Below are 57671 nucleotides of genomic sequence, written 5' to 3'. Positions count from 1 at the left end.
CTGCTCCCGGAACCGTGTTCAAGGACTGCGAGACCTGCCCCGAGATGGTCGTGCTGCCCGCTGGCAGCTTCATCATGGGCACTCCCGACGACGAGGTGGGCCGCCAACATGACGAGGGCCCGCTGCGTACCGTGACCCTCGCCAGACCTTTCGCCATCAGCCGCTACCAGGTGACTGCAGCTGAACTCGACGCCTACATCAAACAGTCGGGCGTGCTGATCAAGAGCGGCGACGAACGCCCCGGACGCTGGTGCGAAGCCGGCAAACCGAGCTATGAGCAAGGCCCCCGGCAGCCCGCCGTGTGCGTCGATTACCATGAGGTTCAGGCCTACACCCAGTGGTTGTCGAAGAAGACCGGCAAGACCTACCGGATGCTCAGCGAAGCCGAGCGCGAGTACGGTGCACGAGCCGGCTCCAGCGGCCCCTTCCCGTTCCCCTTCGACAAGGAAGGCGAGTACCAGATCAGTCAGCACGCCAACACCTATGGCCCCAAGGACGGCTACACCTACAGCTCTCCCGTAGGCAGCTATCCACCGAATGCCTTTGGCGTCTACGACATGCATGGCAACGTCTACGAGTGGGTAGCCGACTGCTGGCATGACAACTACGAAGGCGCGCCCGTGGATGGCAGTGCCTGGATCGACGACGCGCAGTGCGAGCTGGCACAGATCCGCGGCAACGATTGGGGCGAGCCACCGATCTTCTCCCGCTCAGGCAACCGCAACAACGCCTACAAGAACACTCGCGGCGACTGGATCGGCTTCCGTGTTGCCCGGGAGCTCTGAGGCACAACGAGAAAGGCCGGGGCGATTTACATCGCCCCGGCCTTTTCACAACGCTGGCCTCATGCCGTCTCGGCCAACAACGTCAGGCCCTGATGCAAAGCAGGGAACAGGCTGTTATTGAAGTTGTTCCAGCGCAGCTCAAGGATGGTGTCTTGCGGTGATATCTCGGTGCCCAGCACATCATGGAACACCTCGCCGGAGTCGATGCCGTTGTCCACGTAGTGGAACGAAGCCCCGGTTCGGTACAGCGGCTCCACCGAAACTTTTTCCAGAGTCGTCCAGTCCACCACCTTCTCACCACGTGCACCGTACAGCGCATCCAGCGTGGCATAAGCCCCCCGGCGCTCGTAGGGCGACTCTTCACGGGTAATACCTGGGTGAATGTTCATGATCCGGCGCGCAAACGGCGTACCGGGGCGCACCAATTCGTCGAGGATCACCAGCAGCCCGTCCAGAACCACGATATCGGCCCCGATCTCGACCAGCGTATCGTGCAGACGACGCTCGAAATCACGCTTGCCCACGATGTGCTCGTGACTGCCTCGTGCATGCTGACGATAGGTCGAGGGCACACTGAGCAGGAGGTCGTTCACACGCCTGCCGCACACCTCAAGATCGGCCGGATAGAACCAGTGCTTGCCACTGCCACAGGCGAAACCATAGTCCCTGATCTTGTCCTGATCCCGTGGCAAGCCAGCATCGTCGTCGTAGATCACGCCGACCAACTCATAGCGCTCTCCCAACGGCGTCTGGTTCAACCCTTCGACGAGGGATTCCAGCACGGATTTCATGTAACGCTCTTCACCCTTGTAGGGCACGAACTGTCCTGCCCTGTCGGCCGCGGCATTACGCAGTGACCAGACGTAGGCGAGTTTCCGCTTTTTCATGTGTTTCATTTCCGGGAGTGGATTGGCTTCGTGCGCGGAGGCGCACCCCGTGTACTCACACGATCCGGATGCATCGTTCGATCTCCCGGATACGTGGTCTCGTGAAAGAGCAACGAACGACCCGGGGACGAATTTATCGGCAAGCCAGTCGATCATCCCGAAAGCGCTAAATATCTTCCGTGCCCCTGCGTTTCTCAACAAGGACAGCTGTCGCACAAGGCTCATCGCCACACCCCGAACCCTGGTGGAGGCGCGGCCAAACGCAATGGACTCGTCTTCTCGCCTCGCTGGCAACGGCCAGGTTCGACAACCCGCCCCTCCATCTCTGCACTGGCATCCGAGAAGGCCCATGACCCGAACAGCAGAAAGCCTCGTCAACGAAACCCTGACCCTCCTCAAGCCCTTCTGGCCACATGTCCTGCTTTCGGTGCTGCTGGGAATCGCCGGCGGCCTCAGCGTCACCGCACTGCTCGCTACCATCAACATCGCGATGAACACCGACGGTGGCCCCAATCTCCATCTCGCGCTGATCTTCGCACTACTCTGCGTCACCACCCTGGTATGTTCCACGCTCTCGAAACTGCTGACCAACTATGTGGGCCAGCGTGTTGTCGCAACGCTACGCCGGGATCTTGCAGCCAGGATTCTCGCAGCGCCCCTTGAACAGCTGGAACGCTACCGGGCCCATCGGCTGATCCCCGTGCTGCTCAACGACGTAGGCACGCTAAGCACCTTCGCGCTGAGCGTTTCCCCCATGCTGATCGCCTTATCCGTGACGATCGGTTGCCTGAGCTATCTGGCGCTGCTGTCCTGGCAGATACTGCTGATCACCCTCGGCACCGTGATTCTGGGCAGCGGCGCGCAATATCTGGCACACCTTCGCGGTACACACAGCCTGCAAGCCGCTCGTGACGGAGAGGATGAACTGCAGAAGCACTACCACGCCCTCTCCGCCGGGGCCAAGGAGTTGCGCATCCAGCGCGAGCGGCGTCTCGACATTCTGCAACGACAAATCCACGGCACTACCGAGAGCATCTGCAAGGCCAACGTACGCTCCGCCGGTATATTCATCAGCGCCGAGACCTTCGGCTCAATGCTGTTCTTCGCCGTCATCGGCGTGGCCATTTCCTTCCTGGCGCTCTGGCCTGCCGCCGAAAGAACCGTACTGGGTGGTTTCGTCCTGGTCATGCTGTACATGAAGGCGCCACTGGAACAGTTGATCATCAACATCCCCAACCTCAGCCGGGCCAGGATTGCCCTGCAACGAATCCGCGAATTGTCCGGACGTTTCACCTCAACCGAGCCTGATCTGCTGAACCCCGTCGCCAGGCCGGCATGTCGGGTTCCACGGCGTATCGAACTGCGCCAGGTACGCTACGATTATCCGCATAACGAAGGTGGCCAGTCCTTTCATCTCGGCCCCATCAATCTGACTATCCATCAAGGTGAGATCCTGTTCATCGTCGGCGAGAACGGCTGTGGCAAAACCACGCTGATCAAGCTGTTGCTGGGGCTCTACCCGCCCCAGAGTGGCGAAATCCTGCTGGACGGCCAAGTGGTCGGCGATCCGCAACGTGACGACTACCGGCAATTGTTCGCCACTGTATTCACCGACTACTACCTGTTCGACGAGTTGCTCAAGGGCCACACGGAAATTCCCGCACAAGCCATCAAGTACCTGGAACGACTGGATATTGCGCACAAGGTCGGCATTCGCAATGGCAGCTTCACCACAACCGACCTGTCCACCGGGCAGCGCAAGCGCCTGGCCCTGATCAACGCCTGGCTCGACAACCGACCGGTACTGGTATTCGATGAATGGGCCGCCGACCAGGATCCGGCCTTCAGGCGCGTGTTCTACACCGAGTTGCTGCCCGAGCTGAAACAGCAAGGCAAGACCATCATCGTGATCTCCCATGACGACCGCTACTTCGACATCGCGGATCAACTGGTGCATATGCGTGCCGGAAACGTCGTCGAACAACCCGAAACGTTACCCGCCTAAGGCCCCCCTATCAGCTGGCTGTTGGGAGCCATGGCGCATTCCATGGACATCCTCGCAGCCCCCAGCCCTGTAAACCGCTTCCAAACTACGTTGGCCTCATTCAGGTTCACAGTGGTAGCGGTCAGCTATGCAGCGGTTTTCCTCAGGCCAGAGCTCGACTCCCAAGGTCTTTCACAGGGAAACGCAGGATGGATAAGAGCAAAGCGCACTATGGATGTATCGACTGAGCACTCAGCCCTTTTCTGGACTTTGCCAAAAGTTGTATAGGGCAGCAGCTTGGTACTCGAGGCGAGCGCTCCGGAAACCATTGCAGTTATCGAGTCGGCCAACGAGTGGCGCAGGCGAAGCAGCTGTGGCCAGCTCAATACCTGAGCAATTGGAGATCAAGTTAGTTGCGAGCACCGAAGGAACTGCGTGGCAGGCGAACTCTCCGTTACCAAGAGTCCGCCTCGCTTCCACCGAACATCGCCTATGCCAATGGCCCAGCTGCAGGCACTGGGCAAACATTGGCTGACGCGGGGCTGACCTCAATAGCTATAGGTCAGCGAAAACAGCACATTGCGGGGATCACCGAAATAGTTATTACCGTAATCGACCGACCGGTAGTAACGCTTGTCGAGGAGGTTATTGAGATTCATTGCACCAGACAGCTCATCGGTGAAGCGATATCCGAGGCGCGCGTTCCAGATCGCAAAGCCGGCCTGTTCCCGACCGTTGTAGCCATAGCCGGCGGAGCCGCTCTGTGCATTCACACCACCACCGACCGAGACTCGCTCCCACTCCCCCGGCAGACGGTAGTTCAGCCAGGTACGCAGCATGTGCTTGGGTACCCCGACACTGGCACCAACGTCATCGGATACGCTGGGAGCATCTTTCTGAAAGCGCAGTAGATTGAGGGTGTAAGAGGCGTATACCTGCAGGTTTTCTGCTAGCTCACCATTGAGTTCTGCCTCGAAGCCCCGGCTGATAGCCGTGCCGCCAGCGTAGTAACAGGTACCGCCGCAATTGGCGTCCTGGATATTCTGATCGAGCTCGGCATCCCAGATAGGGATGTTGTCCTGCTCCATACGAAACATGGCAAAGGTCGCATTCAGCTTGCCATCATCGAAGATGCCCTTTAACCCCACCTCTACACTTTTGCCAGTCTTGGGATCGATGATGCTGCCATCTGCACTACGCATCGACTGCGGCAGGAATATCTTGGTGTAGCTGGCATAGGCACTCCATGTCGGGTCGAGATCATAGATGATGCCGGCATAGGGCGTGATTTCCGCTGACTCCTTGGCCACCGACTTGGAGGCACCCCAGGCACCGTCTGAGCTGTACGCCTTCTGGTAGGACGAAACCCGTGCCCCCAGGACGATCGAGAGTGAGTCAGTCAGGTAGTACTGGCCCATGCCATAGGCCCCCTTCTGAATCGACGCGAAGCCATCGTCCAGTCGGTTGGCAGCGAGGATGGATTCCTTGGATGGTTTGTTGCCATCGACCGGATTGCCGAAGATGTCCCAATTGGGCACATGGTTGCGTTTCCAGCCAAAGGTATCGCTACTGTCCAGGTCGGTGTAATTGGCACCCATGGTCAGGTTCAACTGGCGTCCTACGAACTGGGTACGCCCATTGACGTAGATGTCCGCCCCCCAGTGCTCGGAAAAGAAGTCAAAGGCGTAGGCGTCGCCACGCAGAGGGCCGGTATTGTCGGGGTTGTTGACGCCGGATCTCAGCAGGTACTGGTAGTCGTTCTTTTCCCGGACGTTGACCAGAGTGCTGGTGAGCGACCAGTCGTCGTTGAACTGGTGGGAAACGTCGAAATAGTAGGTGTCCTGGATCTTGTCCCAATAGGCCCACTTGCCGCCGATGAATGTGGAGCGACTGTAGTGCGGGATCGAGCCGTCGTTGTAATTGGGCAGGCCGTTGACATTGATATTGGCGTCGATACGTTCACGGCTGTAGCCAATGCCGATACGCGTGGCGTCCGTCAGGTCGAAGTCCAGCGCTGCATAGAGGGTTTGCCGATCGTCGCCCACATGGTCGACGAAGGAGTTGCTAGTGTCGTAATCCATTACAAGGCGACCACGCAGACGCCCTTGTTCATCCAAGGGGCCCGATATGTCGGCCTGAGTGCCGTAATGATCCCAGGAACCAGCCTTGGCAGTCAGCTTGACCTGGTTTTCCGCAGTCGGCCGCTTGCGTACGAAGTTGACCGAGCCGGATGGATTGCCGCCCCCTTCAAGCAGCCCTTGTGCCCCTCGGAGAATCTCCACCCGATCGAAAATCGCCGTCTGCGCCGTGAGGTTCGAGCCTCGCGCGTAGGACTGCCGCTCCAACGGCACACCGTCGTACTGGAAGTTCTCGATGAAGAAACCGCGCGAATAGTACTGATCCCCAGTACCGAACATCGGTACGACGGTGACACCTGGCGCATTGGACAGAACATCCACCATGGTATCCAGGTTTTGATCCTCGATACGCTGCTGGGTGACTACCGAAACCGATTGTGGAATCTCCTTGATACTCTTGCTGCCCTTGCCAATGGAAACAGCCGGCGAGGCATAGGAACCGGTATTTTCAGTGGTCGTACTGAATGTCTGGCTCGACACTTCGATCGGCCCCAGCGACATCGCCGCTGCCGCGGGCGGCTCCTGTTGGCGCAGGATCAGGGTATTGCCTTGCAACTCAAAACTGATGCCATCTGCCCCACGCAACAATGTGGAAATCGCCTGTTCAAGCTCCAGCCTCCCGCTGACGCTTTGACTACGGAGCCCGCTGAGGTCGCTCGGGTTGTACAAGACCTGCAAGTCAGCCTGGCGGCCGAGAGCCTGCAAGGCTGAATCTAGTCGTTGCGCCGGTACGTCGAAATCATAGCTCTGTGCGCTTGCCTGAGTGCTTGCCAGCCATAGGGCTGCTCCCAGCAGAGAAATCCTAGCGCCCCCCAGTGCCCTGATGCTCCTAGTCAGAGAACCAATTGGATGTGTTGTTGGCATACATCTCCCCCGTAAATGAACATGCACTGCCACTTGGCAATACTTCTCATTGAATATGACGTTACAACCTAATAAACCGGAAAAATGTTATGCAGAGATATATTCAGACGATTCAAGGTCGCACCCGAGCACGACGCTGATGGTGCGCTGTACGGACGAAAAATCTCGCTGACCCGGGCTATGTCAGCGAACCACGATGGCAGGGTATCCATACCCTGCCCATGATTCATTCAGCCACAGGCTGTCAGAGACCTGATCGTCGGCTTCTCGAACAGCGCCTTCAAACTCATGCTCCAGCCGGTTGCTCGCAGGCTGCTGCTCCAGGCCATGACACTCATACCGGCTATCGAGTCGCCGCCCAGTGCAAAGAAGTCATCATCGATGCCCACCTTCTCGATCCCGAGAACCGTCTGCCAGATGACGACCAACTGCTCCTGCAACGCTGTTTCAGGGGGCGCGTACGCAAATTCGTGGCCCGTATCTCTCGCCGGCAACAGGTCGATCCGGGGGATCGCTTTCGCTGCATGCTCACCAAGGAGTGATCGTTGCAAATCATGCAGACGGGCTTGTCCGCCTAGCTTTGGTATCGACTCCAGCAAGCCCACCAACTGTTCGGCCAAATGAGCGACCGAGGTCTCCTCCAGGACTGGCTTGTAGCTGAAGTCCAGGATCAGTTCCTGCGTCAGTGTCACGTATAGGGTCAGCGGATAATTGGTCTGCTCGTGATAGCTATGGTTGGTAAACGCCAGACCACTGGCACCCTCTTCCTGCAATACGCTGGAGACCGGATAGTTCTCGAAGATGATCACACTGTCGAAAAGCTCACGCTGACCTGCAAGTCGATGCACGTCTCGCAGGGCAAAGTGCTCATGTCCACGCGCCTGCAGGTTCTGCTCCTGAAGCGCCACGACCCATGCCTCGATACTTGAGTCGACATCCAGCTCTATAACCAGTGGCAAGGTATTGATAAACAGGCCAACCCGCTTCTCTATACCTGCCATGTCCACAGGGCGCCCGGACACGGTTGCGCCAAACACCACCGTAGACTGATTGGCATACAGTCCCAGCAAAAGCGCCCACGCAGCCTGCACCACGGTGTTTACCGTCACCTTGTGGCGGCCGGCAAAGTCCTTGAGTCGCACCACTGCATCTTCACTGAGGCTCAATGGATAATTTCGATTCAGCTCGCCAGGTTTCCCCTGAGGGGCTGCGGTCATGTGCCTGGCCAACAGCGTCGGGGCTTGCAACCTACCAAGCTGCTCGCCCCAGAAGCGCTCAGCGGCCTCTGGAGCCTGGCGCCGATGCCAGGCGATGAATTCACCGTAGCGATCCTCTTCAACTATCACCTGGTTCCCTGCGTAGCGCGAAAGGACTTCGCCCAGCAATTGGGAACCGCTCCAGCCATCCAGCAGGATGTGATGGCTGGTATAGATCACATGGCACCGGTTCTCCTCAGTGCGCACCACCGCCAGACGGATCAGTGGCGCCTCGCCGAGCCGGAAGCATTGGGCCGACTCATCTTTGGCCAACGCATCCAGCGCCAAGCTGCAATCGGCACGGTCACGCCAATCGGCTTGCATGAAAGGCACCCGCGCTTGCTTCATCACCGCCTGCAAGGCACTGGTCAAGCCGGGCTGCAGGAGAAATGCCGAGCGCAGGATGTCATGCGCAGCAACTGCCTGCTGCCAGGCATCACGAAAACGCTCTACATCCAGGCCGTCCACGTCAACACGCATCTGGTTAACGTAATCGCCACTCGCTGCATCCTGCAGTGCGTGGAACAAAATGCCCTGCTGCATAGGCGATAGCGGATAGATATCTTCGATGTCACGGGCCGCCATCGGCAGAGCGTCCAGTTGTGCCTGGCTCAGATCGGCCAGAGGGAAGTCCGATGGCGTATGGCCCTGGTTTTCAAGTTGGCAACAATGCGCGATCAGCGTGCCGAGCTCTTCGACGTATTCATCCGCGAGTGCCTGGATCATCTGCTCATCAAATACCTCGCGACTGAAGGCCCACTCCATGCTGAACTCGCCTGCGTACACGCGGCTATTGAGCGTCAGCCAGTTACCCAACATGGCATCGCGGCTCTGCTCCATACCCGTAGCTCCTTCCACTGGCGCGAAGGTGGCGTTGCTCGCGGTAAAACTGTTGTCGAACTGCCCCAGATAGTTGAATGTGACGCGTGGTTGAGGCAGTTCCGCCAGGCGCATGCGGGTCGGCAGATCGCTCATGTGGCGAAGAGCCCCGTAACCGACACCCTTGTGCGGAATCGCCCGCAGTTGTTCCTTGATAGCCTTGAGCGACTCAGCCAGTGCAACACCTGGGCTCAACTTCACGGGATAGACACTGGTGAACCAGCCCACCGTCCGGCTTAAGTCAATGTCCGCAAACAGCTCCTCGCGACCATGCCCCTCAAGCTGGATAAGTACCTCGTCATCCCCTGTCCATCGGCTGATTACACGGGCCAAGGCCGTCAGCAGCAGATCGTTGATCTGCGTGCGGTAGGCTGCTGGCGCTTCCTGCAACAATTGCCGAGTCTGCACACTACTCAGTCGGCTGCTCACACTCGTCGCATGGCGGAGCTGCTGCCCACCTTGCGGGTTGCGACAAGGCAGCTCGGCGGATGCGCCCTCCAACTGTCCTAACCAGTAGTGCAGTTCCTGTTGCAGTGCTCCGCTTCGGGCATGCGACTGCAAACGCTCGGCCCAGGCCTTGAAAGAGCTGGTCTTGCTCGGCAGCTTGATTGGCCGCTGGGAGGCGGCTGCCTGGTAGGCCAGCTGCAGGTCTTCCAGAAGTATCCGCCACGACACGCCATCAACCACCAGGTGATGGATCACCACCAGCAGCCGCTGACTACCGTCCGGCAATTGCGCGAGCAACACGCGCAATAACGGCCCTTGCTCGAGGTGCAAGCTGCGCTGCAGCAACTCAGCTTGAGCCTCCAGCTCCGCTTCGTGGTCGAACTTTCGACACCACAGCACCTCCCCTGCCGCTACCGCTGACGAAAAGTCAGCCTGCCAACCACCTTCCTGTTCGGTGAAACGCAGACGTAACGCGTCATGGTGCTCGAGCAGAGCCTGTAGGGCGAGTACCAGATGGTCGGTATCGAGCGCCATCTCCGGTTTGAGCAGCACTGACTGATTCCAGTGATGCCGTGCGGGAATCTCCTGGGCAAAGAACCAGTGCTGGATGGGCATCAGCGGCATTGATCCGCTCACAGGGCCCTGCTCGATGAGCACACCCTGCTCCAGGCGTGCCACGGCGCCCAGCGCTTGAATCGTCTGACGCTGGAACAGATCCTTAGGCGTGAACTGGATGCCTGCCTGACGAGCACGGCTGACCACCTGCAGGGAAATAATCGAGTCGCCACCCAGCTCGAAGAAGTTGTCGGTCAGCCCAACTCGTTCCAGCCCGAGGACATCAGCCCAGATTGCCGCCAACTGTTGCTCCAACTCCGTACGCGGCGCCATGTATTGTTGCTGCAGCAGGCGTGTATCCGGTTTCGGCAGGGCTCTACGATCCAACTTGCCGTTTGGTGTCAATGGCACGCATTGCAGGAATACCAGGTAAGGCGGCACCATGTAGTCCGGCAGACTGGACTTGAGCGCAGTCTTCAGCGCTTCACGCATTACCGCTTCGGCCTCGGAGCCACCTACCATCTGCTCGTCCCAAGGCACCACATAGCCCACCAGATGCTTGCCAATTGGCCCATCCTGAGCCAGCACGACGGCCTCACGTACTGCGGCTTGCGCGAGCAGACATGCTTCGATTTCACCCAATTCAATACGGAAGCCGCGCACTTTCACCTGTTGATCGGTTCGACCAAGGTAATCCACCACACCAGTGTTTCTCACTCGCGTGAGATCGCCACTGCGGTATACGCGCTCACCATCCCCATAGGGATCGGGTACGAAACGCTCGGCGGTCAACGCCGGGCGATCCAGATAGCCTCGCGCCACCCCCTCCCCACCCAGGTAAAGCTCACCAGCAAGGCCTGCTGGCAACAGGTTCAAGTGCGCATCCAGCACATACCCACAGCGCTTGCCGAGCAACGTACCGATGGGTGCATAGGCGGCTCCGCAGGGTTCTTCTCGACAGGCCTTCCACAGCAGTGGCGTCACCACGGTCTCAGTCGGGCCGTAGCCATTGAATAGATGGGTCGGACGCAGTGCACGCCAGGCCAGCTCCCAGCTCGCCTGAGGCACCGCATCACCACCGAAGCAGTAGATACGAGTTGGTGGTGGGCTGCCATGACGCTCGGCATGGTCAGCTAGTTGCTGTAGATACACCGGTGGAAACACCGCCAGCGTCACACCATGCCGATGCATCTGCGCATAGGTCTGCTCGGGCAGCCACAAGCTGTCATCGCGGATCAGCACCCGCGCGCCATTGATCAGTGGATGCATCCAGCCTTCATGGGCGCCATCGAAGGCAAATGACATGAAATGCAGTTCACAGTCTGCCGCACTGGTTTCGTAGCGCTCACCAGTGGCAAGGATATGTGAGACGAGTGGCCCGTGCGCCACCGCCACGCCCTTGGGCAAGCCCGTGGAGCCCGAGGTGTAGATCACGTAGGCCAGGTTTTCTGCCGCCAGCTTCACATCGGGCGCGGTGGCCGGGTAAGCATGCCAGCTCTGGCTCTGATCCACAGCCAGCGTTGCCAACCCAGCAGGAATCGGCAGTCGCGTCAGGACATCGCTCTGGGTCAACACAAGGGCAGCCTTGCAGTCCTGCATCATGTACAGCAGGCGATCCTCAGGGTAGGCGATGTCCAATGGCACATAGGCACCTCCAGCCTTGAGCACAGCTAGAAAGGCAACCATGGTCTCGGCCGAGCGACGCATGGCAATGGCGACCCGCACTTCCGGCCCCACTCCCAACTCGATCAGCTTGTGCGCCAGTCGGTTGGCCTGGATATCCAGCTCGCCGTAGCAAGTCAGCTGATCCGCAAAGATCACAGCCACAGCATCCGGGTCTTGCGCAGCGCGGTCAGCCACCAACTGGTGCACGAAACGATCATTGGCAAAGGCAGCGTCACGCTGATCGCCTTGCTGAAGGATCAGACGTGCTTCATCCCTGTCTAGCAACGGCAACTCTCCGAGCGCGGCTTGAGGATGACTCGCCATGCCGGTCAGCAGATTGATGAAGTGCAGCGCCAACCGCTCGACAAGCGCCGCGCAAAAGTGCTGTTGATCAAACAGGAAGCTGAAGGTCAGGGTATCGCCAAGGCCGACCGCCAATGTCATGGGATAGTTGGTCTGTTCATGGTTGGCCACTCTGCCGAAATGCAGGCCAGGCGGCGCTCCCTGCTCCAAGGCGTCCGATACGGGGTAGTTCTCGAATACCAGCAGGCTGTCGAACAACGCATCGCCACCCAACCCAGCCCAGCGCTGAATGTCGTTCAAAGGCGTATGTTCGAATTCGCGCAACGCCAGGTTGCGTTCCTGTACCTGCTCGATCCACTGCAGCACAGGTTGCTCCGGCTTCGGGCTAGCGATCACCGGCAAGGTATTTATGAACAGACCGATCTGTGTCTCGATTCCCGGCAACTGCACGGGACGTCCGGCTACCGTGGCGCCAAAGCATACAGTGGCCTGTCCGGCATAACGCTGCAGCAGCACTGACCAGGCGGCCTGCACCAGGGAATTGAGCGTGACCTTGCCCTGCTGGGCGAAAGCCCTCAGGCGCTCGGTGACCACGCGATCCAGAAAAGCATGATGGTTGCCGTAACCCGACGCGCCCTCTTCTCCGCCGCGCAGAGCCTGAACCAGCCGGGTTGGTTCATCCAGCTCGGCCAGTTGCCCCTTCCAGAACGTTTCGCTGGCTTTCGGATCCTGCTCCTGCAGCCAGGCAATATAGTCGCGGTAGCGGCCCGGCTCCTGGCCGGGCCAGTTGCCGTCATAACGTGACAGCACCTCACCCAGCATGCGCGAGGTGCTCCAGCCATCCATGAGAATATGGTGACTGGTGTAGATCAGATGGTGGCGTGTCTCGCCCGTACGCACCAGCAACAGGCGCAGCAGCGGCGCCTGGGCCAGGTCGAACGCCTGGTGGCGTTCGTTTTCGGCCAGGTCGTCCAGTGACACCGGTATGTCAGCCTTCCCGCGCCAGTCAAGCACGGAGAAAGGTACCTCGACCTGCCGGTGAACCACCTGCACCGCCTGCTGCAGATCACCTTGCCAAATGAAACCACTGCGCAGGATGTCATGACCGTCCAGAACGCCCTGCCAAGCCTGGCGGAAACGCTCGACATCCAGCCCATCGACGTCCACCCGCATCTGGTTGATGTAGTCACCGCGTTCCTGCTCGTACAGGCTGTGGAACAGCATGCCATGCTGCATCGGTGACAGCGGATAGATGTCAGCAATCATCGATGCCGCGACCGGCAAGTTGTCCAATTGCGTCTGGGTAAGACCGGCCAGGGCGAAATCCGATGGCGTGACCGCCCGATTACGGGCGTCGCAGCAATGCTCTACCAGTGTCCTGAGCTCTTCAGCGTAAGCATCGGCCAATGCCTGGATGGTTGAAGGCTCGAACAACTCCTGGCTGAAGCTCCAGCTCAGGTTCAGCTCGCCATCATAGACCTGGCCATCGATAGCAAGCAGGCTGTCCAGCGGCGCTGAGGCATCTCTGACCGCTCCGGCATCCTGAGCGGAAGGCTGGAACAGCCCATTCTGGGCATCCAGAGCGCCGTCGAGCTGCCCTAGGTAATTGAATACGACCGCCCCCTGCGGCAGGCCTGCCAATGCTCGACGTGCCTGCTCGTCACCCAGGTAACGCAGCAGACCGTAACCAAGCCCCTTGTCAGGAACGGCTCGCAGTTGTTCCTTGATGGTCTTGATCGCTGCTGGCAGGTCGGACTGAGGAGTGAGGCGCACCGGATACATGGCGGTGAACCAGCCGACCGTACGGCTAAGGTCGATGTCGTCGAACAGGTCTTCACGACCATGACCTTCCAGGCGTACCAACAGGCTATCGCGTTCGGTCCAGCGACAGAGTACCCGTGCCAGTGCAGTCAGCAGCAGGTCGTTGATCTGCGTGCGATAGGCCGCAGGTGCTTCGCTCAGCAGTCGTCGGGTCTGGGTGCGATCCAGGCGGGTATACGCATACGCCATGTGTTCGAAGAGGTTGCCGCCCTCCTGATGGTCGCAGGGCAGCTCATCGCTCATACCCTGCAGTTGCGCCTGCCAGTAATGCAGCTCTGCTCGCAGCTCATCCCCCATCGCACGTGCCTGCAGCCGCTCTGTCCAGGACTTGAACGAACTGGTCTTGGCCGGCAGGGTCGGTGACTTTCCGGCACTGGCTTGCAGGTAGGCGGCTTGCAGATCTTCCAGCAAGACACGCCAGGAAACACCGTCCACTACCAGGTGATGGATTACCAGCAACAGGTTTTGGCTGCCATCGGGAAGATTGGCCAGCAACACGCGCAGTAAGGGCCCATGCCGTAAGTCGAGGCTGCGCTGAACTTCATCGTGGCACAGTTGCAGTTCGGACGACTCGCTGAGATCACGAACCCACAACAGATCAGCTACTTCTGTCGGCGCCTGATATTCAGCCCGCCATTCCTCACCATCCCGAGTGAAGCGCATTCGCAACGCATCATGCTGCTCGACCACGGCCAGCAGAGCCGCCGAGAGGTAGCGAGCATCCAGAGCTTCGCGCGGTGCGAACGATACGGCCTGATTCCAGTGATGACGCCGCGCAATGTCCTGTTCGAAGAACCAGTGCTGAACCGGTACCAGAAGCGACTCACCGACCACGGCCTCCTGCTCTGCGACGACGCCCTCGAGGCGCCTGGCAACCGTAGCAAGCCCCTGTACGGTCTGGTACTGGAACAACTCCTTGGGCGTGAACTGAATACCGGCCTGGCGCGCCCTACTGACTAGTTGCAGGGAGATGATCGAGTCACCACCCAGCTCGAAGAAACCGTCGGTCAGCCCTACTCGTTCCAGCTTCAACACGTCGGCCCAGATCGCCGCCAGTTGAACCTCCAGCTCGCTGCGCGGCGCACTGTACACCTGCTGGGCCTGATTGGCCTGCGGAGACGGCAGAGCCCGGCGATCCAGTTTTCCGTTCGGCGTCACCGGCAGAGCGGATACGAACAGCCAGTGGCTGGGAACCATGAACTCAGGCAAACCAGCTTTCAATGCCAGTATGAGTGCATCGCGCAACGCTGCCTGAGCCGTCACCTCTGCGACGATATCCGGGTCGGTAGGCACCAGATAGCCCACCAGTTGCTTACCTGCCGGACCATCATGATCCAGCACGACAACATCACGCACGCCACTCTGCTCACGTAAGCGCGCCTCGATCTCACCCAGCTCGATACGCAGCCCGCGGATTTTCACCTGATGATCGAGGCGCCCCATGTAGTCAATCGCTCCATCACCGTGCTGCCGTACCCGATCACCAGTGCGGTACAAACGGCCGCCGATCGTGGCAGCAAACGGATCGGGAACGAAGCGCTCGGCAGTGAGCGCTGGGCGGGCGTGATAACCACGGGCCAGGCCGACCCCGCCCAAATAGAGTTCACCGCCACAGCCAGGAACCGCCGGCTGCAGGCCACCGTCCAGAACGTATGTTCTGAGGTTATCGATCGGATGCCCGATGGGAACACTGCTGCCTTCGGTGCCGGTACAGCGCCAGTGAGTCACGTCGATAGCCGCTTCCGTGGGGCCATACAGGTTGTACAGCTCGATATCTGGAAGTTTGCGCAAGGTATCGCGAGCCAGCTCCGCCGGCAGTGCCTCGCCACTGCAGAGTATCTGGCGGATGCTGGTACAACGCTGAACTGCACCGTTGGCGATGAACGCCTGAAGCATCGAAGGCACGAAATGCAGGGTGGTCACGCCATGCCGACGGATGCTCTCGATCAGCAAATCCGGGTCACGGTGCGAACCGGGTTCAGCGATGACCAGACGGGCACCGACCAGCAAGGGCCAGAAAAACTCCCAGACCGATACATCGAAGCTGAATGGCGTCTTTTGCAGCACGCTGTCGCTAGCCCGCAACTGGTAGGCCCGCTGCATCCACCACAGGCGGTTGATCAATGCCTGCTGTGAGTTGCCCGCGCCCTTGGGCCTGCCAGTTGAGCCCGAGGTGTAGATCACGTAGGCCAGATTGGCCGGGGGAGTGTCTACCTGAGGATCATCCTCGGGCTGATCGTCCAGCCAGGCATCGTCCCCATCCAGGCACACAAACCGTACGGTTTCGGGTATTGGCAGGCGCCCCTGCAGCGCCTGCTGGGTCAATAACAGGCGAATCCCACTGTCTTCGAGCATGTAGGCCAGGCGCTCGCGTGGATAATCCGGGTCGAGAGGCACATAGGCACCACCGGCCTTGATAATCGCCAGCAGCCCCACCACCAGTTCCACACTGCGCTCCATGGCAATGCCGACCAGCACATCCGCACCGACCCCGACGGAGCGCAGGTAATGCGCCAGTCGGTTGGCCTTGCGATTGAGCTCGGCATAGCAAAGGCAGTGCTCGCCGAAGACCAGCGCAGCGGCTTCTGGGCTACGCCAAACCTGCGCCTCGAGCAATACCGACAGGCTCGTCTGAGCCGGAAACTCGGCACTGGTGTCGTTCCAGGTTTCGATGATCTGCTGTTGCTCAGACTGATCCAGTAGAGGCAGCTCGGTAATGGCGAGCCCAGGCTGAGCACAGGCTGCCGTCAACAGATTTCGCCAGTGGCTGGCCAGGCGCCGGATCGTGGCTGGTTCGAACAGATCCGTCGCATAGGTCAGCGAAGCTCCCAGCCCCGTCGAAGATTCGAAGCTGTTGAGCATCAGGTCGAATTGGGTAGTTCGTTCCGGCAGTTGCACAGGCTCCACCCGCAGCCCGGGAAGCTGGCGGACGTCATCCGCAACCTCGAACTGATGGTTGTACAACACTTGGAACAGCGGGCTGTGGCTCAGGCTACGCTCAGGCTGCAGCGCCTCGACCAGTTGCTCGAATGGTAAATCCTGATGCGCCTGGGCATCCAGTGCAGCTTGCTTGACCTGCTGCAGCAGCGCTTCAAAGGTCAGTGTTGGCGTGAACTCGGCCTTGAGTACCTGGGTGTTGACGAAGAAACCGATCAGCCCCTCCGTCTCGGCACGGGTACGGTTGCCAATCGGCACCCCGATGCGAATATCGTCCTGCCCGCTGTAACGATGCAGCAAGGCCTGGAACGATGCCAGCAACAGCATGAACAGGGTGACACCATGACGCTGCGCCAATGCCCTCAGCGATTCGGCCAGCGCCGGCTCCAGGTCGATCGCCAGGCTGGCACCGACATGACTTTGCATGGGCGGCCTTGGGTGATCGAACGGCAGTTCCAGTACCGGCTGCTCGCCACCCAGTTGCTGTCTCCAGTAACCCAGCTGGCGCTCGCGCTCGCCGGCCTCCATCCAATCGCGTTGCCACAGGGCATAGTCGGCGTACTGAATCGGCAGCGGCTCCAGCTCTACACTGCGACCCTCGCGGTACCCCGCGTAGAACTGCATCAGTTCCTGCACCATGATCGGTGTCGACCAGCCGTCGGAGACGATATGGTGCAGGGTCACTACCAGCACCTGCTCGTCGTCTGACTGACGCAGCAGCAGAACCCTGAGCAAGGGACCATGCTCAAGATCGAAGGGCACTCGCACCTCTTCCTCGATCCTAGCCTGGAGATCAGCTTCGTTCGCTCCGCTCAGGCACTCCTGGCGTATATCCAGCGGCAAGTGATCATGTACGATCTGCCGGGGCTCGTCGCCCTCCTGGCAAAACGTGCTGCGCAACACCTCATGGCGCTTCGTCAACGCAACGAAACTGTGCCTCAGGGCCTCGACATCCAGCTCACCGCGAAGGCGCAGAACTGCTGGAATATGGTAGGCCGCGCTGCCCGGCTCCAACTGCCAGAGGAACCACTGCCGGTGCTGGGCGTAGGACAGTTGCAGCGGCTCTTCCGCAGAACGCTTGAGTACAGGGGTGATTCCATACAGGTTCACTCCTTGGCGCTTGAGCAAGGCCGCCAGTGCCTTGCGTTCTTTCTGAGAGAGTGACCTTACGGAATTGAGCAGCTCTTGCACCGGGATATCTCCTTAAGACGTCAGCGCATCTATTTCCTCGGTAGTAAGACGTTTGAGGGCCTCCAGGGATTTAGCCAACTCATCCTGAACAGAGGCATCGACGCAATTGCGCCCTTGCAGTTGGCGAGCCAGCTCGGCCAGCACCGGAAATTCGAACAATTCCTTCAACGCCATTTCGAGCCGCAGCTGCTCGCGAACGCGCACCAGTACCTGGGTAGCCAACAGTGAATGCCCGCCCAGTTCGAAAAAATTGTCCGACCGACCGACCCGCTCCAGCTTCAGCACTTCAGCCCAGATCGCCGCCAGGCTCTGCTCCAGATCCGTTTTCGGCGCCATGTAGAGCGGCTGGCTCTCGCTGCTGTCCGGCGCGGGCAGCGCCTTACGGTCGAGCTTGCCATTGGGCAACAGGGGCATCGCCTCCAGGAACAACCATTGGTTCGGCACCATGTACTCCGGCAGCACACCCCTGAGCACAGCCTTCAACGAGTCGCGCAAGGCCATGCGCCGCTCGCCCTCCAGTACCGCGACATCTGTCGGCACTATGTATGCCAGTAACTGCTTGCCGCTGGCGCTGTCGCTGGTCAGTACGACTGCCTCGCGTACGCCCACCTGCTCCAGCAGGCGTACCTCGATCTCTCCCAGTTCGATACGGAATCCACGAATCTTCACTTGATGATCCAGGCGCCCGAGATATTCGAGCAGTCCGTCGCTACCCAGTTTCGCCAGGTCGCCGGTGCGGTAGATGCGCTCACCGGTACCATAGGGGTCAGGGACGAAGCGTTCTGCGGTCAGGCCAGGACGCCCGAGGTAGCCACGCGCCAACGCGGCACCGGCAATCAGCAGCTCCCCCCGACAGCCGGGTGGACAGACGCCGCCCGCATTATCAAGGATGCGCATACGAACCCCGGCAATGGGTGCCCCGATCGGAACACTCGGCCCTGCCTTCTGTACAGGTGTCGAGAAGCAACAGGCATCGATGGTGGCCTCGGTCGGCCCATAGAGATTGACCAGCTCGCCATTCCAGCGCCGCCCCAGTTGCTCCAGCAGCGCACCGCTCAGCGCTTCGCCGCCACAGCAGAGCAGTCGCAGCGAGTCCAACTGATTTTCGTCTGCGAACGGCAGCAGCGCCTGCAACAGCGATGGTGGCATTTGCAGCACGTTGATCCGTTGTTCTTCGACCAGTGCCCAGAGGCGCTCCAGCGATGTGCCCAGCTCCACCGGCGCCAGGTGCAGGCGCGCACCGGAAATCAGCGGTAGCCAAAATTCCCACACCGAAGCATCGAAGCTGGTCGAAGTCCGCTGCAATACTCGCTCATGCGCCGCCAACTGGAAGCGCTGCTGCATCCAGCACATGTGGTTGACCAGCGCACCATGGGTAATGCCCACCCCTTTCGGTCTCCCGGTAGACCCGGAGGTATAGATCACGTAGGCCAGGTGCTCAGGGCAAGTACGGTTCTCCGGGTTCTCATCCCACGCCGCTGGAGTACCCTGAAACAGATTCAGGTCGTCCAGACACAGGCTCGTCAGGCGCTCACCGAATGGCAGATGCTCCAGCAAAGAGCGCTGTGTCAGCAGCAGACCAATCCCGCTGTCTGCCGCGAGAAAGGCCAAGCGCTCAGCGGGATAGCTCGGATCCATCGGTACATAGGTACCGCCGGCCTTCAGCACCGCCAGCAACGCCACCACCAGTTCCAGATTGCGTTGTGCGGCGATGCCCACCAGCACGTCCGGACCGATACCTTCGGCCCGTAGTCTGTGCGCCAGGACGTTGGCTCGCCGGTTCAGCTCCCAATAGCTGAGTTCAGCTTCGCCGCAAGCCAGCGCCGTCGCATTCGGCGTTCGGGCTGCCTGGTTCTCGACCAGCGGATGCAGGCAGGCAGGCTCGGCGCTCGGGGCGGATTGGTAGCCTAGGGCCAAGCGGGCGTGCTCCGCCTCATCCAGCAGCGCCAGTTCGCCGACACGTTGCCCCGCGTCCCGGCAGATAGCCTCCAGCAGGTTGCGCCAGTGCAGCGCCAGGCGCTCCACCGTCTCCCGTTCGAACAGGCTGGTGGCGTAGATCAACGATGCGCTTAAGCCATCGTCGCTTTCGTAGGTATCCAGAGTCAGATCGAACTGCGCCGTGGCACTGCTGCGCCCCAGCACCTCCACGTACAGCCCCGGCAATTCCAGCGTTGCATCCTTACCCGCAGCCTGGTGGTTGTACATCACCTGGAACAACGGACTGTGACTCAGGCTGCGCTGTGGCTGCAGCGCCTCCACCAGTTGCTCGAACGGCAGATCCTGATGAGCTTGCGCTTCCAGTGCAGTGCGCTTGACCTGCTGCAGCAAGGCATCGAAGCGGGTATCCAGGTCGAACTCGGCCTTCAGCACCTGGGTGTTGACGAAGAAGCCGATCAACCGCTCGGTCTCTACCCGCGTGCGGTTGGCGATCGGTACACCGACGCGGATGTCGTTCTGTCCCGAGTAACGGTGCAGCAGCGTCTGGAAGCTGGCCAGCATCAGCATGAACAAGGTCACGCCATGCTGCTGCGCTACTTGCTTCAGCGAGCGGCCCAGCTCCTCGCCCAGTTCCACCTGCAGGCTATCACCGGCAGTACTCTGCACCGCCGGACGCGGACGGTCGGTCGGCAGTTCCAGCACCGGCTGCTCGCCGCCCAGTTGCTGCCGCCAATAACCCAGTTGCCGCTCGCGCTCACCGGCTTCCATCCAGCCGCGCTGCCACACGGCATAATCGGCGTACTGGATCGGCAGTGGCTCCAGCTCCACTCGCCGCCCCTCCCGATAGCCTGCGTAGAGCTGCATCAGCTCGGCTACCATGATCGGCGTCGACCAGCCATCAGAGACGATATGGTGCATCGTCAGCACCAGCACATGATCGTCAGGCGCCAGGCGCAGCAGCTTCACGCGCAGCAGCGGGCCGTGCTCCAGATCGAACGGCACCCGAACCTCTTCCTCGATCCGTGTCATGAGCGCAGCCTCGTCCACTGCGCCAAGGCTCTGCTCGCGTATCTCCAGCGGCAGATGGTCGTGAACCACCTGCTGGGTCTCGTCGCCCTCCTGGCGGAAAGTGGTGCGCAGCCCTTCATGACGCTCGACCAATGCGGCAAAGCTCCGCTTCAGCGCCTCGATATCGAGCTCGCCACGCAGGCGCAGGGCTGCCGGAATATGGTAAGCCGCGCTGCCAGGCTCCAGTTGCCAGAGAAACCACTGGCGTTGCTGTGCATAGGACAGTGGCCTCGCTCCCGCGCCCTCACACATACGAGTAATGGGCATTTGCAGGAAGCTGATCCCCTTGGCGCACAACCGCCGATAGAACAGTTCACGCTGCGGCAAAGGCAGCCCGGCGAAACGCCGGGCAAGGTCGGCATTGTTGTTGAGATTCATATCAGACGGCCTCGAGCTCGCTCATAAATGCCCGCAGCTCATCGAAATCGGCTGCGTCGGTAGGTGTGTAGCCTTCAAGCGAAGTCGCATAGGCCTGCAGGGTCTCGGCCTGGAACAGCAGAACCAAGGGCGCGTTCATGTCCAACTCGGCATGGATGCGCGCCGTGACCTGGGTCGCCAGCAACGAATGCCCCCCGAGCTCGAAGAAGTTGTCGGCCATCCCGACCCGCTCAAGCTTCAGCACGTCCGCCCAGATCGCCGCCAGCTTGTGCTCCAGCTCCGTCACTGGTTCAACGTAGAGTTGCTGGCCGTCGCTGGCATCCGGCGTCGGCAGCGCCTTGCGATCCAGCTTGCCATTGGGCGTCAGCGGCAGCGTCTCCAGGAACACCCACTGCGTCGGCAGCATGTATTCCGGCAGGCTCGCCTTGAGCGCCAACTTCAACACTTCACGCAGGGCGCTGTGATTCTCGCTCTCCAGAACCGCGACATCCTGTGGCACTACATAGCCCACCAGTTGCTTGCCACTCGCGTCGTCACGGGCCAGTACTACCGCTTCGCGCACGATTTCCTGCTCCAGCAGGCGTGCCTCGATCTCACCCAGCTCGATTCGAAAACCGCGAATCTTCACCTGTAGATCAACACGCCCCAGGTAGTCCACCAGGCCATCGGCACGCTCTCGAGTCAGGTCGCCGCTGCGATAGACCCGCTCGCCATTGCCATACGGATCCGGAACGAAACGTTCGGCGGTCAATGCTGGACGGCCCAGGTATTCCCGCGCCACGCCTTCTCCGCCCAGGAACAGCTCGCCCGCCAGGCCCTGTGGCAAAAGATTGAGGTCGGCATCCAGGATATAGCCACGGCGTCTGCCGAGAAGGGTTCCGATCGGGGCATAGGCCGCACCGCAGGGTTCTTGCGGACGCGCCTTCCACAGCAGCGGGGTGACCACCGTCTCGGTCGGGCCGTAGCCGTTGAACAGGTAGTCCGGCTGCAGGCTTTCCCAGGCCAGCTCGTAGCTGGCCTGGGGAACCGCGTCACCACCGAAGCAGTAGATGCGCACAGGCGGCGGATTTCCATCACGCTCGGCGTACTCAGCCAGTTGCTGCAGATACACCGGTGGGAATACCCCGATCGTCACCCCATGACGGTGCATCTGCGCATAGGTTTCCTCCGGCAACCACAGACTGTCGTCACGCACCAGCACGCGCGCGCCGTTGATCAGCGGGTGCATCCAGCCCTCATGGGCGCCGTCGAAGGCGAACGACATGAAATGCAACTCGCAATCCGCCGGGCTCGTCTCGTAGCGCTCGCCAGTCGCGCGGATATGCGACACCAGTGGCCCGTGGGATACCGCCACGCCCTTGGGCAGACCGGTCGAACCGGAGGTGTAGATCACGTAGGCCAGGTTTTCCTCGGCCAGCGCCACCACAGGCGCCCAATCCGGACGATCCTGCCATTGGCCTGGGTCGTCCACCGCCAGGCTCGCCAGGCCGGCAGGTAGCGGCAGGCGCTCGAGCACGTCGAGCTGGCTCAGCACCAGGGCCGCGCCGCAGTCCTCCAGCATGTAGCGCAGGCGCTCTGCTGGATAGGCGATGTCCAGCGGCACGTAGGCACCGCCGGCCTTGAGCACGGCCAGGAAGGCCACCATGATTTCCGCCGAGCGGCGCATGGCGATGGCCACCCGAACCTCAGGCCCCACGCCCAGTTCCACCAGACGCTGGGCCATACGGTTGGCCTGGCTGTCGAGTTCGGCGTAGCTCAGACGCTGCTCGCCGAACAGCACCGCGATGGCTTCCGGCACGCGTCGCGCCTGCTCAGAGATCAACTGATGAACGAACGGTTGCTTCGGATAGTCCAGCCCAGACTGATCCCAACGCTCCAGCAACAGATCCAGCTCGACAGGCGCCAGCAGCGCCAGTTCGCCGACACGCTGCCCCGCCTCCCGGCAGATAGCCTCCAGCAGGTTGCGCCAGTGCAGCGCCAGGCGCTCCACCGTCTCCCGTTCGAACAGGCTGGTGGCGTAGATCAACGATGCGCTTAAGCCATCGCCGCTTTCGTAGGTATCCAGAGTCAGATCGAACTGCGCCGTGGCACTGCTGCGCCCCAGCACCTCCACGCACAGCTCCGGCAGTTCCAGCGTTGCATCCTTACCCGCACTCTGGTGGTTGTACATCACCTGGAACAACGGACTGTGACTCAGGCTGCGCTGTGGCTGCAGCGCCTCCACCAGTTGCTCGAACGGCAGATCCTGATGAGCCTGCGCTTCTAGTGCAGTGCGCTTGACCTGCTGCAACAAGGCATCGAAGCGGGTATTCAGGTCGAACTCGGCCTTCAGCACCTGGGTGTTGACGAAGAAGCCGATCAACCGCTCGGTCTCTACTCGCGTGCGGTTGGCGATCGGTACGCCGACACGGATGTCGCTCTGTCCCGAGTAACGGTGCAGCAGCGTCTGGAAGCTGGCCAGCAGCAACATGAACAGGGTAACCCCCTGCTCTTGCGCCAGACGCTTCAGCGACTGGCACAGCTCATCACTCAGCTCGATATTCAGGCTGGCGCCGGCATGGTTCTGCACCGCCGGACGCGGCCGGTCAGTCGGCAATTCCAGTACCGGCTGTTCGTCACCCAACTGCGCCTTCCAGTAGCTCAGTTGCCGCTCGCGCTCACCAGCTTCCATCCAGTTGCGCTGCCAGATCGCATAGTCGGCGTACTGGATCGGCAATGCCGGCAACTCCACGGCCTGCCCCTGGCGATAGCCCTCGTAGAGAGCGATCAGCTCATCGACCATCACCGGCATCGACCAGCCATCGGAAACGATGTGGTGCATCGTCAGCACCAGCACATGATCATCCGATGCCAGGCGCAGCAGCTTTACCCGCAGCAGTGGGCTGTGCTCCAAGTCGAAAGGTCGCTGAATCTCTGCCTCGACCCGAGCCTGGATATCGCCCTCATCCTCCAACGCATCGCAAGGCAGTTCGAACGCGATATTCGGCTGAATCACCTGGATCGCCGTCTCTCCCTCCTGACGGAAACAGGTACGCAAGGTTTCGTGTCGCTCGATCAGGTGCTCGAAGCTGCACCGCAGTGCCTCGATATCCAGATCACCCTTCAGGCGCAACGCCGCAGGAATATGGTAGGCCGCACTGGTAGGCTCCAGTTGCCAGAGGAACCACTGGCGCTGCTGCGCGTAAGACAATGCCAGCGGTTTATCCCGCGCCACGCGCACCAGCGCTGGCGCACTGGCACCCGCTGCCTGCTCGATGTTCGCCATGAAATCAGCGAGCTGCGGCGCTTCGAACAGGCTGCGCAGCGGCAGGTCGATGTTCAGGGCATGGCGAACCCGGGAGACCACCTGAGTCGCCAGCAAAGAGTGACCACCCAGTTCGAAGAAGTCGTCGCTCAGGCCAACACGCTCCAGCTTGAGCACGTCCTGCCAGATGTCGGCGATCCGTTGCTCCAGCTCGCTGCGTGGTGCCACGAAGGCTCGCTGCGATTGGCTGGCGTCCGGTTTCGGCAGCGCCTTGCGATCCAGCTTGCCGTTCGGTGTCAACGGCAGCGCGTCGAGGAACAGCCACTGCTGCGGCACCATGTATTCCGGCAGCCGCTGGAGCAGCCCTGCGCGCAGGCTGTCACGCAGCGCTTCCGCCGACAGCTCTGGCGAGGCCGGCACCACATAGCCCACCAGGGCCTTGCCGGTTGCACTGTCGTAGACGTCGACCGCAGCATCGCGCACGGCGTCCAGCTCCAGCAGGTGGGCGGTGATTTCGCCCAGTTCGATACGGAAACCGCGCACCTTGACCTGATGGTCGCCACGCCCCACGTATTCCAGCAGGCCATCGTTACGACGCCGACCGAGATCGCCGGTGCGATACAGACGCCCTCCCGACTCAACGGCGAAAGGATCTGGCAGGTAGGCCACGGCCGTACGTGCCGGGTCACCCAGGTAGCCACGACCGACCCCGGTGCCCGTCACGCACAACTCGCCCACCGCGCCAACAGGTACGGGCAGCAGGTCACCGTCGAGCAGGTACAGGCGGTTGTTGTCGGTCGGGCTGCCTATCGGCAGACAGACGCCATGCGTGGTGTCCATCTCCACGCGGTAAAGCGCCACGTCGTCCGAGCATTCGGCCGGGCCATAGGCGTTGACCAGGCCTATATCCGGGTAACGCTGCAACCAACGTCGGGCCAGTTCCGGGGGCATCGCCTCGCCAGTGGGCAGCAGCCAGCGCAGGCTACCGAGGGTGACCTGCGGCTCGTCCAGTAGCCCCTGAATCAGCGACGGTACGCTTTCCAGTACGCTGATGCCCGTCTCATGGACATGGGCCAGCAGGGCCGCCGGCTCCTGAGCGATGGCCTGCGGCACGATGTCCACCCGTGCGCCACATAGCGCCGCAGTGAGGAACTGCCAGACCGAGATATCGAAGCTCTGCGAAGCGGTCTGGGCGATGACGTCATGCTCGTCCAAACCCAGGTAAGGCAGCTTGCTCAACTGGTTGTTGAGCATGCCGCCCTGCTCCACCAGTACGCCTTTCGGCGTGCCGGTGGAACCGGAGGTGTAGATCACATAGGCCAGGTGGCGCGCGCCGACGTAGATGTGCGGGTCATGTTGCGGGCCTTCGCCCGCCTGGACGTCCTCCCATACCAGCAGACGCGGCACGCTGCCGGCCGGCAACAGCTCGAGCAACTGACGCGCGCGCTCGACGCAAGCCTGGCTGCAGAACAGCACCGGCGTGCGACTCAGCTCCAGCAAGCGCAGCAGGCGTTCGTCCGGCAGGTGCGGATCGAGCGGCAGATAGCCGGCGCCGGCCTTGAAGCTGCCGATGATCATGCCGAGCAGCGGCAGATCGCGTTCAGCCAGCAGCGCGACGGGCTGGTCGATCTGCACACCGGCCGCGATCAGCGCATGGCCGGCGCGATTGGCCAACTGGTTCAGTTCGCCGTAGCTCCAGCGCCGATCCAGGCAGGACGCAGCGATGCGCTCGGCATGGCGCGCCACGCTGGCCTCGAACAGGCGCACGTAACCCTGCTCCAGCGGGTAGTCGCACGCGGTCTGGTTGCAGGCTTCGAGCAACTGCTGGCGGTCGTCCTCGGAGAGCAGGCGCAGAGCGGTGAACTCGTCGTGGAAGCCACTGACCAGGGCATCCAGGGCGACCTTCATGTCGCGCAGCAGGCGGTCGATGGTCGCCTCGTCGAAGTAGCGCTGGTCGTAGGACAGGTGCAGGCCCAGCTCGTCGCCCGGGTAGATCACCACTGTCAGCGGGTAGTTGGTGTGGGTGCGGGCGCTGTCGGCGATCGCACTGAGCTCCTGCGCGCCACTGACCACCGAGCTTTCCAACGGTGCGTTCTCGAACACGAAGAGGCTGTCGAACAGTTGCTGGTTGCCGCCGATGGCGCTGCACGCCTGGATCTTCAGCAGCGGCAGGTGCTCGTGCTCGCGCAGGGCCAGGTTGTGCTCGAACAGCGCCTGCAGCCACTGGCGGACACTGCCGGACTGCGGCATCCGCACGCGCAGCGGGATGCTGTTGATGAACAGGCCGACGGTGTCCTGCATCTCCGGGCGGCTTACCGGGCGGCCGGCCACGGTGACGCCGAACAGCACGTCGCTGTCACCGCTGTAGCGCTGCATCACCAGGGCCCAGGCGGCCTGGGTGAAGGTATTGACCGTCAGTTGATAGCGCTGGGCCAGCTCGCGCAGCGCGCGGCCTTCCTCAGCCTGCAATTGCAGGTAGCGGTCGCCGATTTGCGACTGCCCGCCCTGGCGCTGCGGCATACGGTCGTAAGGCAGCCAGGTCGGCTGCTCGACACCTTGCAGCTCCTCGCGCCAGGCCTGGATCGCCGCCTCCTCGCCCTGCTCCTGCAGCCAGGCAATGAAGTCACGGTAGCGCGCGGCAGGCGGCGCGATGGGCTTGCCCTGGTACAGGGTGAAGAAGTCCTGCAGCAGCAGCGAGCGGCACCAGGCATCGATCAGGATGTGGTGGTTGCTGAGGATGAACCAGTATTGCTGCGGCGCACGGCGGATCAGGCGCAGGCTGAAAGGCGGCCGCGCCAGCAGGTCGAAGCCCTGCTGGCGTTCCTGCTCCAGCAGCCGTTGCAGGTCGGCCTCGTGCTGCTCCAGCGGACGCCCGCTCCAGTCCAGGTAATCCAGGCGCAGCGGGACCTGACGGTGGATGATCTGCAGCATGTCGCCATGGGCGTCGAGGTCGAACGAGGCGCGCAACGCATCGTGGCGCTGGATCACCGCTTGCCAGGCACTGCGGAAGCGTTCCAGGTCGATGTTGCTGTCGATGCAGTAGCGATCCTGCATGAAGTAGATGCCGGAATGCGGCTCCAGCAGTGTGTGCATAAGCAGCCCCTGCTGCATCGACGACAGCGGGTAGATGTCCTCGATCTGCGCCACCGGTACGGGCAAGGCGTCCAGGCGCTCCTGGCTCAGGCTGACCAGCGGGAAGTCCGAGGGTGTGGCGCCGGCACCGATGTTCTGCACGCAATGCTCGATCAGCGCCGCCAGTTCCCGGCGGTAGTCCTCGACCAGGCGCTGCACGGTCGCCTCGGCGAACATCTCGCGGCTGAACGTCCAGTGCAGGCTCAGTTCGCCGCCATAGATCTGGCCCTCGATGCTCAGCCAGTTGGCCAGCGGCGCCTGCTCGTCCTGAGCACACCCTGGGGATTCGCTGGCCGGGACGAACAGCGCACGCTGGTCGAACTGGCCATCGAACTGGCCGAGGTAGTTGAAGGTGATGCGCGGCTGCGCCAGCGCGGCCAGTTCGGCCTGTACCTCGGCAGCGCCTAGGTAGCGCAGCACGCCGAAGCCCAGGCCTTTGCTCGGCACCGCGCGCAACTGTTCCTTGATCGTCTTGATCGAGCCGGGCAGATCGCTGCCGGGGGTGAGCCTGACCGGGAACATGCTGGTGAACCAGCCAACGGTACGGGTCAGGTCGATGCCCGCGAACAGCTCTTCGCGGCCATGACCTTCCAGTTGCACCAGCGCCGAGTCGGCACCACTCCAGCGGGTGACGGCCCGCGCCAGCGCGGTGAGCAGCAGGTCGCCCACCTGGGTGCGGTAGGCGCCGGGGGCGTCCTGCAGCAACTGACGGGTCGACTCGCCGTCGAGGGTCAGGGTGATTTTCTCGGCCTGGGCATTGCGCAGGCTGCCCTCGGGGTTGTCGCAGGGCAGATCGCTCGGCGCGTCGGCCAGGGTCTGCCGCCAGTAGTCCAGTTCGCCGGCCAAGCTGGGCTCATGGGCGAACGCCTGCAGGCGCGCCGACCAGGCCTGGTAGGAACTGGTCTTGGCCGGCAGGGCGATATCCGCCTCGCTGAACAACGCCTGCAGGTCTTCCAGCAGGATGCGCCAGGACACGCCATCCACCACCAGGTGATGGATCGCCAGCAGCAGGCGCTGCGAGCCATCGGCCATGTCCACCAGCACCGCCCGCAGCAGCGGCCCCTCGGCCAGGTTCAGGCTGCGTTGCGCCTCGTCGCAGATGGCCGCCAGCGCCTCGCCGTTGGCCGCCTGGCAATGCCAGAACGGCGCGGGCAGCGGTAACGGTGCATGCACTTGCTGCCAGCCTTGCGCGCTGTTGGTAAAACGCAGACGCAAGGCATCGTGCTGCTCGATCAGCCGCGCGATCGCGGCCTCCACCTGCGCCGCTTGCAGAGGTGCGCGCGGTTTGAGCAGCAGCGACTGGTTCCAGTGCTCGCGGCGGGCGATATCCTGCTCGAAGAAGCCATGCTGCACCGGCGTCAGCGCCACCTCGCCGACGACCGCGCCCTGCTCCAGCGGGGCGTCGTCGCCGACCTCGGCCACCGCCGCCAGGCTGCGCACCGTCTGGTAACGGAACAGATCCTTGGGGGTGAAGCGGATGCCGGCCTGGCGCGCCCGGCTGACCACCTGGATGGAGACGATGGAGTCGCCACCCAGCTCGAAGAAGTTGTCGTCGCGGCCGATGCGCTCGCGGCCCAGCACGTCTTGCCAGATCGCCGCGAGGCGCTGCTCGATCTCGTTCTGCGGCGCCACGTATGCGTGCTGCGCCATGCTGGCGTCGGGCCGTGGCAGCGCCTTGCGTTCCAGCTTGCCATTGGCACTCAGCGGCATCCGCTCAAGTGCCAGCCACTGCGTCGGCACCATGTATTCCGGCAGGCTCGCCGCCAGGTGCGTGGCCAGGGTTTCGCGCCAGCCTTGGCTTTCCTCGGCCAGCACCACATAGCCGACCAGTTGCTTGCCATCGACCGCCAGCACCGCCGCTTCGCGCACCTGCGGGTGTTCCAGCAGGCGTGCCTCGATCTCGCCCAGTTCGATACGCAGGCCACGCAGTTTGACCTGGTGGTCGATACGCCCGGCGTATTCGATCACCCCGTCAGCCCGATAACGGGCCAGGTCGCCGCTGCGGTACAGGCGCTCGCCCGCAACGAATGGGCTGGCGACGAAGCGTTCGGCGGTCAGCGCCGGACGTTGGTGATAACCACGGGCCAGGCCCTGGCCGGCCAGGTACAGCTCGCCCAGCACACCCACCGGCACCGGCTCGAGGTTGCCGTCGAGGATGTAGCAAGCCAGGTTGGCAATCGGTTTGCCGATCGGCACCGCGTCCTTGCCCTCCTCCACGCACGTCCAGTGGGTGACGTCGATAGCCGCTTCGGTCGGGCCGTAGAGGTTGTACAGCGCCGCCTGCGGCAGCTTGGCGAACACCTGCTGCTGGGCATCGGCTGGCAGCGCCTCGCCACTGCAGACGATGCGTTGCAGGCTGCTGCAGGAGGCGACGTTTTCGTCCTGCAGGAAGGCCTGCAGCATCGACGGCACGAAGTGCAGCGTGGTGACGCTTTCGCGGTTGATGGTTTCCACCAGCTTCGCCGGGTCGCGATGATCGCCCGGTGCAGCAACCACCAGGCGCGCACCGGTCATCAGCGGCCAGAAGAACTCCCACACCGAAACGTCGAAGCTGAACGGCGTCTTCTGCAACACCGTATCGCCGGCGCCCAGGCCATAGGCCTGCTGCATCCAGCACAGGCGGTTGGTCAGTGCCGAGTGACGGTTGCCGGCGCCTTTGGGCTTGCCGGTAGAGCCGGAGGTGTAGATGACGTAAGCGAGGTTTTCGCCATCCAGCTCGACACCCGGATTGTCTTCGCCATAGCCGTGCAGCCAGTCGCCGGCCTGATCCAGGTCGATACGCTGCACGCCCTCGGCCAGCGGCAGTTGCAGGTGCGACTGGCACAGCAGCAGCTTCACGCCGCTGTCTTCGAGCATGTAGGCCTGGCGCTCGATGGGGTACTCAGGATCAACCGGCACGTAGGCACCGCCGGCCTTGAGGATCGCCAGCAGGGCGACGACCATCTCCACGGAACGCTCCATGGCCACGCCGACCAGGCTGTCCGGCCCCACACCTCGCTCGATCAGGGCATGCGCCAGGCGGTTGGCCTGGCGGTTCAGCGCGGCGTAATCCAGGCGCTGCTCGCCGAAGGCCAAGGCCGGCGCCGTCGGCGTGCGTGCAGCCTGTTCCTCGAACAACTGGTGCACGCCGCGTTGCAGCGGGTAGTCGCTGGCGGTGGCGTTCCAGCCCGCGATCAGCAGATGGCGCTCGCTGTCGTCGAGCATCGGCAGCTCGGCGAGGCTGCGCGCGGGCTGCGCGACCATGGCCCGCCACAGGTTGCCCAGGTGGTGCGCCATGCGCTCGATGCTGGCGGCATCGAACAGATCCTCGGCGTAGGTCAGCGCCGCGTGCAGCTTGCCGCCGCGCTCGTAGGTATCCAGGGTGAGGTCGAACTGGGTGGTGCGGCTGCGCCAGTCGATCAGGCTGAAGGTCAGCCCGGACGCCGTTTGCAGCGCGCTGATATCGGCCACCTGCGGCTGGTGGTTGTACATCACCTGGAACAGCGGGTTGTGGCTCAGGCTGCGTTGCAGATCGAAAGCCTCGACCAGGCGCTCGAAGGGCAGTTCCTGATGATCCTGCGCGCCCAGGGTGATCTCGCGGATGCGCTGCAGGTAGGCCTCCATTCCGAGCTGCCCATCCAGACGCAGGCGCAGCACCTGGGTGTTGACGAAGAAGCCGATCAGCCCTTCGGTTTCGCTGCGGGTGCGGTTGGCGATGGGCACGCCGACGCGGATGTCCGCCTGCCCGCTGTAGCGTTGCAGGAGGATGCCGAAGCTGCCCAGCAACAGCATGAACAGGCTGATGCCTTGCGCCCGGGCCAGGCCACGCAGGCCCTCGGCCAGCTCGGCATCGACGGCGAACTCATGGCGTGTGCCGCGATGGCTGGCCACGGCCGGGCGTGGTCGGTCGGTCGGCAGTGCCAGCGGGGTGTGGTCATCGCCCAGGTGCGCGCGCCAGTAGTCCAGTTGCCGCGCCTGCTCGCCGGCCTCCAGCCAGCGGCGCTGCCAAAGGGCGTAGTCGGCGTACTGGATTGGCAGCGCCGGCAACTCCATCGCCGCACCCAGGGCGTGGCCGTCGTAGAGACGGGCCAGCTCGTCGATCAACAGGTTCATCGACCAGCCATCGGCGACGATGTGGTGCAGGGTCAGCAGCAGTACGTGCTCGTCGTCGGCCAGGCGTAGCAGACGAATGCGCAGCAGCGGCCCGTGCTGCAGATCGAAGGGCAGCCAGGACTGGCGCTCGGCCTCCTCACGCACACGCGCCTCGCGCGCCGTTACGTCCAGCGCGCTCAGATCCTCGTGCTCGATCAGCGGCGCGTCCGCCAGTGGCGCCAGGTACAGGCTGTCGTCATCCCGACGGCGAAATACCGTACGCAGGGTTTCATGACGAGCCACCAGATCGGCGAAAGCACACTGCAACGCCGACTCGTCCAGCGCACCGCGCAGACGTACCGCACACGGCAGGTTATAGGCGCCACTCTGCGGCTCCAACTGCCAGAGGAACCACATGCGCCGCTGGGCGTAGGACGGCGCGTCGCGATCCTCGGTTGCCACTCCAGCAGGGATCGGCAGCAGGGAGAAATCGACCCCTTCCTCGCGCAGCCCTTCGAGAAACAGCCTGCGTTTTTCCAGCGGCAGCTCGATAAAACGACGGGCCAGCATCAGGGACTGTTGTGCATTCATCTCGTGTCATCCGTATTCGTGGGGCGTGAAGCCGGTTCGCGCTATAACCAGCAATACGAACGAGTGGAGGATGGAATTAGCCGGCTAAATCCGTAGATGGGCACCTCGTCCCCTGAAGAACATCATCGTCATCGGGGGATTTTCCATGTCCATCGCCAGTGCAGTCCGCACCCTGGCTCGCCGCGTCGGGCTCGCCCGGCCCAGCGCCTACCGCCTCTTCGACGTGCGCCTGGAACGGCGCATCGTCCTCAGCCCGGCACTGACCCGCTTCGTCTTCAGCGGCCCGGAGGTCGATCAGATGCGTACCCTCGCCCCGGATCAGCGCATCAAGGTGCTGCTGCCCGCACCAGACGGCAGCCTGCCAAGCCTGCCGACACAAGGCGACTGGCACGCCAACCTGCGTGCCCTGGAAAAGCCTCGGCGCCCTCCCATGCGCACCTACACCATTCGCGAGCTGCGTGCGGAGGCCGGTGAAATCGACGTGGACTTCGTCCTGCATGGCGAGACCGGCCCAGCCTCGGCATGGGCCACCCACGCCCGCCCCGGTGATCGGGTACAACTGGTAGCGCCCAACGCCGCCTATCATGGCGACCCTGGCGGCTACGAATGGCGACCACCAACCGCCGTGCGCCATGTGCTGCTGATCGGTGACGAGACCGCGCTGCCGGCCATTGCCGGCATCGTCGAGCAACTGGCCGAGCGAGAGGACGCACCGGTGGTACAGGCCTTTGTGGAAATCCCCACGCAGCAGGACGCCCTACCACTGCCCTGCGGCCCGCTGACCCGCCTGCACTGGCTGCCACGCGCAGGCACCAGTGCCGGGCATGGCGACAGGATGCTCGAAGCCGCTTGCGAGCTGGCCACCCTGCCCAGCTCCGCACCCCGCGAGAACGGCCGGCCGCCCCTGAGCCAGGTGGACATCGACAGGGAACTGCCCTGGGAGCTGGCCAACCCCATCGACACGGCGTTCTACGCCTGGGTCGCCGGCGAGTCGGCGGCAGTGATGGCGATTCGTCGCCTGTTCGTCGGGGAGTTCGGCCTGGATCGCCGCAGCGCCAGCTTCATGGGCTACTGGCGCCAAGGCAAGGTACTGGGCTAGCAGGCCATGTAGCGGAGTCGTCGAGCACTGCATCAACAGTGCTCGGCAACCCCGCCGCGAACCGGTACGAGCCGCGACGACAGGCGCTCGATGATGACCTGCAATACACGCAACTCACGCTCATGAATGAAGAAGTGTCCGCCTTCGAACATGCTCAGAGAAAAGTCCGAGACGGTTTCCTCGCCCCAGGCCTGCAACTGCTCCATGCTGCTCCTGTCAGACTTGCCGCCCAGGACATGGATCGGTAGCTCGAGAAGCGGCCGCTGCCGGTAGCGGTAACGACCACACATCAGGAAGTCGGCGCGCAGGATCGGCAAAGTCAGATTCATCAGTTCGCGGTTGGCCAGCACCTCTTCCGAGGTGCCCTGCAAATCGCGTAACTCAGCGACCAGCTCTTCGTCGCTCTTGGCCTGCGTATAACCCTTCTCGTAGTCCTCGCGCCGGGTCGGTGCTGCAGTACCGGAGGCGAACAGCATGAGCGGCGGCGGACAACCCAGCTCGCGCAGGGCGTGAGTCAGCTCGAAGGCGAGCAAGGCGCCCAGGCTGTGTCCGAACAGGGCATAGGGGCGACGCAGCTCCGGCATCAGCTCCTTGGCCAGCTGCCGGGCCAGGGCGCACATGTCGGTCTGCAGCGACTCACCGAGACGAGAACCCCGCCCCGGCAGTTCGACCGGTCGTACCGCCAGCCAGTCCGGCAGCTTGCGCCGCCAGCGGCTGTAGACCATGGCGCTGGCACCGGAGTAAGGCAGGCAATAGATATCCACGGCGCCCACACTCAGTTCGCCAGCGCGCCTTCACGCTCGCGAGCCATCTCATCCATTTTCTTGCGCAGGCTCAAGGGACGCATGTCGGTCCACACCTCTTCGATGTAGGCCAGGCACTCCTTCTTGAAACCGCTCTTGCCGGCGGCACGCCAGCCCTTGGGGATTTCCTTGTAGTCAGGCCAGATCGAGTATTGCTCCTCGTGGTTGACCACTACCTGGAAGATGATGTCGTCGCGATCGAATACCGAGTTCATGTTTTTCTCCGTGAAGAGCCCGTATGGGCGTTCGCTTTCAAGACGGTTGGGTAGCGGGGAAAATTAGCCCTTGCGGCATCACCTTCGCGAATGGCCTTGCCTTGACCCTTTTTCGAAGCGCCAGAATGGCCTTTTGAAATTCAATCGTTTACAGAGAGAGCGGAGAAAAGGGATAAAACCCGAATAGCGCCGTTCCTTCTTTTAGAATCAGAGGATTGGCGGGCAGAGTGGCTACTTCACTGCCGTGTAGGCAGCTTAGAAATGCCAGTCGCGGCCGCAGGCATAGAGCGTGGTCTTCACTGCCGTCTAGGCAGCTCGTAAATTGCCATAAACAGCCAGCACTAGGCCGGGTACGGTACGCCGGAGCTCCTGTAGGGTGTGCCGTGCGCACCACCAACCCTCCATAGGAACCCCGTGCGCACGGCGCACCCTACGGAACTCAAGCCAGCGCTGCCTTTACCGCACGACTGAAGATCCCCGCTACCTCGTCGATCTGCTCGGCGGTGATGATCAGCGGCGGCAGGAAGCGCACCACGGCGCCATGCCGGCCACCCAGCTCAAGGATCAGGCCACGGCGCAGGCATTCACGCTGAACGCGCGAGGCCAGTTGCCCGTCGGCAGGGGGATGGCCCAGCGCATCCGGCGCGCCATCGGGGTCGACGATTTCGACGCCAAGCATCAGCCCTCGCCCACGGATATCGCCAAGCTGCGGATACTGCCGTTGCAACTCGCGCAGATGCCCGACCAGGCGCTCGCCCATGGCCGCCGCATGGCTGGGCATATCCTGCTCATCCAGGTAGCGCATCACCGCCGAGCCGGCCGCCATGGCCATCTGGTTGCCGCGGAAGGTGCCGGCATGGGCGCCGGGCTGCCATTTGTCCAGCCAGTCGCGATAGACCATCACCGACAGCGGCAGGCTGCCACCGATGGCCTTGGACAGCACCACCACATCCGGCACGATGCTGGCGTGTTCGAAGGCGAACATGCGCCCGGTGCGGGCGAAACCGCTCTGGATCTCGTCGAGGATCAACGGGATTCCGGCCTTGGCGGTAATTTCACGCAGGCCGCGCAGCCACTCCAGGTCAGCGGGGATCACCCCGCCCTCGCCCTGCACCGCCTCGACCACCACAGCGGCCGGCGCTTGCACGCCGCTCTCCGGATCGCTCAGGAGGTTTTCCAGATAGCGCAGATTGGCCTGCACGCCGGCCTTGCCGGACAGTCCGAACGGGCAACGGTAATCGTAGGGGTACGGCAGGAACTGCACGCCATGACCCAGCAAGGCGCCCAACGGCGTCTTGGCCTTGAGGTTGCCCATCAGACTCAGCGCCCCCTGACTCATGCCGTGGTAGCCGCCCTGGAAGGCCAGCACCGTGCTACGCCCGGTAGCGATACGTGCCAGTTTCAGCGCCGCTTCCACCGCGTCGGTGCCGGTAGGCCCGCAAAACTGAATCTTCGCCTGCCTGGCAAAGGATTGCGGCAAGGCCGCGAACAGATCCTGGACGAAGCGATCCTTGACCGGGGTGGTGAGATCCAGGGTGTGCAGCGGCAGCTCGTCGACCAGCACCTGGCGGATCGCCTCGATCACCACCGGGTGATTGTGCCCCAGCGCCAGCGTGCCGGCTCCGGCCAGGCAGTCGATGAAGGTACGCCCTTCCACATCCTCTACATGGATACCGCGGGCACGCTTGAGCGCCAGCGGAATACGCCGTGGATAACTGCGCGCATTGGACTCCTGACGTGCCTGTCGCTCCAGCAGCGGCGACTCGGTGAACTCGTACAGCCCTTCGGCCTCTTGCAGCGGTTGTTGCTCGATAACGCTGGCGGCGACATTCATGATGTCTCGAACCCTCGGTGATGTGGCACAAGCCACGGCAGACGGATGACCGAAACGCATACGGTGCATTTCGATTGGCACTGCAATGAAAACGCAGGAGGGTTGAGCGGATTTATACCTGGGGTGGTGTTTCGACCCTTTTTTCTGGGCCTTTACAGGGTGCCCATGAAATCAAGCACTTACGTAGGCGTATAGAAAAAGGGGGAAAATCCGGAATATAGCCTTCCCCCCTTCAAGATCAGTGGGTTGGCGAGTAGAGTGGCTACTTCACTGCCGTGTAGGCAGCTCAGAAAACGCCAAGCCATCGGCTGACCCGGAAGCGGCGCTTCACTGCCGTGTAGGCAGCTCAGAAAATCCAGCCCCTTGAGTGAAAACCTTCGTGATTCTTCACTGCCGTGTAGGCAGCTCAGAAAAGTCAGCGCCAACCTTATCAAAAAGAGCACGGCTTCACTGCCGTGTAGGCAGCTCAGAAATGAACCCGATCAGGTTTGCGCCCAGCGTTGGGCTTCACTGCCGTGTAGGCAGCTCAGAAACAGCTCAGCGTTGTTCTGCAGCAACTGTTCGACTTCACTGCCGTGTAGGCAGCTCAGAAAGTTCAGGTAAGCGCTTACCGCCCCCTGGCTAACTTCACTGCCGTGTAGGCAGCTCAGAAAACGTCGCTGCCGTTCCGCGAGCAGAACGAGTTCTTCACTGCCGTGTAGGCAGCTCAGAAAACTGATGGTGGCCATCAAGAACATAGCCATCCCTTCACTGCCGTGTAGGCAGCTCAGAAATTGGTGGCTGTTACCGTCGTTGAAGATGTTCACTTCACTGCCGTATAGGCAGCAGTTGTCGGGATGCTCGCTTCGTGCCTGCTTTCGTAGGGCGTACCGGGCGGCGATCCGTTCGCGGAGCAGTACGCCGTTGTGGGTATCTATCGAAGTACCTGCGAAAGTGGGTACCAACGTCTACATGGGTCGGCGGAATGTTCGCTGGCGCTACGAGTAGCCAGCGTCCCGATCCGACTTACCGCGCTGTCGTGTAAGTAGCAAAGCGGCGCCAATCCGGCGGTGCGCACCGGGCACCCTACTGGGAATCGCAGAACCCCAGCGCCCATGAATGGGCGCTGGGGCTTGCGACTACGACTCCTCCAGTCTCGCCATCAGGTCGCTCAGGCGGCTGGCCTTCTGCTCGCTGATCGCGCTGTTTTCCAGCGACTCGATATAGCTCGCCAGTTCCTCCACCGTGCTGCACTCGAACATCGCGCGCAGCGGCACGTTGCGCTGCAGAGCCTTCTGCACCCGCGAGGCGATCTGCGTGGCCAGCAGCGAATGCCCGCCCAGTTCGAAGAAGTTGTCGAACACGCCGACCCGCTCCAGCTTCAGCACCTCGGCCCAGATCTGCGCCAGGGTCTGTTCCAGTTCGTTGCGGGGCGCCTGGAAGGCCTGGCTCTGCACCTGACCGATATCCAAGGCCGGCAGCACCTTGCGGTCGAGCTTGCCGTTGGCGTTGAGCGGCATCCGCTCCAGCACCATCCAGTGCAGCGGCACCATGTAGTCAGGGAGTTCGCTGCGCAGTTGCTGCTTGATCGCTTCGAACCACTCGCCCTGCGCCACCACCAGACTGGCTGGCGAGGCATCGGCGAAACGCTGCGCATCGGCAGGCACCAGATACCCCACCAGGTACCTGCCACTCGGCCCTTCCTGAACGGCAACCGCCACCTCGCGCACATCAGCTCGTTCGTGCAGGCGCGCCTCGATCTCGCCCAGTTCGATACGGAAACCACGGATCTTCACCTGGTGATCGATGCGCCCGACGTACTCCAGCACGCCATCGCCGCGTCGCCGCGCCAGGTCGCCGGTGCGGTACAGGCGCTCACCCGGCGCGCCGAACGGATGCGGCACGAAAGCCTGCGCGGTACGCCGCGGGTCGCCGACATAGCCACGGCCCACCCCACTGCCCGCCACGCACAGCTCACCCACCGCCCCCAGCGGCACCAATTCGAAGGCATCGTCGGGGCTGAGCAGATACAGCCGGTTGTTATCGGTGGGGCTGCCGATCGGCAGGTAGATGCCCTGGGTGGAAGCCAGGTCGACGCGGAAGAAGGCCACGTCATCGGAGCATTCCGCCGGGCCATAGGCATTGACCAGGCCGACCTGCGGATAGCGCGAGAGCCACTGCCGCGCCAGCTCCGGCGCCATGGCCTCACCGGTGGGCAGCATCCAGCGCAGCCCACCCAGTGCCTGCGGCTCCTCGGCGAGCATGCCCTGAATCAGCGACGGCACGCTTTCCAGCAGCGTGATGCCCTGTTCGCGCACATGCGTCAGCAAGCCCTGCGGATCATGGGCGATGGCGTTCGGCACGATCACCACACGGCCACCGAACAACGGGGCGATGAGGAACTGCCAGACCGAAATATCGAAGCTCTGCGAAGCGGTCTGGGCGATCACGTCATGCTCGTCCAGCGCCAGGTAGGGCACCTTGCTCAGCTGGTTGTTGAGCATCCCCGCCTGCTCCACCATCACGCCCTTGGGCAGGCCGGTGGAGCCTGAGGTGTAGATCACGTAGGCGAGGTTCTGCGGCCCGCTGTACACCTGCGGATCATGCTCGGGCGCCTCGCCCTGCTGGATGTCGTCCCACACCAGCAGGCGCGGACGCCCCACGCAGCCCAGCTCGTCGAACAGCGCCAGTGCCTGTTCACGGCTGGCCAGGGTGCAGACCAGCAGTGGTGTGCGACTCAGCTCGACGATACGGGTCAGGCGTGAAGTCGGATGAGTGGGGTCGAGCGGCAGGTAGCCGGCACCGGCCTTGAAGCTGCCGACGATCATGCCCAGCAGGTCGAGACCGCGCTCGGCCAGCAGTGCCACCGGCTGGTCGATGCCGACTCCAGCAGCGAGCAAAGCATGGCCAAGACGGTTGGCCCTGCGGTTCAGCTCGGCATAGCTCCACTGACGCTCCAGGCAACTGGCGGCGATACGCTCGGGATGCGCCGCCACCTGAGCCTCGAACAACCGCACATAGCCCTGCTCCAGCGGGTAGACCCGCTCGCTGCGGTTGCAGTCGTCGAGCAGCAGACGACGCTCGTCCTCGCCCAGCAGCGGCAGCTCCGACACTTCGCCATGGAAACCTTCGGCCAGCGCCAGCAACAGGCGCTTGAACTCGCCCAGCAGGCATTCGATGCTCGACGCCTCGAAATAGCGCTGGTCATAGGATAGGTGCAGGCCCAGATCATCGCCCGGGTAGCAGATCACGGTCAGCGGGAAGTTGGTGTGGGTACGCCCCGAATCGGAACTGGCATTGAGGCTCTGTGCGCGATCCAGCACCGAAACCTCCACGGGCGCGTTCTCGAACACGAACAGGCTGTCGAACAGCGGCTGGCCCTTGGGCAACTCGCTGCTCTCCTGGATCGTCACCAGCGGCAGGTGCTCGTGCTCACGCAACTCAAGGTTGCGTTCGAACAAACCGCTCAGCCATTCACGTACCGTGCAGCGCTCGCCGGCAGCCGGCAGTCGTACACGCAGCGGGATACTGTTGATGAACAGGCCGACGGTACGCTGCATCTCCGGCATGCCCACCGGTCGCCCGGCCACGGTGACACCGAACAGCACATCACGCTCGCCGCTGTATCGGCGCAGGGTCAGCGCCCACGCAGCCTGGGCGAAGGTATTGACGGTGAGCTGGTAGCGCTGCGCCAGTTCGCGCAGACGCGCACCCTCGGCGGCATCCAGACGCGTATAGCGGTCGCCGACGATCATCCCGCCGCTGTCGCCGGCATGCTCGCGCAGCAACGGCCGATCACTGGGGATCGGCGTCGGCCGCTCGAAGCCACGCAGCGTCTCGCCCCACCAGTGCCGCGACTGCTGCAGATCCTGACGCTGCAGCCAGGCGATGTAGTCGCGGTAGCGTGGCGGCGTCGCCAGGTTGGCCGCGCGTCCTTCACCGAGGGCACTGTAGACCTCGAAGAAGTCGTTCATCAGCAGGCCACGGCACCAGGCATCGATGAGGATGTGATGATTGCTCATCATGAACCAGTAGCGCGCCGCGCCCAGGCGGATCAGACGCAGGTGGAACGGCGGCTCCTCGAGCAGCGCGAAACCGGCCTCGCGCTCACGCGTGTGCAGGCTTTGCAGACGCGCTTCGTGACCGGCCTCGGGCAACGCGCTCCAGTCGAGGAACTCGATGCGTACCCGACCCGGCTTGTGGATCACCTGCAGCATCGTCTCGCCGGCGTTCCACACGAAGGACGCACGCAGCGCCTCGTGGCGCGCCACCACCGCCTGCCAGGCGGCAGCGAAACGCTCGGGGTCAAGTTCGCTGTTAATACGGTAGCGATCCTGCATGTAGTAGATACCGGTACCCGGCTCCAGCAGGGTGTGCAGCAGCAGCCCTTCCTGCATCGGCGTCAGCGGGTAGACATCCTCGATCTCGCTGGCGGCTACCGGCAGTGCGTCCAGCTGCGCCTGGGTGAGCTGCGCCAACGGGAAGTCGGACGGAGTCAGACCTCCGGCGCCGTCCTCCAGGCAATGCGCGATCAGCGCCTGCAACTCGTCGAGGTAGGCCTGCGCCAGCGCACTCACCGTGCTCTCGTCATAACGCTCGCGGCTGTACGTCCAGCGCAGCAGCAGTTCGCCGCCGTAGACCTGGCCGTCGACGCTCAACTCGTTGGGCAGTGGCGCCTGCGGGTCATGGATCGGCCCGGTGGGCTGATCCAGCGGCTGGAACAGGGCATCGGTGAAGCTCTGGTCGAACTGGCCGAGGTAGTTGAAAGTGATCCTGGCCTGCGGCAGCGCAGCCATCGCCTCGCGTAGCGCAGGGTCAGCCAGATGACGCAACACGCCATGACCGAGCCCCTTGTGCGGCACCGCACGCAGTTGCTCCTTGATCGCCTTGATCGATTCGCCCGGTGCCTGTGCCGGGGTCAGGCGCAGCGGATAGGCACTGGTGAACCAGCCGACGCTGCGGGTCAGATCGATGTCGTCGAACAACGCTTCGCGACCGTGGCCCTCCAGTTGTACCAGCGCCGAGGGTTGCCCCGTCCAGCGACACAGTACGCGGGCCAGGGCTGTCAGCAGCAGATCGCCGACCTGGGTGCGGTAGGCCGTCGGCGCCTGTTGCAACAATTGCCGGGTACGCTGTGCATCGAGGCGCAGGCTGACACTTGCCGCCAGCGCCTCGCTGTTGCCGCCCTGAGGATGATCACAGGGCCAGTCGCCCTGTTCATTACCGAGCTGGGTCTGCCACCAGAGCAGCTCCTCACGCAGCGATTCGCTGCCGGCGTAGGCCTGCAAGCGTGCGGCCCAGTCACGCAAGGCGCTGGTCTTGGCCGGCAGTACCAGCGGCTGGCCGACTGCGAGCTGGCGGTAGGCCTGCTGCAAATCTTCCAGCAGGATGCGCCAGGACACCCCGTCCACCACCAAGTGATGAATCGCCAGCAGCAGACGCTGCTCGCCAGCCGAGTCGCTTTCCACAAGCACAGCGCGCAGCAGTGGCCCCTGTTTGAGGTCGAGACTGCGCTGGGCCTTGTCGAACAGCTCGGCGCAATCGTCGAAGGACTGCACCCGCTCATGCCAGAGTAGCGCCTCGTCCTGCACCGGGCGATGGGTTGCCTGCCAGCCCTCGTCGCCGAGCCGGAAACTCAGGCGCAGGGCATCATGCTGCTCGATCAGCCGTTGCAGCGCCTGGCGCAGCAGGCCGGGATCGAGGCGTTGCTGCGGTTGCAGCAGCAACGACTGGTTCCAGTGCTCGCGGCGTGGCAGCGGCAAGTCGAAGAACCAGTGCTGGATCGGCGTCAGTGCACTGTCGCCCTGCACCGCACCTTGCTCCGCCTGGCTGGCCTGACTGTGGCGGGCCACACCGGCGAGGCTCTGTACGGTCTGGTGCTGGAACAGGTCGCGCGGGCTGAAGTGGATGCCGAGCTGACGCGCACGGCTGACCACCTGGATGGACAGGATCGAGTCGCCACCCAGCTCGAAGAAGTTGTCATCGAGCCCGACCTGCTCGACATTGAGCACCTCGCGCCAGATTGCGGCCAGTTGCTGCTCAAGCAGACTGCGTGGTGCCACGAAGGCCTGCCGCCCCTGAGCCGGGTCGGGTGCCGGCAGCGCGTGGCGGTCGAGTTTGCCGTTGGCGGTCAGCGGCAGCTCGGCGAGCAGCAGCAGCAGAGTCGGTACCATGTAGTCCGGCAGTTGCTGCCTGAGATGCGCTTTCAGCGCCTCGCGCAGCTTGCTCTGGGCCGCCTCGTCCAGCTCGGCCACGGCGCTGGCGACATAGCCCACCAGTTGCTTGCCGCTCGGGCTGTCCAGCGCCAATACCACCGCCTCGCGAACCTGGGGATGTTCCAACAGGCGCGCCTCAATCTCACCCAGTTCGATACGGAAACCACGAATCTTCACCTGATGGTCGATGCGACCGGCGTATTCCACCAGGCCATCGTCGTGCTGGCGCGCCAGGTCACCCGTACGATACAGGCGCCCCGTGCCGAACGGATCGGGCACGAAGCGTTCGGCCGTCAGCGCCGGGCGCTGGTGATAGCCACGCGCCAGGCCGGCACCGCCGACGTACAGCTCGCCAGTCGCGCCCTGCGGCAGCAATGCCAGATCGGCATCGAGAATGTAGGCGACACGCGTACCGACCACGCTGCCGATGGGCACGCTGGCAGCGCCCTCCTGCAGTTGCTCGGGAGCCAGACAGGCCAGCGGCATCACCACCGTCTCGGTCGGCCCATAGGCATTGAAGAACTGCGCAGGCGCGAAGGCCTGACGAATTCGCTGCAGGTGTTCGGCGGTCAGCGCCTCACCGCCGGTGATGCACATACGTACCGGCAGTTGCCGGTTCTGCCCCTGCAACCACTGGGCGAGCTGGCTGCCATAGCTCGGCGTGAAGCCGAGCACGGTCACGCCCTGCTCGCAGATCAGTCCGCAGATGTCTTCAGCGCCCCACTGCCCCTGCGCGCGCAACACCACGCGCGCGCCACACAGCAGCGGCGCCAGCAGGCGTTCGCTGGCGGCGTCGAAGTTGATCGAATAGAAGTGCAGCTCACAGTCGGAAGCCTGCATGCCGAAGCGCTCGATCACCGCCTGGCAATGCATGGCGATTTCGCCGTGGGACACCACCACGCCCTTGGGCTTGCCGGTGGAGCCGGAGGTATAGATCAGGTAGGCCTGATGCTGCGGGCCGCTGAAAGCAGGCAGTGGCGTGGCGTCCTCTTCCTCCAGTGCCGGGGCGTCCTCTTCCAGGCACCAATGCGCGACACCGGCCGGCAGTTCACCGAGTGCCTCCAGCAACTGCGCGTGGCTGAGCAGCAAACGCACACCACTGTCCTCGATCATGTATTGCAGGCGTTCGAGCGGGTACTCGGGGTCGAGCGGCACATAGGCGCCGCCGGCCTTGAGGATCGCCAGCAGGCCGACCACCATCTCCAGCGAACGCTCCAGGGCCAGGCCGACTCGCACTTCGGGGCCGACACCCTGGCGGCGCAGCACGCGCGCCAGGCGGTTGGCACGCTGATCCAGCTCGGCATAGCTGAGCGTCTGCCCGGCGAAGGTCAGGGCCGGTGCCTGCGGCGTGGCGGTTGCGCGGGCGGCGAACAAACCGTGAATGGTGTTCTGCAACCCCGCGTCACCGATCTCCCCGCCCAGGCTGGCAAGCAATCCACGCTGCTCGTCACGATCCAGCAGCGGCAAGTCGGCCAAACGCCGCTGTGGCTCATCGACCATCGCCGCCAGCAGGTTCTGCCAATGCCTGGCCATACGCGCGATACGCGGCTCATCGAACAGATCGGTGCTGTAGGTCAGGCAGCAGCCCAGGCGCTGGTCGAGGTCGGTGACCTCCAGGTTGAGGTCGAACTTGGTCGCCCGCGCATCGTTGGCGATGTACTCGACGGTCATCCCGGCCAGTTGCCGGGTCTGCTGGAACTCCCAGCGCTGCACGTTGCACATCACCTGGAACAGCGGATTGTAGGCCGCGCTGCGCGGCGGTTGCAGAGCCTCCACCAGGTGGTCGAACGGCAGATCCTGATGCGACTGGCCGTCGATCACGGTCTGCCGCACCTGCTCCAGCAGTTCGTCGACACGCATCTGCCCGTCGAGCTGGCAACGCAGCACCTGGGTGTTGAGGAAGGCACCGATCAGCCCTTCGCTCTCTGGGCGGATTCGTCCCGCCACCGGTGCACCGATGCGCAGATCCTTCTGGCCGCTGTAGCGATAGAGCAGGGTCGCCAGGGTCGCGGTCATGGTCATGAACAGGGTCAGCCCGCGTGCAGCGTTGAACCGACGCACCCGCTCGGCCAGCTCGGGGTCGAGGTCGAAGCGATAGAGATCGCCCTGATGGCTTTGTACCGGAGGGCGTGGGCGGTCGCTCGGCAATTCCAGCAGGGGATGTTCATCGCCCAGCTTGGCCTTCCAGTAGTCGAGCTGACGCTGGCCTTCACCTGCCTCCAGCCACTCACGCTGCCATACGCTGTAGTCCAGGTACTGCACTGGCAAGGGTTGCAGTGGCGAATCGCGCTCCTCGAGGAAGGCTTCGTAGAGCGCACCCAGTTCGCGGGCGAAGATGTCCATCGCCCAGCCTTCGGTGACGATATGGTGCAGGGTCAGCACCAGGTAGTGTTCGCGCTCGGCCATCTTCACCAGGCACACCCGCAGCAGCGGCCCGCTTTCCAGGTCGAAGGGGCGGTGCGCCTCGCTGTCGGCGAGCGCCTGCAAGCGCTGCTGGCGGTTGACGCGATCCAGCGCGGAGAAGTCCTGCCAGTCCATGCGCACCCCGCCGTCGCCGTGCACGCGCTGTACCGGTACACCGTCGACGCTGGGGAAGGTGGTGCGCAGGGTCTCGTGGCGCTGCACCAGGACCTGTAGCGCGGCCTCGAAACGCGCCACGTCCAGCGGCCCGCTCAAACGCGCCAGACCGCCGACGTTGTAGGCCGGACTGTCCGGCTCCAACTGCCAGAGGAACCACATGCGTTGCTGCGAATAGGACAGCGGTACCGGACGTTCGCGGTCGATACGACGGATCGCGCCCTGGCTGTCACCCTGGCCGCTGGCCTGGAGCAGGCGCACCCGTTCGGCGAACGCCTCCAGCTCACTGGCCTCGAACAGCACGCGTAGCGGCAGATCGACGTCGCAGGCCTGGCGGGTGCGCGAGACGATCTGGGTGGCCAGCAACGAGTGGCCGCCGAGTTCGAAGAAGTCGTCGCGCAGGCCGATCTGCGGCAAGCCGAGCACCTCGCTCCAGATCGCAGCGATGCGGCGCTGCAGTTCACTGCGTGGCTCGACATGCTCACGCTGCTGCCACACCGGCTCGGGCAGCGCCCGCAAGTCGAGCTTGCCGCTGGGCCCCACAGGCATCTGTGCCAGGCGCATCAGTTGCGCCGGCACCATGTAATCCGGCAATTCGCCCTGCAAGGCACTGCGCAAGCGCGCATTCTGCTCGCCTTCCGTCTCGGCGCCCGTCGGGCTGGTGTAGTAGCCCACCAGCTGACTGCCAGCCACGCCCTCGCGGATCAGCACCACGGCCTGCGCCACCCCCGGCTGGGCCAGTAGACGCGCCTGGATTTCCTCGGGCTCGATACGGAAGCCGCGCAGCTTCACCTGGTGGTCGAGGCGACCCAGGTACTCCAGCACGCCATCGGCGTTCCAGCGTGCCCGGTCGCCGGTGCGATAGAGGCGTTCACCATCGGCGGAGAACGGGTCGGCGACGAAGCGTTCGGCACTCAGACCGGGACGCCCCAGGTAACCACGGGCCAGCCCCAGGCCACCGATGCACAACTCGCCGGGCACACCGACCGGCAGCGGATTCAATTCGCCATCCAGCACCCGGCAGATCACGTTGCCCAGCGGACGGCCGATCGGCGAACGCTCGCCATCCTGCTCCCGGCAGTGCCAGTGGGTGACGTTGATCGCTGTCTCGGTCGGCCCATAACGGTTGTGCAGGGCCACTGCCGGCAAGCGTTGCAGCACGCGATTACGCAGAGCTGCCGGCAATGCCTCACCGCCGGAGAACAGGCGGCGCAGGCTAGAGCATTCGGCCACGCCGGGTTCGTCGATGAACAGTTGCAACAGCGGCGGCACGAAATGCAGCGTGGTCACCCCGAACTGCCGCACCAGCTCGACCAGACGTACCGGATCGCGGTGCTCGCCGGGTGCCGCGAGCACCAGCCGGCATCCGCTGATCAGTGGCCAGAAGCACTCCCACACGGAGACGTCGAAGCTCACCGGCGCCTTCTGCAACAGCACGTCGTCGCGGCCAAGCGCGTAGGTCGCCTGCATCCATTGCAGGCGTTCGGCCAGGGCCGCATGGGTATTGCCGACGCCCTTGGGCTGGCCGGTGGAGCCGGAGGTGTAGATCACGTAGGCCAGGTTGTCGCCGTGCAGGCGCAGGCCGGGAGCAGCACTGGGCCAGCCATCGAGGTGGAGGTTGTCCAGGCAGATCGACGTGACGCCATCGACGGCCGGCAGGCGCTCGAACAGTCGATTCTGGGTCAGCAACAGCTCGGCACCGCTGTCGGCCAGCATGTAGGCCAGACGTTCGGCGGGATAGTCCGGATCCAGCGGCACATAGGCACCGCCTGCCTTGATGATCGCCAGCAGGCCGATCAGCAACTGCGGCGAACGCTCGGCACAGATCGCCACGCGCACGTCGGGCCCGACGCCCTTGTCACGCAGGTAGTGGGCCAGGCGGTTGGCGCGCGCATGCAGTTCGCCGTAGTCGAGGCTGCCGCCGTCCCACTCCAGGGCCACGCAATCGGCGGATGACGCCAGTTGCCGCTCCAGTAGCTCCGGCAACCAGACGCGCGCCGGCTCGCAGGGCGCGCTGCCCCAGGCCTGCAACTGCATGGCCTGCCCGGCATCGACCAGCGCGACATCACCCAGGCAACGCTGAGGATCGTCCACCACCTGGCGCAGCAGCTCCAGGTATTGCCCGGCGAAGCGCTGGATGCTGGCTTCGTCGAACAGGTCGGCGGCGTAGTCGAAGTTGAGGGTCAGGCGGCCACGCGCATCTTCTTCGCTCTGCAACTGCAGGTCGAACTTGGCTTCGCGGCTGTGCCAGGGCAACTCGTCGGCAAGCAGTCCGGGCAGCCGGCGCAATACGGACAGATCGCGCTGCTGATGGTTGAACAGCACCTGGAACAGCTGGCCACCCTCACCGCAGGCTTCGAGCACCTGGTCGAACGGCAGATCCTGGTTGGCCTGCGCCGCCAGGGTCGCTTCGCGTGCCTCACCGAGCAGCGCGGCGAATGGCTGGCGCGCCTGCGGCGCCCCGCGCAGCACCAGGGTATTGATGAAGAAGCCGACCAGCCCCTGGGTTTCCAGGCGCTGGCGATTGGCACTGGGCACGCCGATGCGGATGTCGCCCTGCCCGCTGTGGCGGTGCAGCAGCGCCTGGAATGCCGCCAGTAGCCACATGAATACGCTGGCGTCATGATCCAGCGCAGCGTCGCGGATGGCGCGCGCCAGGGCATCGTCGAGCCGCAGGCTGTAGCGTGCGGCCGGCGATGCCTGATTGGCCCGACGCGGATGGTCGGTATTCAGCTCGAGCACCGGCGCCTCGCTGCCCAGCTGGTTGCGCCAGTAGGCCAGTTGGCGAGCCCCTTCGCCCGCCTCCAGCCACTGCCGCTGCCAACTGGCGAACTCCGCGTAGTGCAGCGTCAGCGGCGCCAGGTTCGCCGGCTGGCCACCGCAGGCCTCGGCGTACAGGCGCGAGAACTCGTCCAGCAGCAGGTTCAGCGACCAGCCATCGGCGACGATGTGATGCAGGGTGACCCAGAGCTGGTGCTCCTGCTCATCCAGACGCACCAGGCTGACCCGCAGCAGCGGCCCCTGCTCCAGGTCGAACGGTTGCTGCGCCTCGGCCTCGCGCTGCCGGGCAGCAGTGGCGGCACGCTCAGCCTCGGGCAGCCCGCTGAGATCGATCGTTTGCCAGGCGAGCTCCCCTTGGGCATCGATGCGCTGCAGCGCCACACCATCGCGCTCGAGGAAGCGCGTGCGCAGCGACTCGTGACGCTCGAGCAGACGCTGAAAGCTGCCGCGCAGGGCCGCCTCATCCAGTTCACCGCGCAGGCGCAGGCCACCGGGAATGTTGTAGGCGGCGCTCTGCGGATCGATCTGCCAGGTCAGCCAGAGACGTCGCTGCGCCGCCGATTGCGGCAGATCGATACCGCGCGGCAGGTGCGCCATGGGCGACTGTACCGGAGCACCCTCGGCCAGTTGACGAGCCACCGCGGCGCTGAAGGCCTGCAAGGTCGGCGCCTCGAACAGCTGGCGCAATTCGATGGCAGCACCGAGGCTTTCGCGAACCAGGGCAACCACCTGGGCAGCAGCGATGGAGTTACCGCCAAGCAGGAAGAAATGGTCGCGCGGCGCAACCTGCGTCACGCCCAGCTGAGCCTTCCAGATCGCACCGATGCGCTCCAGCGACTCGTCATCCAGGGGCACGCCAGCGCTTTGCTCGCTGGCATCGACACCAGGGAAAACGGCGTAGCTGTCCAGCGTGCCGTCCTCCAGACGCAACCGACAGGCCGAACGCTGCAACTTGCCACTGGAGGTCTTGGGCAAGGCGCCAGGGTTGAGCAGCACCACGACCTGCGGTGCTTGCTGATAGGCCTCCGCCACGGCCTGGCGAATCGAGTCGATCAGTTCGCGGGCCGGTACCGACTTCTGTACGCCACGACCGATTTCGGCGGCGATGCCGATCCCCTCCTCGCCGTCGACCTTGAGCGCGAACGCCGCGACCCGCCCCTTGCGCACCGCTGCGACCTCGGTCTCCACGGTACGCTCGATGTCCTGCGGGTAGAGGTTGTGGCCACGGACGATGAGCATGTCTTTCAGGCGACCGGTGACGTACAGCTCGCCGCTGCGCAAAAAGCCCAGATCGCCGGTGCGCAGCCAGGTACGGCCCTCGCGCTCGACGAAGGTCGTTGCCGTGGCCTCGGGGTTGCGCCAGTAGCCGCGGGCGATGCTCGGCCCTGCGGCCCAGATTTCACCGACCTGGTCATCACCCAGCGTCTCGCCGCTGGCCGCGTCGACGATCGATACCGCGTGCTCCGGCTGGCTGCGGCCGCAGCACATCAGCACGCTGTCCTCGCCCACGGCGATGCGGTTGCGCGTCAGTGCCTCGCCATCCACCGGCAGAGCCGCGATCCCCTGCCCGCGCTGCCCTCCGGTGACGAACAGCGTCGCTTCGGCCAGGCCGTAGCAGGCGAAGAAACTGGAGGCGTCGAAACGGCTGGCGGCGAACTTCCCGGCGAAGTGCTCCAGGCTGTCCTGGCGGATCGGCTCGGAACCCGAGAACGCTACGCGCCAGCGGCTCAGGTCGAGACGCTCCAGCGCGGATTCGGCCACCCGCTCGCTGCACAGGCGGTAGGCGAAGTCCGGCCCACCGCTGATGGTGCCGCCATAACGGCTGACCGCCTCCAACCAGCGCAGCGGCCTGGCGAGGAAATACTGCGGCGACATCAACACGCAGGGAATGCCGCTGAAAATCGGTTGCAGCAGACCACCGATCAGACCCATATCGTGATACAGCGGCAGCCAACTGACGATCACGTCATCGTCGCCGATACCGAAGCCTCGACGGATCAGCACCTCGTTGGCGACCAGATTGCCATGACTGACCTGCACCCCCTTGGGCAATGCAGTAGAGCCCGAGGTGTACTGGAGAAAAGCGATGTGCTCGCCACGCAGCGCTGGCTCGCGCCAGGCGTCAGCGCCGGCCAGGTCGAGCTGATCGACGCAGAGCAGGTGTGGGGCACCGGAAGAAGACAACTGATCGCTCATCTGCAACAGCGGCCCGCCCAGATCCGCAGTGGTCAGGATCAGGCTCGGCTCGGCATCGGCGATGATCGACTGCAAACGCTGCTGATGATGACGGCGCGCCGACTCCGGCGGGTAGGCCGGCACGGCGATCACGCCGGCGTACAGGCAGCCGAAGAATGCCGCGACATAGTCCGGCCCACTGGGGAACAGCAGCACCGCACGGTCACCCAGTTCGGCGTGCGCCTGCAGGGCTGCAGCAATGGCGCGCGCACGCCGGTCGAGGTCGGCGTAGCTGAGCAGCACGCCCTCACCGTCATCCGCCTCGAGAAAACGCAGCGCCAGGCGCTCGGGCATCTGTTCGGCACGACGGCGCAGGGCCTGAACCAGAGTGGTAGGGGTTTCGAATGCATCCATCATGTCTTCACCTGAGCCGATTCAAGGCTTGCGGTCGGTTGAAAGGGGAATACCGGTGATAGGAGAGCGGCTCAGCCAGCGGCTCGCCGCCTCTCAAGGCTCCAGCAGCGCAGGTGGCGCTCGCTGTGGCGGCACACCAGGCGCAGGGTTCGCGCCTCCTGCTGCTGGATGAAAAAGTGGTGTCTTTCCAGCAAGTCCAGCGAGAAGTCGCCACAGGTTTCCCGCTGCCATTCGAGCAGCGCGTCCACCCTGATCTCGCCCAGCTTCCTGCCCAGCACATGGACGGAGGCACGCAGCGGGGGGCGCTGGCGGTAGCGGTAGCCACCTGACTGATCGGCAGACAGGGTGAGCGCATCGCCTTCGCCGGGCTCGTACAGCCAGGTGTCCGTGCACGCCTCACCAACGCAGCGCCGATCACAGCGTGACGGAGCCACCACCCCGGACACGAACAGGGCAAGCGGCTCGGGCGCACCGTGCTGGCGCATCCAATGAGCCAGCTCGTAGGCCACCAGACCACCGAGGCCGTGACCGAACAGAACATAGGGCTGCTGCTCGCCATTGCCAAATACGCCAGCCAACTGCCTAACGAGCAGGCCGATATCCGATTGCTGCCCGCCAGCGGCAGGGCTACCGCTCGGGGGCAGCTCCAGCGGCCGTACCTGAATCCATTCCGGCAGCGACTCGCTCCAGCGCCGATAGAACGCAGCACTCCCCCACGCATGAGGCACACAGAACAACTGCAGGGCACTCACTCGCAGCGCTCCCGGCGTCGGCAAATCGACCATCTGAAATACATCGGCTTGATCCTCTACGAGACCCCGGAAGGGCTGGGTATCGACTAGAGGACGGATCGGAGGCGGGAATAATTAGGCGCGACGGTGGCCACAAGAGGTAAATCACAGAAAGACGCAAACGAGATTGACAATCATTATCACTACTAATACTTTGTTTCCGGATGTGTGACCTCCTCATCCACCTTCACCAGACGCAAGGTGATTTCCATGCCGGAACAAACCCTCACAAGTACGTGCCACTCACCCCTGCTTCAGGCCTTCGTCAACAACCGAACCCTCCTGGTCAAGACCGCAGCCCGCATCACCGGCTGTCACTCCCGAGCCGAAGATGTCGTTCAGGACGCCTTCTTCAGGCTGCATAACGCCCCGCAGATACAGTCCTCACTCAAGGCCCAGCTCAGTTACCTGTTCCAGATCGTCCGCAACCTGGCCATCGATCACTACCGCAGGCAAGCCATGGAACTGCGCTACAGCGGCAGCGAAGAGGAAGGCCTCAACGTACCCAACCCCAGCGCTTCCCCCGAAAACACCCACATCAACCAGCACGCCCTGGCCACCCTCGACAACGCCCTGAATGACCTGCCTGCGCGCACTCGCTACGCCTTCGAGATGTACCGCCTGCACGGCGTACCGCAGAAAGACATCGCCAAGGAACTCGGCGTATCGCCCACCCTGGTCAACTTCATGATTCGCGACGCCCTGGTGCACTGCCGTAAGACCGCTACCGCCCAGAACCTCTGAAAACCGCCCGAAAGGACGCAGGAGGCACACCCCTCGTCCTTTCGGGCGCACTCGGTGCCCGACAGCTGGAGTCTTTTGGGTTTGCCGTGTTTCGAGCGAATGCATTCCCTAGGAACGAACGAAGCCCAGGAAAATTAAGGCCAGCAAACAAGGAACAATGGCTCTGAGCCGGAAGATCAGGCCGCCATAGCAGTCAGCCTGATAGCGCTACACCGAAGCAGGATTCGCCCCGGAACGGGCCTTGCCCGCCCACCACAGGGCAAGCGGACCCAAGGTCAGCAGCAGGCCCATCAAGGCGAACGCCGCCCACCAGCCGAGCAACTGCTGATCGCCCAGCATGTCGAGGGTCATGCCGAACAGCAGCGGGCCGAGAAAGGCACCGGTAAAACCGGTGCAGGAGTACAGCGCCATCGCCGCGCCACGATGGCTGGCCGGAGCCACGCTGACCAGCCCGGCGGTCAGCGATGCGGAGTCGGCAGTCACGGTCACCGCGTAGATCAGAATCAGCACCAGCATCACCCAGAATGGCAGCGCCGCACCCAGGCCGACCACGGCAGCCAGTACCGCGGAGCTGAGCATCACGCCGATCAACCAGCGCTGGCGCCCAAAACGCAGCGCCAGCTCATTGCCAAGAATGCTCGACGGCATGCCGATCAGGGTCGCCAGCATCGCCACCCAGGTGCCGGACAACCAGGGATCGACGCCTTGCAGATGCCCGGAGAACACCACGAAAGCCACCAGCCAGGCACGCAGGGCGAACAGTTCCAGATTGTGCATCGCGTAGGCCAGGCAGTACGCCAGCACTGCACGGCTTTTCAGCGGCGCCAGATCCAGCAGATTGCGCGGTGCGTGGGCGACCACCGGCTTTGACGCAAGGCCCCAGTACACCAGCGCCCAGGCCAGCAGCGCGCAAGCACCGCTGAGCAATGCCGGCAGTTGCCAGCCGCCGAGCTTGGCCAGCTCACCAGACAAGGTGAAGGACAACGCCGTGCCCAGGCCGAAACTGGCGGTATAGAAGGCGATTGCCCGCGACTGCGAAGCACCGTCGATGCGCTCGGACAGGGCCTTGAGCCCCGGCATGTAGGTGCCCGCCAGGCCGATGCCGGCGAGCACACGCCAGAGCAGCGCCGACCAGAAACCGTCAGCGAAGACGAAACCGGCACTGGCCACAGCCGTCAGCAGCATGGCCGCCAGGTAGATCAACCGGGCATCGTGACGGTCGGTCAGGCCGGTGAGTACCGGCACGGCCAGCATGTAGCCGAGAAAGAAGCCGCCGCCGATCCAGCCAGCCTCGGTATTGCTCAACCCCCAGAGCGCCTGGAACTGCGGCAGCAACGCGGCGAACAAGGCAAAGCCGGCCATGCCCAGGGTTTCGGCCGTACACAGCAACAGGGTAATGCGGCGAGCGTTCATGCTTTTCTTACGGCAAAAAGTCAGAAGGCCTTGCACTGTAACGGCAAAGCCGCGTGAATCGGAAACCTTTGGTTACATACAGTTCAAAGCACCAGGCCATCGCTGGCCAGGCTTACACCAGGTGGCAAGGCTTCGGGATGCTCCAGCAACCAGGCATCGAAGGCATGACCGATATGGGTCAACGCTGATTGTTTCGGTTGCAAGCGCTTGATCACCTCCAGCGCACGAGTCAGGTCGTTGTGGTTGCGCGGCGCCACCGCCTGCGGCGCGGTGGAGCAGTCGAGTACCAGCAGATCCAGCGGCGCATGCTCCAACTCCGCGCAACTGGCCTCGGGTACGCCAACGGTATCGGTGAGGTAGGCGATGCGCCTGCCCTGCCCTTCGAACCCTTGCTCTTCAAACAAGTACCCGAAAGTCGGCTTGGAATGCATCAGCGGCAACGCGGTAACGCTCAGCTCACCCAACTGGCGGCGCTCGAAGGCGGCGAACGGCCGGCTGAAGTCGAGGATGCCCGGATGCTTGTACAGATCGGCAAGGCCCTCCGGGTCATACGGACCATGCACGGGGATGATCAGGCCATGGCCCCAGCGCAGGTGCAACAGGCCCTGGGCATGGTCGGCGTGGTAGTGGGTCTGCAGGATGCCGCTGAGGCTGTGCGGCGGGAAGCGCTCGGCAAGGTCGGTCAGGCCGCTGTCGATTAGCCAGCGCTGAGTGCCGCACTCGATCAGTGCGCAGCAGGGGCCACGGCGCCGTGCCGGATAGACGCGCGCCGCATCGCAGGCCGGGCAGCTGCAGTTATAGACCGGCACCTGGCGGGCATCGCCGGTGCCAAGCAGGGTCAGGCGCATCGGCGGGTCTCGTCCAGCAGCTGCAGCAGACGATTCACGGTCTGCTGCAGCGGGCCGGAGTTGTCCAGGGTGATGAGGCTCGTTTCGGCCGCCGTGCCGGCTACGCTCAAGCGACGACTGCGGGCCAGACGCTGCTCGATCTGCTCCGGTGTTTCCCGGCCACGGGCCAGCAGGCGCTGGCGCAGCACCGCCTCGTCGACCTGCAGAAGAATCGCCAACAAATCCGGATAGCGCTGGCGCGCAGCTTCGAGATGACCGCGCGAACCGTTGATCAGCACATCCTGCCCGGCGTTCAGCCACTCATCGATCTCGCGCGGGATGCCATAGGCCAAGCCATTGGCGCGCCAGCTCAGGGCGAAGGCGCCCTCGCCCTCCAGGCGCTCGAACTCGGCCGGGGTCACACCCAGCGCATCTTCCCCCATCGATTCGGCGCTGCGGGTGATCACCCGTCGGGCGAAACGACAGCCGTGCGCCTCCAGCGGCGCACGCGCGGCTTGCAACAGGCTGTCCTTGCCCGAGCCCGAAGGCCCCATCAGATAGATCAACCTGCCCTGCATCAGAACACCCTTCGTGCTTGGCGCCACACCTGCTGGATCACCGGCTGCTCGCCATGCGCCCTGGCCTGCACCAGGTCGGCCCGCAGCCCGACGCGAATCTCGCCGCGATCGTCCATCCCCGCCGCCCTGGCCGGTGCGCGGCTCACGGTGGCGATGGCCGCAGGCAAATCATAGTCGTTGTCCTGCCCGGCGAGCAGCCAGGCCGCATGCAACAGGCTGGCCGGGTAGTAGTCACTGGAGAGGATATCCAGCACGCCGTGACGCGCCAGTTCGGCGGCGGCGATATTGCCCGAGTGCGAACCACCGCGCACCACATTGGGCGCGCCCATCAGTACTTTCAGACCCAGTTCGTGACTGGCCCTGGCCGCCTCCAGGGTGGTGGGGAACTCGGCGATGGCCATGCCGAAGCCGGCCGACTCCTGCACGTGGGCCAGGGTCGCGTCATCATGGCTGGCCACCGAGATGCCCCGGCTGTGGCAGTCCTCGACGATGACACGGCGCTGGTAGTCGCTGTACTGGCGCGAGTTGGCGATCTGTTCCTGGAGAAACTCCTCCATCTCCGCCGGGCTCAGGTGGTACTTGCCCATGTAGTACTCGCGGTACTTCTCCACCTTGGCGAACTGGCGCTGGCCGGGCGAGTGATCCATCACCGACACCAGCGCCACCAGCGGGTGCTCCACCAGGTCGCGGTAGATCGTCAGCGCATCGGGATGGCACAGCTCGCAGCGCAGATGCAGGCGGTGCTCAGCACGGGTCTGCCCGGCTGCCTCGCTGGCGGCGATGGCCTCGATCATCGCCGGCAGTTGCTGCATGCGCCGGCCACGCGGGTTGATGTCACCGATGGACAACGCATCGAACACCGTGGTGATGCCGGCGGCGACGATCTGCGCATCATGGGTGAGCACCGCCGACGCCGACGGCCAATCGACCCCCGGCCTGGGACTCATGTGCTTTTCCAGGTTGTCGGTGTGCAACTCCACCAACCCTGGTAGCAGGTAATCACCTCCCAGATCCTGGGCCTGCGGCAGGCGGCTGGCGCCCTCGTCCACCGCGGCGATCAGGCCGTCACGCAGCAGCAACATGCCGAGAAACTCGCGCTCGGCAGTGACGACGCGGGCATTGCTGAGAATCTGTTCAGACGACATAGACGTACTCCGCTTGCGCCGCCTCGGCGCTCATGTCGAGGTAACGGTCGGCCACCGCCTCGCGGGCGATGCGGTCATGGAAGATGCCGATCAGCGCACTGTCAGCGGCCTTGGCTTCGTTGATCAGCGCCAGCACCACCTGGCGGTTGGCTTCGTCCAGCGAGGCAGTGGGCTCGTCCAGCAGCAGCACCGGCCACTCGACCATGAAGCCGCGGGCAATGTTGACGCGCTGCTGCTCACCGCCGGAGAAGGTGCCCGGCGCCAGTTGCCAGAGCGCCTCGGGAATGTTCAGCCGCGCCAGCAATGCCTTGGCCCGCGCCTCGGCGTCGCTACGCGTCCAACCGCGTGACAGCGCCGGCTCCATCACCACGTCCAGGGTCGAGACCCGCGGGATCACCCGCAAGAACTGGCTGACGTAACCCAGACTCTGCCGCCGCACCTCCAGCACCTGGCGCGGCTGAGCACCGACCAGCTCAACGGCGTTGCCCTGATGACGGATACGAATGCTGCCGCCGGCGGCCAAGTAGTTGCCGTACAGGGTGCGCAGCAGGGTCGACTTGCCGGCGCCGGACTTGCCGTGCAGCACCAGGCACTCGCCCCCACGCACGCTGAAGTTCAGATCACGCAGCACCTGCAGGACGACGCCGTTCTGCTGGTGCAGGGTGAAGGTCTTGCTGAGGCTGCTGACCTCGATCAGGTTGTTCATATACACCTCGATTGCTGTCGTAGCCCGGATGCAATCCGGCGGTGACGGGCACGGGCGTCCCGGATTTCATCCGGGCTGCGGATTGACGGTTGCAGGCCGTAGGACGGGTGTAACCCGCCATTGCCGTGGCGGGTTACACCCGCCCTACATCCCGCGTCATGCGCAAGCGTGCAGCTCTCAGTCATGGCTGCAGCACCGACGACACCAACAGTTGCGAATAGGGATGCTGCGGATCGTCGAGAATCTGATCCGTCAGCCCCGCCTCCACCACGCGCGAGCGGCGCATCACCATCAGCCGATCGGCCAGCAGGCGCGCCACCGCCAGGTCATGGGTGACGATCACCACGGCCAGATCCAACTCACGCACCAGGCCGCGCAGCAGATCGAGCAGGCGCGCCTGCACCGACACGTCCAGCCCGCCAGTCGGCTCGTCCATGAACACCAGGCGCGGCGAGGACACCAGGTTGCGGGCGATCTGCAGGCGCTGCTGCATGCCACCGGAGAAGGTGCGCGGCAGATCATCGATACGTGCCGGGTCGATCTCCACCTGGCTCAGCCAGTCGAGCCCGGCGGCACGCAGTTCACCGTAGTGGCGCACGCCCTGGGCCATCAGCCGCTCGCCGATGTTGGCGCCGGCCGAGACCGCCATGCGCAGGCCATCACGCGGGTTCTGCTCGACGAAGCCCCATTCGGTGCGCAGCAGCGTGCGTCGTTCGGCCTCGCTGGCGCTGTAGAGGTCGAGCCACTGGCCGTCACGACCGCGATAACGCACGCTGCCGCGATCCGGCGGGCAACGGCCGGAGAGCAGGCTGAGCAAGGTGGACTTGCCCGAGCCCGACTCGCCGACGATGCCCAGCACCTCCCCCGGATAGAGGTCGAAACTCACGCCCTGGCAGCCCTTCTCCGGGCCGTACAGGCGGGTCAGATCACGCACCGAGAACAGCGGCTCGGCCACTGCCACAACAGGTTGCAGACGTTCGGCGGCGCTCATTGCAGGTTCTCCTCGGTGCGCTGGCGGCAGTAGTCGGTGTCGGAGCAGACGTAGCGCTTGCTGCCGACGTCGTCGACGATCAGCTCGTCAAGGAAGGACTCGGTGCTGCCACAGAAAGCGCAGCATTCGTCCCACTGCTGCGCAGCAAAGGGGTGATCCTCGAAGTCCAGGCTGACCACCTGAGTAAAGGGCGGCACCGCGTACAGGCGCTTCTCGCGACCGGCACCGAACAGCATCAGCGCCGGGCTCA

21 protein-coding genes and 1 CRISPR repeat array (2 of these 22 running past the window's edge) are annotated in these 57671 nt (G+C 63.6%); of the genes, 4 read left to right on the top strand and 17 right to left on the bottom strand.

The genetic code is table 11. The features are described 5' to 3' along the window. Positions 1-785, top strand: partial view of a dihydropyoverdine dehydrogenase gene (pvdO, locus tag C7A17_RS20160; RefSeq protein ID WP_106739706.1) — the 3' portion only. 82 nt of this gene lie to the left of the window's left edge; only the last 785 of its 867 coding nucleotides appear in the window; the start codon falls outside the window, past its left edge; its stop codon occupies positions 783-785. A gap of 59 nt (positions 786-844) precedes the next feature. On the opposite strand, the gene C7A17_RS20155 is transcribed toward pvdO, so the two are convergent. Next, positions 845-1672, bottom strand: a complete 828-nt coding sequence (locus tag C7A17_RS20155) for a formyl transferase (protein WP_106739703.1) — start codon at positions 1670-1672, stop codon at positions 845-847. 349 nt (positions 1673-2021) lie between these two features. On the opposite strand from C7A17_RS20155, the gene C7A17_RS20150 reads away from it, so the two are divergent. Then, positions 2022-3677: a cyclic peptide export ABC transporter gene (locus tag C7A17_RS20150; protein ID WP_106739701.1), complete on the top strand. Its 1656-nt coding sequence runs from the start codon at positions 2022-2024 to the stop codon at positions 3675-3677. 527 nt (positions 3678-4204) lie between these two features. Here C7A17_RS20150 and C7A17_RS20145 read toward each other — a convergent pair. The 4 genes from C7A17_RS20145 to C7A17_RS20130 form a co-directional block, all read right to left on the bottom strand. Continuing rightward, positions 4205-6499: a TonB-dependent siderophore receptor gene (locus tag C7A17_RS20145; RefSeq protein WP_199796346.1), complete on the bottom strand. Its 2295-nt coding sequence runs from the start codon at positions 6497-6499 to the stop codon at positions 4205-4207. Positions 6500-6888: 389 nt separating this feature from the next. Beyond that, the gene (locus C7A17_RS20140; RefSeq protein WP_158704691.1) at positions 6889-17712 is read right to left on the bottom strand and encodes a non-ribosomal peptide synthetase; all 10824 of its coding nucleotides are present in this window, start codon (positions 17710-17712) and stop codon (positions 6889-6891) included. A gap of 12 nt (positions 17713-17724) precedes the next feature. Next, complete coding sequence (locus C7A17_RS20135; RefSeq protein ID WP_463604511.1) at positions 17725-21045, bottom strand: amino acid adenylation domain-containing protein; 3321 nt, start codon at positions 21043-21045, stop codon at positions 17725-17727. A gap of 52 nt (positions 21046-21097) precedes the next feature. Then, the gene (locus C7A17_RS20130) at positions 21098-32134 is read right to left on the bottom strand and encodes a non-ribosomal peptide synthase/polyketide synthase (RefSeq protein ID WP_106739696.1); all 11037 of its coding nucleotides are present in this window, start codon (positions 32132-32134) and stop codon (positions 21098-21100) included. Between the two features lie 145 nt (positions 32135-32279). Here C7A17_RS20130 and C7A17_RS20125 point away from each other — a divergent pair, with 145 nt between their 5' ends. Further along, complete coding sequence (locus C7A17_RS20125) at positions 32280-33233, top strand: siderophore-interacting protein (protein WP_106739694.1); 954 nt, start codon at positions 32280-32282, stop codon at positions 33231-33233. Positions 33234-33265: 32 nt separating this feature from the next. On the opposite strand, the gene C7A17_RS20120 is transcribed toward C7A17_RS20125, so the two are convergent. The 5 genes from C7A17_RS20120 to C7A17_RS20100 form a co-directional block, all read right to left on the bottom strand. Continuing rightward, positions 33266-34006, bottom strand: a complete 741-nt coding sequence (locus C7A17_RS20120) for a thioesterase II family protein (protein ID WP_106739691.1) — start codon at positions 34004-34006, stop codon at positions 33266-33268. 2 nt (positions 34007-34008) lie between these two features. Then, a complete protein-coding gene (locus C7A17_RS20115) occupies positions 34009-34251 on the bottom strand; it encodes an MbtH family protein (protein WP_106739689.1) in 243 nt (80 codons plus the stop codon). 439 nt (positions 34252-34690) lie between these two features. Continuing rightward, complete coding sequence (locus C7A17_RS20110; protein ID WP_106739687.1) at positions 34691-36085, bottom strand: aspartate aminotransferase family protein; 1395 nt, start codon at positions 36083-36085, stop codon at positions 34691-34693. A 265-nt stretch (positions 36086-36350) separates the two neighbouring features. Then, positions 36351-36858: direct repeats of the CRISPR family, unit length 28 nt; unit sequence CTTCACTGCCGTGTAGGCAGCTCAGAAA. Positions 36859-37203: 345 nt separating this feature from the next. Then, positions 37204-50229, bottom strand: a complete 13026-nt coding sequence (locus tag C7A17_RS20105; RefSeq protein WP_106739684.1) for a non-ribosomal peptide synthetase — start codon at positions 50227-50229, stop codon at positions 37204-37206. A 68-nt stretch (positions 50230-50297) separates the two neighbouring features. Then, the gene (locus tag C7A17_RS20100; RefSeq protein WP_158704690.1) at positions 50298-50978 is read right to left on the bottom strand and encodes a thioesterase II family protein; all 681 of its coding nucleotides are present in this window, start codon (positions 50976-50978) and stop codon (positions 50298-50300) included. Positions 50979-51227: 249 nt separating this feature from the next. Between C7A17_RS20100 and C7A17_RS20095 the strand changes: the two genes are divergently transcribed. After that, the gene (locus C7A17_RS20095; RefSeq protein ID WP_106739682.1) at positions 51228-51761 is read left to right on the top strand and encodes an RNA polymerase factor sigma-70; all 534 of its coding nucleotides are present in this window, start codon (positions 51228-51230) and stop codon (positions 51759-51761) included. Between the two features lie 207 nt (positions 51762-51968). Here C7A17_RS20095 and C7A17_RS20090 read toward each other — a convergent pair whose 3' ends face one another. The 7 genes from C7A17_RS20090 to C7A17_RS20060 all read right to left on the bottom strand — a co-directional run. Next, positions 51969-53174 (bottom strand): MFS transporter, encoded by a 1206-nt coding sequence (locus C7A17_RS20090; RefSeq protein WP_106739681.1) that lies wholly within the window; start codon positions 53172-53174, stop codon positions 51969-51971. Positions 53175-53257: 83 nt separating this feature from the next. Next, positions 53258-54022 carry a phosphonate metabolism protein PhnP gene (gene phnP, locus C7A17_RS20085; protein WP_106739680.1) on the bottom strand — a complete coding sequence of 255 codons (765 nt, stop codon included), beginning with the start codon at positions 54020-54022 and terminating at the stop codon, positions 53258-53260. After that, complete coding sequence (gene phnN / locus C7A17_RS20080) at positions 54013-54579, bottom strand: phosphonate metabolism protein/1,5-bisphosphokinase (PRPP-forming) PhnN (RefSeq protein ID WP_106739679.1); 567 nt, start codon at positions 54577-54579, stop codon at positions 54013-54015. The genes phnP and phnN overlap by 10 nt, the downstream gene beginning before the upstream one ends. Further along, the gene (locus tag C7A17_RS20075; protein ID WP_106739678.1) at positions 54579-55724 is read right to left on the bottom strand and encodes an alpha-D-ribose 1-methylphosphonate 5-triphosphate diphosphatase; all 1146 of its coding nucleotides are present in this window, start codon (positions 55722-55724) and stop codon (positions 54579-54581) included. The genes phnN and C7A17_RS20075 overlap by 1 nt, the downstream gene beginning before the upstream one ends. Next, entirely contained in the window at positions 55714-56430 is a 717-nt protein-coding gene (phnL, locus tag C7A17_RS20070; protein WP_106739677.1) for a phosphonate C-P lyase system protein PhnL, read from the bottom strand. The genes C7A17_RS20075 and phnL overlap by 11 nt, the downstream gene beginning before the upstream one ends. Before the next feature lie 181 nt (positions 56431-56611). Continuing rightward, positions 56612-57421 (bottom strand): phosphonate C-P lyase system protein PhnK, encoded by an 810-nt coding sequence (phnK, locus tag C7A17_RS20065; protein WP_106739676.1) that lies wholly within the window; start codon positions 57419-57421, stop codon positions 56612-56614. After that, on the bottom strand, positions 57418-57671 hold the 3' portion of the coding sequence (locus C7A17_RS20060) for an alpha-D-ribose 1-methylphosphonate 5-phosphate C-P-lyase PhnJ (protein WP_106739675.1). It continues 616 nt past the right edge of the window; only the last 254 of its 870 coding nucleotides appear in the window; the start codon falls outside the window, past its right edge; it ends in the stop codon at positions 57418-57420. Before C7A17_RS20060 ends, phnK begins: the two co-directional genes overlap by 4 nt.

This window comes from Pseudomonas mendocina, from assembly GCF_003008615.1.
GTDB classification, from domain to species: Bacteria; Pseudomonadota; Gammaproteobacteria; order Pseudomonadales; family Pseudomonadaceae; genus Aquipseudomonas; species Aquipseudomonas mendocina_C.
The sequence above is the reverse complement of the archived record's forward strand: the minus strand, read 5'-3'. Positions and strand labels throughout refer to the sequence as shown.

Excerpts from the sequence above, each read along its gene's own strand:
- C7A17_RS20155 (WP_106739703.1), bottom strand. The coding sequence starts at position 1,672 with ATGAAAAAGCGGAAACTCGCCTACGTCTGGTCACTGCGTAATGCCGCG.
- C7A17_RS20150 (WP_106739701.1), top strand. The coding sequence starts at position 2,022 with ATGACCCGAACAGCAGAAAGCCTCGTCAACGAAACCCTGACCCTCCTC.
- C7A17_RS20130 (WP_106739696.1), bottom strand. The coding sequence starts at position 32,134 with ATGAATGCACAACAGTCCCTGATGCTGGCCCGTCGTTTTATCGAGCTG.
- C7A17_RS20125 (WP_106739694.1), top strand. The coding sequence starts at position 32,280 with ATGTCCATCGCCAGTGCAGTCCGCACCCTGGCTCGCCGCGTCGGGCTC.
- C7A17_RS20115 (WP_106739689.1), bottom strand. The coding sequence starts at position 34,251 with ATGAACTCGGTATTCGATCGCGACGACATCATCTTCCAGGTAGTGGTC.
- C7A17_RS20110 (WP_106739687.1), bottom strand. The coding sequence starts at position 36,085 with ATGAATGTCGCCGCCAGCGTTATCGAGCAACAACCGCTGCAAGAGGCC.
- C7A17_RS20105 (WP_106739684.1), bottom strand. The coding sequence starts at position 50,229 with ATGATGGATGCATTCGAAACCCCTACCACTCTGGTTCAGGCCCTGCGC.
- C7A17_RS20095 (WP_106739682.1), top strand. The coding sequence starts at position 51,228 with ATGCCGGAACAAACCCTCACAAGTACGTGCCACTCACCCCTGCTTCAG.
- C7A17_RS20090 (WP_106739681.1), bottom strand. The coding sequence starts at position 53,174 with ATGAACGCTCGCCGCATTACCCTGTTGCTGTGTACGGCCGAAACCCTG.
- phnP (WP_106739680.1), bottom strand. The coding sequence starts at position 54,022 with ATGCGCCTGACCCTGCTTGGCACCGGCGATGCCCGCCAGGTGCCGGTC.
- phnN (WP_106739679.1), bottom strand. The coding sequence starts at position 54,579 with ATGCAGGGCAGGTTGATCTATCTGATGGGGCCTTCGGGCTCGGGCAAG.
- C7A17_RS20075 (WP_106739678.1), bottom strand. The coding sequence starts at position 55,724 with ATGTCGTCTGAACAGATTCTCAGCAATGCCCGCGTCGTCACTGCCGAG.
- phnL (WP_106739677.1), bottom strand. The coding sequence starts at position 56,430 with ATGAACAACCTGATCGAGGTCAGCAGCCTCAGCAAGACCTTCACCCTG.
- phnK (WP_106739676.1), bottom strand. The coding sequence starts at position 57,421 with ATGAGCGCCGCCGAACGTCTGCAACCTGTTGTGGCAGTGGCCGAGCCG.